This is a genomic window from Streptomyces albospinus (genome assembly GCF_014648695.1).
In the GTDB taxonomy this organism is placed as follows: Bacteria; Actinomycetota; Actinomycetes; order Streptomycetales; family Streptomycetaceae; genus Streptomyces; species Streptomyces albospinus.
This window is the reverse complement of the sequence record NZ_BMRP01000047.1, coordinates 6251-48548: the sequence shown is the minus strand read 5'-3', so window position 1 is coordinate 48548 and position 42298 is coordinate 6251. Positions and strand designations below refer to the sequence as shown.

34 protein-coding genes and 1 pseudogene are annotated in these 42298 nt (G+C 73.6%); 17 read left to right on the top strand and 18 right to left on the bottom strand.

Annotated features, from left to right (window positions below):
- Positions 1-416: pseudogene (locus tag IEZ17_RS35225) on the bottom strand (IS5 family transposase); the annotation flags it as partial.
- 117 nt (positions 417-533) lie between these two features.
- The gene (locus IEZ17_RS35220) at positions 534-3050 is read right to left on the bottom strand and encodes a SpoIIE family protein phosphatase (RefSeq protein ID WP_189307445.1); all 2517 of its coding nucleotides are present in this window, start codon (positions 3048-3050) and stop codon (positions 534-536) included.
- Between the two features lie 175 nt (positions 3051-3225).
- On the opposite strand from IEZ17_RS35220, the gene IEZ17_RS35215 reads away from it, so the two are divergent.
- Entirely contained in the window at positions 3226-3885 is a 660-nt protein-coding gene (locus IEZ17_RS35215) for a class I SAM-dependent methyltransferase (RefSeq protein WP_189307443.1), read from the top strand.
- Between the two features lie 16 nt (positions 3886-3901).
- Here the strand turns inward: IEZ17_RS35215 and IEZ17_RS35210 are convergent, their stop codons facing one another.
- Positions 3902-4840 carry a GNAT family N-acetyltransferase gene (locus IEZ17_RS35210; RefSeq protein ID WP_189307441.1) on the bottom strand — a complete coding sequence of 313 codons (939 nt, stop codon included), beginning with the start codon at positions 4838-4840 and terminating at the stop codon, positions 3902-3904.
- A gap of 253 nt (positions 4841-5093) precedes the next feature.
- Here IEZ17_RS35210 and asnB point away from each other — a divergent pair, with 253 nt between their 5' ends.
- From asnB to IEZ17_RS35190, 4 genes are all read left to right on the top strand, one after another.
- Positions 5094-6944 (top strand): asparagine synthase (glutamine-hydrolyzing), encoded by a 1851-nt coding sequence (gene asnB / locus IEZ17_RS35205; protein ID WP_189307439.1) that lies wholly within the window; start codon positions 5094-5096, stop codon positions 6942-6944.
- Positions 6945-7082: 138 nt separating this feature from the next.
- Positions 7083-7472, top strand: coding sequence for a GntR family transcriptional regulator (locus IEZ17_RS35200; RefSeq protein WP_229852950.1), 390 nt, complete (start codon positions 7083-7085; stop codon positions 7470-7472).
- A 57-nt stretch (positions 7473-7529) separates the two neighbouring features.
- Positions 7530-8306: a dimethylargininase gene (gene ddaH / locus IEZ17_RS35195; protein ID WP_189307435.1), complete on the top strand. Its 777-nt coding sequence runs from the start codon at positions 7530-7532 to the stop codon at positions 8304-8306.
- Between the two features lie 166 nt (positions 8307-8472).
- Positions 8473-9573 (top strand): PP2C family protein-serine/threonine phosphatase, encoded by a 1101-nt coding sequence (locus IEZ17_RS35190; RefSeq protein ID WP_189307433.1) that lies wholly within the window; start codon positions 8473-8475, stop codon positions 9571-9573.
- 81 nt (positions 9574-9654) lie between these two features.
- Here the strand turns inward: IEZ17_RS35190 and IEZ17_RS35185 are convergent, their stop codons facing one another.
- Positions 9655-10767: a DUF5925 domain-containing protein gene (locus tag IEZ17_RS35185; protein WP_189307431.1), complete on the bottom strand. Its 1113-nt coding sequence runs from the start codon at positions 10765-10767 to the stop codon at positions 9655-9657.
- A gap of 179 nt (positions 10768-10946) precedes the next feature.
- On the opposite strand from IEZ17_RS35185, the gene IEZ17_RS35180 reads away from it, so the two are divergent.
- Positions 10947-12392, top strand: coding sequence for a glycoside hydrolase family protein (locus tag IEZ17_RS35180; protein ID WP_229852949.1), 1446 nt, complete (start codon positions 10947-10949; stop codon positions 12390-12392).
- 46 nt (positions 12393-12438) lie between these two features.
- On the opposite strand, the gene IEZ17_RS35175 is transcribed toward IEZ17_RS35180, so the two are convergent.
- From IEZ17_RS35175 to IEZ17_RS35150, 6 genes are all read right to left on the bottom strand, one after another.
- Entirely contained in the window at positions 12439-15951 is a 3513-nt protein-coding gene (locus tag IEZ17_RS35175; protein ID WP_373300040.1) for a lipopolysaccharide biosynthesis protein, read from the bottom strand.
- Complete coding sequence (locus IEZ17_RS35170; protein WP_229852952.1) at positions 15944-16702, bottom strand: polysaccharide deacetylase family protein; 759 nt, start codon at positions 16700-16702, stop codon at positions 15944-15946. Before IEZ17_RS35170 ends, IEZ17_RS35175 begins: the two co-directional genes overlap by 8 nt.
- A gap of 86 nt (positions 16703-16788) precedes the next feature.
- Entirely contained in the window at positions 16789-17802 is a 1014-nt protein-coding gene (locus tag IEZ17_RS35165; protein ID WP_229852948.1) for a glycosyltransferase, read from the bottom strand.
- A gap of 35 nt (positions 17803-17837) precedes the next feature.
- On the bottom strand, positions 17838-18656 hold the full coding sequence (locus IEZ17_RS35160; RefSeq protein WP_189307425.1) for a glycosyltransferase family 2 protein: 819 nt from the start codon (positions 18654-18656) through the stop codon (positions 17838-17840).
- Positions 18657-19112: 456 nt separating this feature from the next.
- Entirely contained in the window at positions 19113-20207 is a 1095-nt protein-coding gene (locus tag IEZ17_RS35155; RefSeq protein WP_189307423.1) for a GNAT family N-acetyltransferase, read from the bottom strand.
- Position 20208: 1 nt separating this feature from the next.
- The gene (locus IEZ17_RS35150) at positions 20209-20679 is read right to left on the bottom strand and encodes a hypothetical protein (protein ID WP_189307421.1); all 471 of its coding nucleotides are present in this window, start codon (positions 20677-20679) and stop codon (positions 20209-20211) included.
- 204 nt (positions 20680-20883) lie between these two features.
- On the opposite strand from IEZ17_RS35150, the gene IEZ17_RS35145 reads away from it, so the two are divergent.
- The 3 genes from IEZ17_RS35145 to IEZ17_RS43320 all read left to right on the top strand — a co-directional run bounded on the left by IEZ17_RS35145 (position 20884) and on the right by IEZ17_RS43320 (position 23334).
- A complete protein-coding gene (locus IEZ17_RS35145) occupies positions 20884-21588 on the top strand; it encodes a YoaK family protein (RefSeq protein ID WP_189307419.1) in 705 nt (234 codons plus the stop codon).
- A gap of 425 nt (positions 21589-22013) precedes the next feature.
- Positions 22014-22820, top strand: a complete 807-nt coding sequence (locus IEZ17_RS35140; protein WP_189307417.1) for an SGNH/GDSL hydrolase family protein — start codon at positions 22014-22016, stop codon at positions 22818-22820.
- A gap of 250 nt (positions 22821-23070) precedes the next feature.
- Positions 23071-23334 carry a hypothetical protein gene (locus tag IEZ17_RS43320; protein ID WP_159504615.1) on the top strand — a complete coding sequence of 88 codons (264 nt, stop codon included), beginning with the start codon at positions 23071-23073 and terminating at the stop codon, positions 23332-23334.
- 184 nt (positions 23335-23518) lie between these two features.
- On the opposite strand, the gene IEZ17_RS35135 is transcribed toward IEZ17_RS43320, so the two are convergent.
- A complete protein-coding gene (locus IEZ17_RS35135) occupies positions 23519-24796 on the bottom strand; it encodes a type ISP restriction/modification enzyme (protein WP_229852947.1) in 1278 nt (425 codons plus the stop codon).
- Between the two features lie 168 nt (positions 24797-24964).
- On the opposite strand from IEZ17_RS35135, the gene IEZ17_RS35130 reads away from it, so the two are divergent.
- A complete protein-coding gene (locus IEZ17_RS35130) occupies positions 24965-26356 on the top strand; it encodes an MFS transporter (protein WP_189307415.1) in 1392 nt (463 codons plus the stop codon).
- A 33-nt stretch (positions 26357-26389) separates the two neighbouring features.
- Here the strand turns inward: IEZ17_RS35130 and IEZ17_RS35125 are convergent, their stop codons facing one another.
- Together IEZ17_RS35125 and hmgA are read right to left on the bottom strand one after the other, a co-directional pair.
- Positions 26390-27136 carry a GntR family transcriptional regulator gene (locus IEZ17_RS35125; RefSeq protein ID WP_189307413.1) on the bottom strand — a complete coding sequence of 249 codons (747 nt, stop codon included), beginning with the start codon at positions 27134-27136 and terminating at the stop codon, positions 26390-26392.
- A gap of 16 nt (positions 27137-27152) precedes the next feature.
- Positions 27153-28478 (bottom strand): homogentisate 1,2-dioxygenase, encoded by a 1326-nt coding sequence (gene hmgA / locus IEZ17_RS35120; RefSeq protein ID WP_189307412.1) that lies wholly within the window; start codon positions 28476-28478, stop codon positions 27153-27155.
- 324 nt (positions 28479-28802) lie between these two features.
- Here hmgA and IEZ17_RS35115 point away from each other — a divergent pair, with 324 nt between their 5' ends.
- From IEZ17_RS35115 to IEZ17_RS35105, 3 genes are all read left to right on the top strand, one after another.
- Positions 28803-29378, top strand: coding sequence for a TetR/AcrR family transcriptional regulator (locus IEZ17_RS35115; RefSeq protein ID WP_229852951.1), 576 nt, complete (start codon positions 28803-28805; stop codon positions 29376-29378).
- A gap of 158 nt (positions 29379-29536) precedes the next feature.
- Complete coding sequence (locus IEZ17_RS35110; RefSeq protein ID WP_189307410.1) at positions 29537-30931, top strand: aldehyde dehydrogenase family protein; 1395 nt, start codon at positions 29537-29539, stop codon at positions 30929-30931.
- A gap of 98 nt (positions 30932-31029) precedes the next feature.
- Positions 31030-32130: a Zn-dependent alcohol dehydrogenase gene (locus IEZ17_RS35105; protein ID WP_189307407.1), complete on the top strand. Its 1101-nt coding sequence runs from the start codon at positions 31030-31032 to the stop codon at positions 32128-32130.
- A 122-nt stretch (positions 32131-32252) separates the two neighbouring features.
- Here IEZ17_RS35105 and IEZ17_RS35100 read toward each other — a convergent pair whose 3' ends face one another.
- Positions 32253-32909: a TetR/AcrR family transcriptional regulator gene (locus tag IEZ17_RS35100; RefSeq protein WP_189307405.1), complete on the bottom strand. Its 657-nt coding sequence runs from the start codon at positions 32907-32909 to the stop codon at positions 32253-32255.
- Positions 32910-32986: 77 nt separating this feature from the next.
- Between IEZ17_RS35100 and IEZ17_RS35095 the strand changes: the two genes are divergently transcribed.
- Complete coding sequence (locus IEZ17_RS35095) at positions 32987-34150, top strand: acyl-CoA dehydrogenase family protein (protein WP_189307403.1); 1164 nt, start codon at positions 32987-32989, stop codon at positions 34148-34150.
- Positions 34151-34304: 154 nt separating this feature from the next.
- Positions 34305-34931: a TetR/AcrR family transcriptional regulator gene (locus IEZ17_RS35090; protein ID WP_189307401.1), complete on the top strand. Its 627-nt coding sequence runs from the start codon at positions 34305-34307 to the stop codon at positions 34929-34931.
- A gap of 13 nt (positions 34932-34944) precedes the next feature.
- Here IEZ17_RS35090 and IEZ17_RS35085 read toward each other — a convergent pair whose 3' ends face one another.
- Positions 34945-35406, bottom strand: coding sequence for a MaoC family dehydratase (locus IEZ17_RS35085; protein WP_189307399.1), 462 nt, complete (start codon positions 35404-35406; stop codon positions 34945-34947).
- 104 nt (positions 35407-35510) lie between these two features.
- On the opposite strand from IEZ17_RS35085, the gene soxR reads away from it, so the two are divergent.
- Positions 35511-36059 carry a redox-sensitive transcriptional activator SoxR gene (gene soxR / locus IEZ17_RS35080; protein WP_229852946.1) on the top strand — a complete coding sequence of 183 codons (549 nt, stop codon included), beginning with the start codon at positions 35511-35513 and terminating at the stop codon, positions 36057-36059.
- Positions 36060-36081: 22 nt separating this feature from the next.
- On the opposite strand, the gene IEZ17_RS35075 is transcribed toward soxR, so the two are convergent.
- The 3 genes from IEZ17_RS35075 to IEZ17_RS35065 form a co-directional block, all read right to left on the bottom strand.
- Entirely contained in the window at positions 36082-37524 is a 1443-nt protein-coding gene (locus IEZ17_RS35075; RefSeq protein WP_189307397.1) for an amidase, read from the bottom strand.
- A gap of 167 nt (positions 37525-37691) precedes the next feature.
- Positions 37692-38423, bottom strand: a complete 732-nt coding sequence (locus tag IEZ17_RS35070) for a 3-keto-5-aminohexanoate cleavage protein (protein WP_189307447.1) — start codon at positions 38421-38423, stop codon at positions 37692-37694.
- Positions 38424-38502: 79 nt separating this feature from the next.
- Positions 38503-39117 carry a hypothetical protein gene (locus IEZ17_RS35065; RefSeq protein ID WP_189307395.1) on the bottom strand — a complete coding sequence of 205 codons (615 nt, stop codon included), beginning with the start codon at positions 39115-39117 and terminating at the stop codon, positions 38503-38505.
- A gap of 255 nt (positions 39118-39372) precedes the next feature.
- On the opposite strand from IEZ17_RS35065, the gene IEZ17_RS35060 reads away from it, so the two are divergent.
- Complete coding sequence (locus IEZ17_RS35060) at positions 39373-42219, top strand: penicillin acylase family protein (protein ID WP_189307393.1); 2847 nt, start codon at positions 39373-39375, stop codon at positions 42217-42219.
- Positions 42220-42298: the final 79 nt, after the last annotated feature.

Below are 42298 nucleotides of genomic sequence, written 5' to 3'. Positions count from 1 at the left end.
GGTAATCAAGTGGATCTTCGAGCCTTTCTTGCCTCGATCGACAGGATTCGGACCGGTCACGTCCCCCTTTTCAGGGCCCGCATGTTCACAGAGTCGATCGCGCAGCGACTCCAGTCCAGGTCACCGCGCGAACCCAGTTCATCCAGCACCAGGCGGTGCAGCTTCGCCCACACCCTGGCCTTGCTCCACTCGGTGAAGCGCCGGTGGGCCGTCGGCCCGGACGGCCCGAAAGACGGAGGCAACTGCCGCCAGGTACAGCCTGACGTGGCGACAAAGATGATCGCCGCCAGCACTTCACGATCCCCATACCTCCGTCGGCCGCCACCCTGCCGCCGAACCGGAGCCGGCGGCACCACCCGCTCGAACAACGACCACAGCTCATCCGGCACCAAACGTTCCACGATTCCCACGACCACAGACTACCGAACACACCAAATGAGACGACGTCTAAGCAGGGGCACAGGCAGCCGGGGTGAAAACGGGCATCGGGGGCCCGGGGAACGGGGGTTGGGGTGCTGCGGGGCCGTACGGGGTCACCGGGTGTCGGGGGGCGGGGCCACCGGGGGGTCGAGGTCGGCGAACGCGTCGATGAGGGCGCTCGCCGGTACGGTCTCGGCCACCGCGTCCAGGGGGAGTTCGGCCCAGATGAACTTGCCGTCCGCCGTGTAGCGGGCGCCCCACCGCTCGGCGTACTGGGCGATGAGGAACAGCCCCCGGCCGCCCTCGTCGGTCGTCCTGGCATGGCGCAGATGCGGCGCGGTGCTGCTGCCGTCCGAGACCTCGCAGATCAGCGCCCCGTCCCGGATCATCCGCAGCCTGATCGGCCCGGACGCGTGCCGGATGGCGTTGGTGACCAGTTCGCTGACGATCAGCTCGGCGGAGAACTCCAGCTTCTCCAGCCCCCATCGGGCCAGTTGCCCGGCGGCGGACCGGCGGGCCGCACCGACCGCGGACGGGTCGGCGGCGATGTCCCAGGAGGCCAGCTGCTCCTGCGGCAGCGCCCGGGTGCGGGCCAGCAGCAGGGCCACGTCGTCGACCGGCCGGGCGCCGGGCAGACTGCTGACGACCGTCTCGCAGATGTCCTCCAGCGGGGCCTGCGGATCGGCTAGCGCGGTACGCAGCCGGGTGATCCCGCCGTCGAGGTCGAGGGCCTTGCCCAGCAGCAGGCCGTTCGTGTAGAGCGCCAGCAAGCTCCCTTCGGACAGCAGGAGTTCCGTGGATTCGAAGGGCATCCCGCCCAGCCCCAGCGGCGGGCCGGTCGGCAGATCCACGAGCTGGCAGGCGCCCGCCGGGCTGACCAGCAGCGGCGCCGGATGTCCGGCCCGGGCCAGCGTGCAGGAGCAGCTCACCGGGTCGTAGACCGCGTACAGGCAGGTCGCGCCGATCACCCCGTCGTCGCTGTTGGCGTCATGGGCGACCCGGTTGACCATGTCGTCGAGGTGGGCCAGTACTTCCTCGGGCGACAGGTCCAGGTCGGCCAGCGCCTGCACCGCGGCCCGCAGCCGCCCCATCGTGGCCGCGGCGTGCACCCCGTGCCCGACCACGTCGCCGACCACCAGCGCGACCCGGGCCCCGGACAGCGGGATCACATCGAACCAGTCGCCGCCCACACCCGTAGACGAATCGGCGGGCAGATAGCGGTATGCCGCGTCCACCGCGCTCTGTTCGGGCAGATCGCGCGGCAGCAGACTGCGCTGGAGGGTGAGCGCCGCGGCGTGTTCGCGGGTGAACCGGCGGGCGTTGTCGAGGGAGATCGCCGCACGGGTCACGAACTCCTCGGCCAGCACCAGGTCGTCGGGCTGGAACGGCCCGGTGGGCTGCCAGCGGGCGAACGTGGCCGCGCCCAGGAAGGTGCCCCGGGCCCGCAGCGGCACCACCATCAGCGAGTGGAAGCCCAGCTCCCGGAGGCGCGCGGCCCGGACCGGGTCGTCGGCCGGCCAGTCGCTGCCGTCCAGGTCCAGGACCGGCAGCAGCAGGGAGTCGCCCCCGGTGAGGCTCAGGACGACGGGCGCCGACTGGGGATACGAGGCCCGCTCCCCGACGGCGACCACCGCCTCGGGGCAGCCCTCCCGTACGGACCGCTGCCCCGCCCGGCGCATGGTGAACAGGTCCGTGGCATGGACCGGGCCGGACGAGGGCTCCTCACCGGACACCATCGCGTCGAGCAGGTCGACGGTGACGAAGTCGGCGAGGTCCGGAACCGCCGCGTCCGCCAGCTCCTGCGCCGTCTGCCAGACGTCCAGCGAACTGCCGATCCGCTCCCCGGCGCGGGTGAGCAGCGCCATCCGCTGCCGGGCGCGATAGCTCTCCGTGACGTCCAGGACCATGTAGCAGACGCCCAGTACGCCGCCGGCCTCGTCCTCCAGGCGGAAGAACGACGTCGAGTAGGCGTGCTCGCGCCGCGGATCGGACCGCGGGCGGCCCAGGTACTCGACGCCCACCGAGGGGACGCCGGTCCGCAGCACCCGCCGCATCTCCGCCTCGATGGACTCGGCGGGCAGCCCCGGCTGCACCTCGCCGATCCGCTTCCCGACCCGCTCGGCGCGCGGCGCGCCGCCCATCCGCTCCAGCGCGTCGTTCAGCCAGACGTACCGGAGATCGGGGTCCAGCATGGCCACCCCGACCGGCGACATCCCGAGGATGCCGTCCAGCATCGAACGGCCCAGCCCCGACCAGGGGGTCCGCATCATCTCGGCGGCCAGGACCAGCCGGGAGGACCGCTTCCGGGCGTCCAGCACCGGCAGCACGCGCAGTTCCAGATCGAGCCGGCGCCCGTCGCTGTGGCGCACCGCGGCCAGCCCGCTCCAGCCGTCCGCCGCCGCCAGCCGGTCCCGCCAGGTGCTGTCCTGCGCCGCCGGACGGGGGTCCGCCCCGGCGAAGACCTCCGCGAGCGGCCGGCCGACGGCCCGGGGCGCCGGATACCCGAGGAGCCGTTCGGCGCCCTCGGTCCAGCCCCGTACCACCCCCGTGTGATCGGCCAGCACCACGGCGGTCCGGGTGAAGTCGAGGACTCCGTCTCCGGTGAGGCGGCTGCTCGGGAATGCGCTCATCTACGACCGGTCCCATGCCGGTGCGACGCCCGGCGTCCGCGGCCCTCCGCTGCGGGCCGCCACCGGCCACCTCCAGCGCCTTCAACGGTACTCCCCCGCCCTGCCCGGACGCTCTCCGCGGCCGTCCGCCCGGCGGTCACCGGCCGTTGTCAGTGGCGGCGGGCACCATGGTCCCATGACTGCCAACACACCCGCCGACCAGGCGGAATCGCCCCTTCCCGATGCGGACGCCGCCTACTGGGAAGCCGCCGCCGCGACCTTCGACGAGGAGCCCGACCACGGTCTGCGCGACCCCGGCGTCCGGGCCGCCTGGGCCGCCCGGCTGCGCTCCTGGCTGCCCGCCGCGCCCGCCGCGGTCCTCGATCTGGGCTGCGGCACGGGCAGCCTGGCCCTGCTCGCCGCAGAGCAGGGCCACCGGGTCACCGGCGTCGACCGTTCACCGGCCATGGTCGCGCTGGCCCGCGACAAGCTCGCGGGACGTGACGCGGTGTTCATAGTGGGCGAGGCAGCCGAACCACCCGTGGGGGAGCGCAGGTTCGCCGCCGTCCTGGTGCGCCACGTCCTGTGGGCGCTGCCCGATCCGGCGTCCGCGCTGCGCCGGTGGGCGGGGCTGCTCGCCCCCGGTGGCCGCCTGGTCCTGGTGGAGGGCCGTTGGGGCGAGGCCGCCCCGGTCGGCCTGCGCGCCACCGAACTTGCCGCGCTCACCGCGCCGTTGGCGTCCCGTACGGAGCTGGCCGACCTGTCGGCCGAGCCTGCGCTGTGGGGGAGGGAGGTCTCCGACGAGCGGTATGCCCTGATCGTCCATGCGGACCCCGCGGCCGGCCGGAGGGCCTGACCCGCCGGTCAGCCCCTCACCTCCGCACCAGGTCCCGTACGCACCGCTGTTGGGCGGCGTACGGCCGGTAGCCGAAGGCGCGGTTGAGGGCCAGGATCGGGGCGTTGCCGTCGTCGTTGCCGGTGAAGGCTTCGGTGCATCCGGCGTCCCGGGCGCGCAGCAGCGAGTCGGTCTTGGCGAGCCGGGCCAGGCCCCGGCCGCGGAAGGCGCGGCGGGTGCCGGTCATCGCCGTGGCACAGCGGCCGAGGCCGTCGGTGGCGACGAGGGTGAAGGCGGCGACCTCGCCGCCGACGGTCACCACCGAGGTGAGGTCGAGATCGATGTCGGGGTGCTCCCAGGTGGTGCGCAGCCAGGTCTCGTAGTCCATGGCGTCGCTGGCGACATCGCCCGGCTCGTCCGCGGCGGCCTCCGCGTCCGCGGTGAACAGCGGATACGGATCGGCCCCGAAGTCCGCGCCGGTGCACAGCCGGACGCCGGGCGGCAAGGGGGCGGGGAGCGCGGGCAGCGCGGGCAGCGCGGTGCCCGCCAGATCGAGCCGGAGAAAGCCGGCCGGGCGGGTGAGGCGGTAGCCGCGGCGCGCGGCGAAGGCCAGCGAGCCGGGTTCGTCGACGGCCCAGGCGAAGAGGCGGCCGGCGCCGATCGCGGTCAGATGCTCCTCGGCGGCGGTCAGCAGGGCCCCGCCGGCGCCCTGCCGCCGGTGGCCGGGGTGGACGACGGGGGTGGCCGCCGCCTGCCCCGGCACGCTGCTCTCGTGCAGGAGTTGGGCGCTGATCTGGCCGATCACCCGGCCGGCCAGCTCGGCGACGAACACCCGCAGCCGTTGCGCCGGGGGAGCGCTCACGACCTGCCAGGCGACGCCCTGCGGGGTCGCGATCAGATGCGGCAGCGCGGCCCGCCGCAGGTCGGCGACGGCCTTGGCGTCGGCGGGACGGAAGTCGCGCACGGTAAGCGTCATGGTCGCGGACGGTACGCCGCGGCGCCCCGCTCCGCCTCCTCTTTTCCGCTCGCCGGCGGGCGAGGTGCCGCGGGAGATCCGCCCGGCGAGAGGGGATGTGCCGTCCTTTCCGGTGTGCGGTGCGTAGCTGGCTCATTCCGGACGGTCGCACCCCAACATAGGTGGCCGCTGCAACTATCTGGGCGTACGGTGATCAAGCGGGCCGCCGACGGCAGTGCGGCGGCCGGCCGCAACCGAAGGAGGAGCCGCGACCATGTGCGGAATCACAGGATGGATCTCCTACGACAACGACCTGACGACGCAGCGCCCCACGCTTGAGGCGATGACGCAGACCATGGCCTGCCGCGGCCCGGACGCCGCCGGCATCTGGCTCGACACCCACGCCGCGTTCGGCCACCGCCGGCTCGCCGTCATCGACATCGACGGCGGTGGACAGCCCATGAAGGTCGACCGCGACGGTCGCACCCTGATCGTCACGACGTACAGCGGCGAGGTCTACAACTACCGCGAACTGCGCGCCGAGTTGGAGACCCTCGGCCACACCTTCCGGACCAGCAGCGACACCGAAGTCGTGCTGCACGCCTACCTCCAGTGGGGCGAGGCGTTCGCCGAACGCCTCAACGGCATGTACGCCTTCGCGCTCTGGGACCCGCAGACCGAGGAACTCCTGTTGGTCCGCGACCGGATGGGCATCAAGCCGCTCTACTACTACCCGACCCGCGACGGCGTCCTCTTCGGCTCCGAACCCAAGGCGGTCCACGCCCACCCCGGCATACGCCCGGCCGTCGACGCGGAGGGCCTCGCCGAACTGGTCACCTTCACCAAGACGCCCGGCCACGCCGTCTACAAGGGCCTGCACGAGGTCCGCCCCGGCCACCTCGTCCGGGTCGACCGGAACGGCATACGCATCAGCCGCTACTGGGCCCTCGAAGCCCGCGAGCACACCGACGACGTCGACACCACCGTCGCCCGCGTCCGTGAACTGCTCGACGACATCGTCGCCCGCCAGTTGATCGCCGACGTCCCGCTGTGCACCCTGCTCTCCGGCGGCCTGGACTCCTCCGCCATCACCGCGCTCTCCGCCAGGGCGCTGGCCGCCCGGGGCAGCGGCCCGGTCCGCTCGTTCGCCGTCGACTTCACCGGCTACACCGAGAACTTCACGCCCGACGACCTGCGCGGCACCCCCGACGGGCCCTACGCGCACGCGCTGGCCGAGCACGTCCACTCCGACCACCACGACATCGTGCTGGACACCGCCGCCCTGATGGACCCCGGCCACCGCGCCGCCGTGCTCGCCGCCCGCGACCTGCCCAACGGCTTCGGCGACGGCGACACCTCCCTCTACCTGCTGTTCAAGGCGGTCCGCGAACAGTCCACGGTCGCCCTCTCCGGCGAATCCGCGGACGAGGTGTTCGGCGGCTACCGCTGGTTCCACGACCCGGAGTCGGTCAACGCCGACACCTTCCCCTGGATCGCCGCGGGCGTCTCCGGCCGGTTCTCCGGCGGCGACGCGGTCCGCGAGGCGCTGCTCGACAAGGGCCTGCTCGGCAAGCTCGACCTGCCCGGGTACGAATCCCGCCGCTACCGCGAGGCGCTCGCGGAAGTCCCGTACCTGGACAGCGACACCGGACACCAGCGCCGGATGCGCGAGGTCAGCTATCTGCACCTGACCCGCTTCGTCCAGATCCTCCTCGACCGCAAGGACCGCGCCAGCATGGCCGTCGGCCTGGAGGTCCGGGTCCCGTTCTGCGACCACCGCCTGGTCGACTACGTCTTCAACACCCCCTGGTCGATGAAGACCTTCGACGGCCGCGAGAAGTCGCTGCTGCGCGCCGCCACCCGCGACGTCCTGCCCGACCTGGTCGCCGACCGCGTCAAGAGCCCCTACCCCAGCACCCAGGACCCGCACTACAACGAGGCCCTGCGCGCCGAGCTCAAGGAGCTGGCGGCCGACCGCGACGCCCCGGTACGCCCGCTGCTGGACTCCGGAGCCCTGGCCGAGGCCACCGCCGACGGTGCGCGCAACGACATCCGCCCCGGCGCCGAACTGGTCCTCGGCATGAACACCTGGCTGCGCACGACCGGCACGACGCTGGAGTTGTGATCAGCCCGTCCCACCTACCGGCACGGTGGCCGCTTCTGGCGCACAATGGATGCGACAAAACCGCGCACCCCGCGAGCCCGGGCCCGCCCCTCCCGCGCACCCGCCGCCCGCACCACCACCCTCACCAGGAGCGCCACCGTGTCCCCGCAGACCCTGACGATCACCATCGACCCGGCGGCGGCCGAGGCCCCGTTCGAGCAGGTACGCACCCAGATCGCCGACCAGGCCAGGGACGGCGGCCTGCCGGTCGGCTACAAACTCCCCACCGTCCGCGGCCTCGCCGACGAACTCGGGCTGGCCGCCAACACCGTCGCCAAGGCGTACCGCGCCCTGGAGACCGACGGCGTCATCGAGACCCGCGGGCGCAACGGCAGCTTCGTCGCGGCGGCCGGGGACGCCGCCGACCGGGAAGCCGCCGCGGCGGCCGAAGCCTACGCCCGCCGCGCCCACCGCCTCGGCCTGGACCGGCACGCCGCCCGCACCGCCGTCGAGGACGCGCTGCGCGCCGCGTACGGAGCCGATGCGTGACGGGTCGGTGACGGGCGCCGCACCGCCGCCCCGCCCCTCTGACGGAAGGACCCGACCATGCCCAGTCGGCACGCCCTCGTCCGCCGCCCCGGTCCCCGCCTCGCCGAGGGACTGGTCACCCACGTCGACCGGCGGCCGGTGGACCTGGCGCGGGCGATGCGCCAGTGGGAGGAGTACGTCCAGGTGCTGCGCGACCACGGCTGGCGGATCACCGAGGTGGACCCCGCCGACGACTGCCCGGACGCGGTCTTCGTCGAGGACACCGTGGTCGTCTTCCGCAATGTCGCCCTGCTCGCCCGCCCCGGCGCCGAGTCCCGCCGGCCGGAGGTCGCCGCCGCCCGTGCGGCGGCCGAGGCGCTCGGCTGCTCGCTCAACGAGATCCGCGCGCCCGGCACACTCGACGGCGGCGACGTCCTCAAGGTCGGCGACACCGTGTACGTGGGCCGCGGCGGCCGTACCAACGCCGAGGGGGTGCGCCAACTCCGGGCCGTCTTCGAGCCGTTGGGCGCCCGGGTGATCGCCGTACCGGTCAGCCGGGTGCTGCATCTGAAGTCCGCGGTCACCGCCCTGCCCGACGGCACCGTCATCGGCTACCCGCCGCTGGTCGACGACCCCGCGGCGTTCCCGCGCTTCCGCCCCGTCCCGGAGGAAGCCGGCGCACATGTCGTCCTGCTCGGCGGCGGCAAGCTCCTGATGGCCGCCGCGGCGCCCCGCACCGCACGGCTCCTCACCGACCTCGGCTACCGGCCCGTGACCGTGGACATCGGCGAGTTCGAGAAACTGGAGGGGTGCGTGACCTGCCTGTCGGTGCGCCTGCGTGATCTGTACGCCTGAGACCGGGCCGGGCCGGGCCGCCGCCGCGCAGGGCTTCCGCGCACCGTGCACCGGGTGCACGGGTGAGGTTCCCGCGCGGGTCCGCCGGGCCGGTGGTAGCCCCCGAAAAGGGTGCATATGATCGCTGTTCGGGCATGGGTCGACCGGAGTCGGACAGGTGGCGCGCATGGACCCTTCTTCCAGACGGTTGCCCTGGTACGTCCCGGTCGTGCCGGTCGCACTGATGGTCGCCGGGGCGATCTGGTCCGCCCTGACGCTGGCGGAATACGCGGGGGAAGCGCTGCTGGAGGCCGGTGTCATGGTGACGGCAGCCCTGTTCTCGCTCCGGCGCACGCTCGCCGCCGGAGCTGCCATGGTCCTGATCGAACTGGCGCTGACGATCAAGGACGGATACTTCGGCCGTCCGGTCGGTACCCGGACACTGATCAACGTCGTGCTCATCGCGCTCGTCGGTGTCGGCGTGAACCGGGTGATCGCCCACTACGGGCGCCGCCTGGACCTGGTGCGTTCCGTCGCGGAGGCCGCCCAGCGTGCCGTGCTGCCCCTGCCGCCGACACGGATCGGCCCCCTGGCCGTCGCGGCGGTCTATCGCGCGGCGGAGGTCGAGGCGCAGATCGGCGGGGACGCCTACGCGGTGCAGGACACGCCGTACGGCACCAGGCTGCTGATCGCGGACGTACGGGGCAAGGGGATGGGCGCGGTCGGTGTGGTCTCCGTGCTGCTGGGGACGTTCCGGGCGGAGGCGGACCGGGCGCCCGACCTCACGGCGCTGGCCGGGGATCTGGAACGGGCGCTGGTCAAGGAGGGCTCGCTCCGCGAGGAGGCCGTCCGGATGGAGGGGTTCGTCACGGCACTGCTCGGTGAGATCACCCCGGGCGCGGACCGGGTGCGGCTCCTGAACTGCGGCCATCCCGCGCCCTATCTGCTCACGGGCACCGCGGTGTCCGCCCTGGATCCGGCGGAACCCGGGCTTCCGCTGGGCATGAGCGGCCTGGGCGTGCCGCGGCCGGAGCCGGAGACCCGGCCGTTCCCGCCCGGCGCCACACTGCTGCTGATCACCGACGGCGTGACGGAGGCCAGGAACCGCTCCGGGGAGTTCTACGAACCGGCGGCCGGGCTCGGCGGCCGGGGCCCGTTCCGCCGGCCGGATCAGGTCATCGACGCCCTCCTCCGCGACGTGGAGCACTGGACCGGAGGCCCCCGCGACGACGACATGGCGATCCTGGCGATCACCCGGAGCGCCGAGGGGGCGTACGGGGGCGGCTAGGGCGAAGACCCGGGCGGGCGGCCCGGGCCTAGTGGTGAGGGTGCGTCAGTGCCCGGACGCTCCTCGGCCGCCCGCGCCGCGCTACAGGTAGAGCCCCGCGTCCGCGCCCGACTCCTGGGCCGGGACCGACGCGGGCCGGGTGCCGCGGCGCAGCGCGTAGAGCTCGGCCAGCGTGGCGCCGTCGCGGCCGATGCCTTCCTCGGTGCCCAGCCAGCCGGCGGCCTCCGCACGGGTCAGCGGGCCGACCTCGATGCGGGCCAGGCAGCGGCCGGGGCGGACCACGGCCGGGTGCATCCGCTCCAGGTCCTCGTTGGTGGTGACGCCGACCAGGACGTTGCGGCCCTGGCCCAGCAGGCCGTCGGTGAGATTGAGCAGCCGGGAGAGCGCCTGGCCCGCGGTGTGCTTGGCCTCGCCGCGGATCAGCTCGTCGCAGTCCTCCAGGAGGAGCAGCCGCCAGCGGCCCTTGCCGGTGATGTCGTCCTCGCCGATGGCGATGTCCATGAGATAGCCGACGTCGTTGAAGAGCCGCTCCGGGTCGAGAACGCAGTCGACCTGGCACCAGTCGCGCCAGGAGCGGGCGAGCGTCCGCAGCGCGGAGGTCTTGCCCGTGCCGGGCGGGCCGTGCAGCAACAGCAGCCGGCCGGCGATCTCCTGGGGCGCCACCTTCATCAGCCGGTCCATCGCATCGGCCACCGGCGCGGTGTAGTTGGGGCGGATCTCCTCCCACGTGCCGGCGGTGATCTGGCGGGAGGTGCGGTGCGGGCCGCGGCGCGGGGAGAAGTACCAGAAGCCCATCGGGACGTTCTCCGGCTGCGGTTCCGGCTCGTCCTCGGCGCCGTCCGCGGCCTGCGCCAGCACCTTCTCGGCGAGGTCGTCGGTGACGGCGGTGACCGTGACGTCGGCGCCGCGGTTCCAGCGCGAGACCAGCAGCGTGAAGCCGTCGCCCTCGGCGAGCGTGGCGCTGCGGTCGTCGTCGCGCGCCGCGCGCAGGATCCGTACGCCGGGCGGCAGCAGCGTCAGCCCGGCCCGCACCCGGTCCACCGACCGGCTGCGGGCGTACGGCTGCTCGCCGTTGGCGAAGCGCCCCAGGAACAGCGCGTCGACGACATCGGACGGCGAGTCGCTGTCGTCCATGGTCAGCCGGAGCGGGAGCGTTGCCTCGGCGGGGGCGGGCTGGACGTGATCGGCAGACATGCCGCCATGATCTGCCACTGCGGCCCGCTGCGTACAAGGATTATCCGGCCTTGCCCGGGACGGGGCCGCGCAGCCGCACACCCGGCCGAATGCCCGTCCGAATACGGCGGTTCCGGTGCCGGATACGCCCTCGGTGCGCCCTGGCCGCGCCGGACCCGGCCGCCCTAGTGTGGTCCGTCGTGCGACGTCGTGCCGGGGAACGTCAGGGCCGTCCGGGGCATCCGGCGTACCGCGCCCGGCCGCATCGTCCCGGCGACCGGGAGGGCGCGGGCCTTTGCGGGCGGCGGGGTACGGCCATCGGGGTCGCGGTGGTGGTCGGGGTGGCGGCGCTGGCGCTGCTGCTGGTGATGTGCGGGAGGGGCGGTGAGCGCGGGATGTCGCATCGGGCGTCGGGGCCGGCCGTGGGGTGGGGGTTCACCCACACCCAGTTCAGCGCGGACCGGGGGAGCGGGACTGCCACGGACCGGGTCACGCGGCTGCTGTCCGGTACCCCCATGCCGCAGAACCAGCACATCATGGGGTGGGGCGCGGACAGCCCCGAACCGAGCCCCGGACACTACGACTTCGCCGATCTGGACCGCCGGATCGCGCTGATCCGGCGCTCCGGCGGCACGCCCGTGCTCACGCTGTGCGGCGCCCCGGACTGGATGAAGGGCGGCCGGTCCGGGAGCACCGACTGGAGCAAGCTGGAGAAGGCCCCCGACCCGGCGCACTACGCCGACTTCGCCGCGCTGGCGGGGAAGATCGCCCGCCGGTATCCCGAGGTCCGGCACTTCCTGGTCTGGAACGAGCTCAAGGGCTTCTTCGACGACGGGAAGGGCCGCTGGGACTACGAGGGGTACACACAGCTGTACAACCTCGTCTACCGGGAGTTGAAGGGGGTGGACAAGGGGATCCGGGTGGGCGGTCCCTATCTGGTGATGGACAGTTATCTGCCGGGGGACCGGACGTACGAGTCCGGGCTCCGGGGCCCCTGGGGGAGTGTCGACCGGCGGTCGATCGACGCGCTCCGGTACTGGAACCGGCACAAGGCGGGGGCGGACTTCGTCGTCGTCGACGGTTCCAGTTACACCAAGGACGGACGCTATGCGCAGGACGACCCGTTCCTGGCGGCCCGGAAGTTCGCCGACGTGGGCCGCTGGGTGCGCAAGGAGACCGGGCTGCCGCTGTGGTGGGCGGAGTGGTATGTGGAGGCCGGCGAGGAAGAGGGCGCCCGGCACGAGTCCGAGTGGAGCGAGAGCCAGCGGATCGCGGTGCGGGCCGTCGCGCTGATGGAGATGGCGGCCGGGGGCGCGACCAGCGGGCTGTACTGGAACCCGGAGAACGAGGATTCCGACGCAGCCTGCCCCGGCTGTCTGTGGACCAGCACCGAAAAGGCCGGTGGCGGCCGGGAGTTGCCGATGCTGGATCTGCTGATGCGGTTCTCCCGGGCCTTCCCGCCGGACGGGCGGGCGGGCACGGTCGGCGTCACCGCGCGCAGCGGGGGCGCCTCAGTCCAGGCGCTCGGCGGCGCTCACACGGTGCTGCTCGTCAACACCGCGGACCGGCCGGCCACGGTGACCGTGGAGGGGCAGACGGTGACGCTCGGCGGCTACGCGGTGCGGTGGCTCGACCGCCGTTCCTGACGCCCCGCACATCCCTGGTGTCCCCGCCGGTCGTCCGCCTCGACGGCTACGACATGGTCGCGAAGCGCTCGGCCAGCGACGCCAGGAACACCAGCAGCAAGGGCACGGAGAACCAGAACAGGCCCTGGAGCCAATGGAGTCGACGCCTGCCCGGCGGGGCGGCGACCCGTATCACCTCGCGCGCGGACAGCAGCAGGATCACCGCGAGCGCCGCCGTCGCGCCGAGCACCGACCACGGCGTCCAGGTCACCAGCGGTCCGGCCGGGCCGGGGCGGGCGGAGGGGACGGCGCCCGGCGGCCGGCGGGTCAACTCGTAGACGGCGGCATGGGCGTTGGACACCACCCGGCGCAGATCGGGGCGGGCGTCGAGCGTGGCGCGCAGCCGCTGCTCCCAGTGCGCCCCGTAGCCCGCGTTCAGGCGCAGCGACTCCGCCTGGGCGTGGTTGACGACGAGATACGACTGCGGGCCGGCCTTCCGCAGGGCGTCGATCACGGGGGCGACCCGGGCCGGGTCGCGGGGAGCCGGGGCCGGCTGGTACTGGACCCGCTCCATGTCCCTGGCGCCCCACGGAAGTTCGGGGGTCACGCTGTCGACGGGGTCGGGGCTCAGCCACAGCAGGCGGGCGGTCGGCCGGTCGTGGGCGTAGACGTAGTCCATCGCCGCGACCTCGCCAGGCCGGATGCGTTCGAACGGCTCGTTGCCCCAGCGGGCGACGAGGAAGCCGAAGGCCAGCAGCAGCCCCGTCAGCAGGGCGGCGAGCGGACCGAGGGCGCCGCGGAGGCCGCCGCGGGCGGCCCCGGCATCGCGCGGGAAGAGCGCCAGCGCCGCCAGCACACAGGCACCGGGCAGCGCGAAGAGGAAGACCCGGAGCGCCATTTCGCCGCCGTAGGACTGCATGCCGAAGCCCAGGAACGGGACGAAGGCCAGGATGAGGAGCGAGCGTTCCGTATAGCCCGCCGCCCGCCGGCGCAGCACGCCCCAGCAGGCCAGCGTCAGCACGCCGCCGGCCAGGCCCACCCGGGTGTAGAGCACCAGTTGGTGGGCGGCGTCGCCGCCGATCCGGTCGGTGACGGACGAGGTGACATTGCCGCCGATGCCTCCGAGGCCGCCGAACAGCTCGCCGAAGTGCCCCGACCAGTACGGCTCGGCCAGGAACCCCACCCATGCCGCGACCAGCACCCCGCACAGCAGCGGCAGCCCGCGCAGCGTCGACCGGCGGGCCAGCACCAGCACGGTCAGCACCCCGAGCATGACGAAGGGGGTGAGCTGATGGCCCGCGACCGCGGCGGCGAAGAGGGCGAGGAGCACGGCGAGCAGCGTCACCCGCTGACCGCGGCCGGCCGGGGCGAGTGCCGCCTCGCCCGGTATGCGGTGCCGCCGGGACGGCGGCCCGGGCGTGCGGAACCACACCAGCAGGATCGCCGCGAACACCAGGTAGAGGAGATAGGTGAAGCCCTGCGGTGAGAAGTAGTCCTGGCCGACCCAGCCGCACAGCGCGAACAGCCAGGCCGCGCACCACTTCGCCCGCCAGCTCGCCCGTACGGCCCGCAGGAGCAGGAACAGCGGTGCCAGGCAGAGGAGTTCGAGGACCGTCGGCCACCAGCGCAGCACCTCGGTGTAGTCCGTGACGCCGCACGCCCCGGCCAGGAACCGCGCCCCGGCGAAGAACCCCGGCCAGCTCCAGCGGGCGTCCAGGTCCGGTACGGCGGTGCCGGTCCGCCCCAGGTAGTCGAGGAAGCCCAGGTGCTGCCAGGCGGTGGGGAAGCGGGGCACGCTCTCCAGTACGGCCGGGAGGGCGTGCAGCGAGACCACGGTCAGCAGCAGGACGGTGGTGAGCAGCGCGGGGCGCGGCCGGGGCAGCCACAGGGCGCAGCCGTACGCCGCGATCAGCAGGGCGAGACCGGCCAGGGAGGCGGCCGGCAGAACGGAGAGCAGCCCGAGGCCGCCCATCCGGTCCAGGTCGGAGTCGCCCATCCCGCCGAGCGGCAGCCAGTACAGCGCGAGGGCGGCGCCCGACACCACCGCGACGCCCAGCGGCAGCAGGCGCCCCGGCCCGCCGCGCGGCGTTCGTCCGGCACGCCTCGGGGGCGGCGGCTCCGGCTCGGCCCGGGGTCCGGTCCAGGCCGGCCCGTCCCACTGGTCCCCGTACACCGCCAGGTCCGCCAGGTCCCCGTCCGGTGCCACCGCCTGCACCGGCGTCCGGACCACTGCCGCCTTCGGCCGCCCGTCCAGCCCGGCGCCCACCTGCCCGCGCAGCACCCGCCGCAGCCGTACGCCGGCCACCGCGACGATCACCGTCAGGCTGGTGACCTCGGCGAGCCCCGCGCCGGTCAGGCCCATCCGCGGCAGCAGCATCACGGTCAGCCCGAGCACCAGGACGCACAACAGGCCCTGGAGGCCGGCCAGTCCGGAGGTCCGGTTCTGCGCGCGCAGCACCGCGAAGTGGACCTCCATGACGACCCGCAGCGCGGCCCCCACCGCGAGCCAGCGGAGCAGCGGCGTCGCCGCCTGGGCGTATCCCGGGCCGAACACCCCCAGGATGTGGGGCGCGCCCACGAACAGGCCGACGCAGACCGGGAGCATGATCCGGGTCATCCGGCGCAGCGCGGCCCGGGTGTTGTGGGCCAGCCGGGCCGGGTCGTGGGCGCCCTCGACGGTCAGCGAGGCGCCCATGTTGAGGGCGAGCAGATTGACCGTGCCGCCGATGGTGGTGGTGATGTAGAAGTACGCGTTGTCCGCCGCGCCGACCTGGGCGGCGACCAGGACCGGTACGAGATAGACGACGGCCAGCGAGAACAGCGAGCCGGTGCAGTCGCCGACCAGGAAGCGGGCCATCCGGCGCAGCGTCGGCGGCCGGGCGGTCGGGCCGGTGGCCCTTACGTGCCCGGGTATCAGCCGCCGGAAGACCAGCCGGCCCAGCGGGAGCACCGACACCGCGATGGCCGCGGCCCAGGAGACGAAGACCCCGGCGGTCGGCAGCGCCGCCGCGAACACCACCAGCAGCCCCAGCTTCACCGCCGAGAAGGCGAGGTTGCCGACCGGCACCCACAGGGCGCTGCGCAGCCCGGTCAGCACCGCGTCCTGAAGGGTGAGCAGCGACCAGGCGATCACCGCCGCGACGAAGCCGAGACCGCCCCAGGGCCCGTGCAGGAAGCGGTACGAGGGGCCCCAGTCGTCGAGGGTGAGCAGGAAGACGGTCGCGGCGAGGGCGACCACGGCGGCGCTGCCGGCGTAACTGCGCAGCACCAGGCGGGCGGTGGTGTGCCCGGCGACCGGGATGAAGCGGGCGAGCGTGCCGGTCAGCGTGAGCGCGGTCAGCCCGGCCAGCAGCTTCATCGCGGCGATCGCCGCCGAGCCCTGGCCGACCGCGTCCGCCGTGTAGTAGCGGGCGGCGACCAGCCAGAACCCGAGGCCGAGCAGCCCGGAGACGCCGGTGTTGAGCATCAGTGCATAGGCGTTGCGGAAGAGCGGACCGTGCCCGCCCTGCCCCGCGGCGCGCCCGGCGCCGTCCTGCTCCGGACCGGTGCGCTCCGCGGCCCGCGTGGTCGTCTCAGTCACGCCGGACCACCTGCCGTGTCCTGCGCACCATCGCGTACCCCTTGGTGAGCACCCGGTCCCGGGCGAACGCCCGCCCGATCCCGTGCCCTTCGACGAGCCGGGCGAACTCCTCGGTGCCGGTGTGCCGCCGGATGGTCAGCCGGGCCAGCGCATACGGTCCCTGCCGCCGCTCGGCGAGCGCATTGCGCACCGCCAGCGCCTGCCGGAAGCCCAGCGCCCGCACCACCTGCCGCACCCGGCCGCTGGAGTGGCCGTAGGGATACGCGAACGACTCCGGCGCCGCCCCGGTCTCCTCGGCGATGATCTCCCGGCAGCGCGCCACCTCCTGCCACAGCCGCTCCTCGCCGACCCCGTCGAGCGACGGATGGCGGTGGCTGTGCCCGCCGATCTCCAGGCCGGCCGCGGCCAGTTCCCGTATCTCGTCCCAGCCGAGCATGGTGTCCGGCGCGCCCCCGGTGGCGTGCCGACCGCGCAGCCAGCCCGTCGCGGCGAAGAGGGTGGCCGGGAAGCCGTGCCGGGCGAGGGCGGGCAGCGCATGGCGGTGGACACCCTCGTAGCCGTCGTCGAAGGTGATCAGCACCGGCCGGGGCGGCAGCGGGCCGCCGTCCCGCCAGGCCGCCGCGAGTGCGGCGGTGGTCAGCGGGGTGAAGCCGCGGGTGGCCAGCACCGCCATCTGGTCCGCGAACGCCTCGGGGGTGACCGAGAGTTCCCTCATGGCGGGCGCCGGGGCGAGGGTCACCGCGTGGTACATGAGGATCGGCACCGGGGCCGCGGACGGCGCGGCAGGGAACACGGCGCCGTCCGCTCCGATGGGGCCGGTGCCGACACCGGGGGGTCTCATGCCGCCGCCTCCCCGTGCGCCGGGGCGGGCGGACCGACCGGCGGTACACCGACTCCCGTACGGGCGCCCGTCGTTGAGCGGTACCGCAGCCTGCCCACCGCATAGCCGCCCGCCGCGGCCGTCGCCCCCGCCACGATCGCGCCGGCCCGGCCGAGCCCGCCGGGCCGTCCCAGCAGGGCGTCCCGCAGGCCGCGCAGCACCCCCGCGGGCAGCACCCGGGCCGTGTGGCGGCGCTCCGCCGCCAGCCCGTCCCGCGCGCCGACGCTCCGCGCCACCAGCGCCTTGGACAGCCCCTCCGCGTACGCCCGGCTCCGGAAGTAGCCGAAGCGCTCCCGTTCGGCGGGCACCCGGTGGTGGATGACCGCCCGGTCGTCGATCAGCAGCACCGCGTCCGGCAGCGCCTGGGTGATCCGGATGCACAGCTCGGTCTCCTCGCCGCCCAGCGGACGCCGCCCGGCGTCCCGGCCGATGCCGGTGGTGAACCCGCCGACGAGGCCGAACACCCGGGTGCGGAACGACGCGTTGCCTCCCAGCACATTGCGCACCCGCACCTTCCCCGCCGGCAGCCCGCGGTAGGTGCACCCCACCACCCAGTCGAACTCGGCGGGGAACCACCGCGGCCGGCGCCCCGACTCCCACGCCGGTTCGGTGCGCCCGCCGACCGCCAGCACCGCAGGATCCGCGTACGCCGTCGCGAAGTGGCGCAGCCAGTCCCGCTCGGCCACCGCGTCGTCGTCCAGGAACGCGACGACGTCGCCGGTGGCCGCGGCGATGCCGGTGTTGCGCCCCGCGGAGAGCCCGCGGGGACCTGAATTGGCCATGATCCGCAGGGGAGTCGGGGACGCGGTCCGGGTGCCCGCGCCGCCGAAGTGCTCCCGCAGCCGCGCCAGCAGCGCGTCGTGGTGGTCGACCACCACCAGCAGCTCGGCCGCGGGATACGACTGCTCCCGCACCGACGCCACCGCCGCCAGGACGTCCGCCCACCGCTCCTCGGTGTGCGCGCAGATCACGACCGACACTCTCGGGCCCGAGCCCCCCGGCCCCGTCACAGCACGTCCCCGGTGATCAGCGCGGGCCGGGCGGCCGGCTTCCGTCTGGTGCCCCGCTCGCGCAGGATCACCCGCAGCACCCGCAGCCCGTCCCGCACCGCCCGCAGATTGCTGGCGCCGTGGATGCGGTGGAACTCGTGGCTGGGGATCTCCTGGACCCGAAGTCCCGCCTTGACCACCCGGATGTTCATCAGGGTCTCGACCTCGAACCCGGCGCAGTCCAGGGCTATCCGGTCCAGGCAGTGCCGCCAGAAGGCGTTGTAGCCGTAGCAGAGATCGGTGTAGCGGGCGCCGAACTTGAGGTTGACGACGGCGGTCAGCACGCGGTTGCCGAGCCGGCGCACCGGCGTCATGTCGTCCGTGCCGCCCCCGTTGGCGAAGCGCGACCCCTTGGCGAAGTCGGCCCCGGAGACCAGCGCCGAGACATAGCTGACGATCTCGCGGCCGTCGGCCGACCCGTCCGCGTCGACCATCACGATGATCTCGCCGGTGCAGGCCGCGAAGCCGCTGATCAGTGCGTCCCCCTTGCCCCTGCCGCGCTGGGTGACGACGGTGACGCCGGGCCACAGCTCGCGGGCGACCCGGACGGTGTCGTCGGTGGAGTTCCCGTCGACCAGGACCACTTCGTGGATCCAGTCCGGCAGGGTCCGGAAGACGTACGGAAGGTTCTCCGCCTCGTTCATCGCCGGGATGACGACGCTCACCGGCGGCGCGATGGCGAGGTGGCAGGAGACGGGACGGTAGGCGGAGCGGTCGGGCACCACGGTCAGCGGCGACGGTTCGTCCGCGTCGGCAGGGCGAAGGAAGGAGCTCATGGGCGGTTTCCCTCTCGTCCGGTGGAACGTCCGGTGGACCGCCCACCCCCGGGCGGTCCGGCTTGTATCCGGGGCGAAAAGGGGGGTGTACACCCCGTTCCGCAGGCGGGCGGCGCAGGTCGCGGCCGACTGCCGTACGAACGGGGTGAGTTGACGTGCGGGCATGTGGCCGCGCGGCCGTCTCCCGGCCACCGGCAGGCGGCGGACGGCCTGCGACGACCGGACGCATGGGACCCCCCCACCGCGCCCCGCGCCGGACGGCTCACCGCACGGCCGGTGCCCTCCCCAGGGACAGCCGTGCCGTGATCATCCGATGCGGGTGGATCTGCGACGGTATTGACGAACGGGACTCTAAAGCAAGATCTCCTACGGGATATCCCCTTTCGCGCCATTGGCCGGTACGGACTGTTGTGCGCCGGCGCCCGGCCGTGCTCCCCCCGCCGCCGCGACCGCCCCTCACCGCCCTGTCCGGAGCCGCCCCACCCTCCTGAGCAGGCGGTCCGCGGGCCCGGACAGCTCCGGCCTGGCCAGTACGGCGTGCCGCAGTGCGCGCACCGGCGCACGCCGGGCCCGATATGCCAGTGCCATGAAATGACGCCTCGTCACCATCCCTTCGTGGACGGTTGGTTCACGTGTCTTGAGGGAGTCCTTGTAGTCCTTCGCGCCGCGCCCCAGGTCGAGATACGCCAGCGACTCGGCAGCCGCCGCCTCCGCCATCCGCAGATGCAGCACCAGCCCCGGCGAGAACTTCGCGAACCGCGGGTCGTACGCCGGGAACCAGCAGGCGAGTACCGACGGCGACCGCAGCCCGAAGTGGGCCGCCACCGGCCGGTCCCCGGCGTACAGCACCGACAGCAGACCGGTGAACGACTCCGTACGGGTGTGGAACAGCTGCTCCACGAGCCGCACGATCCACGGGTGCGCGAACCGGTCGCTGCGGCCCGTCCTGCGGTACTGCGCCGACTTCCAGCGCATCAGCGCCCGCAGCGCCGCCGGGTCGCGCTCGTCGTGGACGTACCGCACCGGCCCGGCGTCCCGGCCGAGCCTGCGCTCCTTGGCGAACGTGGTGCGGGTGAACTTCGGCGACCGGGCGCGCAGTTGCCGCACATAGGCGTCGAACCCCCGGTCCACGTCGATGACCGGCGACCCGAAACCTCGTAACCCACCGACGCCGAAGGATTCCTGACCCTCCACCAGATGGTCGAACTCCAGCACCGACAGCCCGCACGCCCGTACCAACTCCTGGGCGTCCCAGCGGAATCCGGGCCGGTGGACCATCCCCTGTGCGTCGGAGACGCCCAGGCCGACCGCCCGCCCCAAGCCCAGCGCCGACCGCTGGAACGGCAGGAACGCCACCGGCCGAGCGCCCTGCCGGATCACCGCGATCCGCACCCCGGGCCGGCAGCGCCCCACGGCCAGGGTGAACTCCGGTGCGAGGAAAGGGTTCGCCAGCTGCGGGGCGCCCAGTGCACGGGCCTCGGACTGGAGGCTCCGCCAGGCGTCCCCGTCGGCCCCGGTCAGCTCGCCGGGGCGGTGAACGGCAAGGTCCACGTCACTCCACCCGGCCCCGGCGGCCGTGCCGGGCGCGGCGCCGCACGGCGGTCAGCAGCAGCCCGGCGCCGCTCAGCGCCGCCACCGCGAGCACCCCGCCGCGTACCGACCACACGTGCAGCGCCAGCATCGTCTGGGCCACCAGCAGATCGACCGCGAGCGCCCCGGCACCGGCGACGACCGCACGGCCGAGCGGATCCATCCGGCCGAGCGCCGCGGCGAGCGCCGCGGCCGGCGCCATCACCAGGAAGAAGAGCGTGAACGGTGCGCGCAGCGGTGAGCCGATGTCGCCGATCGACAGGGCGGCGCCCACCGCGGCGGTGCCGACGGCGGCCCCCGCGACGAGCGAAGCGGCGCCGCTCCTGGGGCGGTCGTCGGGCGGTGGACCGCCGGGCGGGCCGTCGGGCGGCCGGTCGGCGGGCTGTTCGGCGGGCCGGTCGGCCGGGCCCTCGCCGGGGAAGGTGTGGTGCATGGTGTGGGTGTGCATTGGCAGCTTTACCCCCCATAAGCGCCGGATGCCGGGCCTCAATGTCGCGCAGCGCTCGAAGGGCCGTCAAGACGGGCGGGCCGCCCACAGACGGCGCAATGGCCCGGCCGCGGTCCGGCCGGTCCGGAGACTGTCTGCACGCGGCTGCCCGGCTGGCGGCGCCGTGACCCGGTGGAAGGAGCCGTGTCCGTGGAGCCGCCGAGCGGAGTTGCCCTGACGATGGTCATGGTGTGCCTGACCGTGGTCACCGGTGTGCTCGACGCCGTCAGCTTTCTGGCGCTCGGTCATGTCTTCACGGCCACCCAGACCGGCAATCTGCTCTTCCTCGGCTTCGGTATCGCCGGGCAGGGCGGGCTGCCGGTGGCGGCGACGGTGGTCTCGCTCGGCGCGTTCCTGGTGGGCGCCGCCCTCGGGGCCCGGGTGGAGTCGGGGCTGTCGGACCGGCGGCGGCCGTGGTTCCCGGTGGCCCTGCTGGCCGAGGCGGCCCTGCTGGTCGCGGCGGCGGTGGCGGGCTGGGAGTCCGGACCGGGCGACCTGGCGACCGGTCGGCGCTACGCCGCGATCGGCCTGATGGCGGCGGCGATGGGGATGCGCAACGTCACCGCGATGCGGGTGGCCGCCCCGGATCTCACCACCACGGTGGAGACCCGGGCGATGACGGCCCTGGTGAGCGGCTCCCCGCTGGGCCGCGACCGGCGGCTGGGCTACGGCAGTGGCGCGGGGCCCCGCCGGCTGAGCTCGGTGGGTGCGATGCTCGCGGGCGGTCTGCTGGGGGCCTGGCTGCTCGGCCTGGGGACCCGTCCGCCGCTGGTGGTGCTGCTGGTGGCACTGACCGTCGCAGCCACCGCGCTGCTCGTCCCCGGCCTCGCGCACCGCCGGAGCGCCGACGGCTGACGGGTCACCGAGGGGACCTTCGCCGTCGGACGACCAGGGCCGGGCCGGTCCTCTGCGCGGCGGCCCGGCCACCCGCGCGGGAAGCCCGCGACCTCGGTCCTGGGCGGAGTCACCGCGAGGGAGGCCTCCTCATCGGGGGGTACGCCGTGGTGCGCGCGTGGGTGGGCGTACGGGGGTGCGCAATCGGCCGTTCCGGGAAAGTCCGTGATCGCCCGTCAAAGGATTCGATGCGTCGCACTCGGGTGTCGGGAGTTCCAACGGGGTGTCATATACGCGTCATGGCAGGGTCAATGGCGCCGGGGCGAAGACCCTGACAGAACGGCGGATTCCTCATGAACTCTGCACCACTTTTGGCATGGACACTTCCGGCTACTCGCGAGTCTTGATACGACGGATCGAGCAGAGATCCTGCTATGGGAGGTTCCATGAGACTGTCCCGATATGCGGCATTGACATCCGCCTTCCTCGTCACCTCGGCGCTCGCGCTCACCGGCGCGAGCGCCGCGGCATCCGCCCAACTCACCGGCGCCGGCGGCTATGTGGCCCTCGGCGACTCCTACTCCTCCGGCGTCGGGGCCGGCAGCTACGACGGCGGCAGCGGCTCGTGCAAGCGCAGCACCAAGGCGTACCCCGCCCTCTGGGCCGCCGCGCACCGGCCCTCGTCCTTCACTTTTGCCGCCTGTTCAGGGGCCCGAACGGGTGATGTCGTCAGCGGTCAGTTCGGCTCGCTCGGCTCCGCCACGGGCCTGGTGAGCATCACCGTCGGCGGCAACGACGCCGGATTCGCCGACACCATGACGACCTGTACGCTCCAGGGCGAGAGCGCCTGCCTGGCCCGGGTCGCCCAGGCGCGCACGTACATCACGAACACCCTCCCCGGCAAGCTCGACACGGTCTACGGCGGCATCGCGCAGAGGGCCCCGTCCGCCCGGGTCGTCGTGCTGGGCTATCCGCACTTCTACAAACTCAACGGCAGCTGCATCGCGGGACTGACCGAGAAGTCCCGCACCGCCATCGACGCCGCCGCCGACGACATCAACGGCGTCCTCGCCAAGCGCGCCGCCGACCACGGCTTCGCGTTCGCCGATGTCAACTCGACCTTCGCCGGCCACGAGCTCTGCTCGGGCAGCCCGTGGTTGCACAGCGTGACCTACCCCGTCGAGGAGTCCTACCACCCCACTGCGGCCGGCCAGGCCGACGGCTATCTCCCGGTGTTCGGCTCCGCTGCGTAATCCTCCGTACACAGGCGCGGAGGAGGGTCGGCGCTTCCTCCGCGCCCCGGGGCCTCGCGGACCGCCACTCCGCCTCCGACGGTCGCTCAACTCGCCCTGGTACACGCGCTGTACGTGACATTCCGTATGGTGTTCGTCAACGTCACAGCAAGGCAGGTGAATCCGTTGACCGGTCTGCACGCGTGTCCTCCAAGAGAGATAGGGTTACTCTGCCCGTTGGCCGGGTGCCCTCGTACGGGTGGGGAGATTCATGGAACAGATAACAGTGCGCAGCAGGGCGCGAGTCCCTGCCATCACATGCGGGAGCAGCGCGTCCAGCGCGCGTCTCGACCGGCATCTCGCGGTGCTCGGCGGACCTGCCATCCCGCAGCGTGAGGCAGAGGGTGCGACGTCGCTGATGCAGGAGCTCACCGCGCGTGATCACTCGCGCACGAGGCGGAGCCGCGGTGCCCGGGTGTCGCTGTTCGCGCCGCTGCGCAGGCTGCGCCGCTCGCTCTTCGGAGGCCACGGCTGAGCCGTCCCTGAAGCGGCACCACAGGCACAGGCGACCCATCGTCCCTTCCCGGCGCAGCGCTGCCGCCCGGTGTCCCCTTCTCGCCACCCGTCACGCCGTGACGGGTGGCACTTTGTGTGCCCGGGCGCGTGTGCCCGGACGCCTTCCGGTCCCGTGAACGCGCCACAGCAGCCCACCCCGTGCCTCACAAGAGTGCGAACTGGCCGTTCGGCCCCTCCTCGTGGTGGTCGAGCACGGAGGCCGGCCGGCGCGCGGCGTCCGGTGCCGGCAGCACCCCCGCCGCCCGCAGCTCCGCCCCGCCGACCTGCGGACCCGCGGCCACCTCCCCTGCCAACCGGTCGGCATCCGGACGGAGTTCGGCCACCAGTGCCAGGACGGTGAGCAGCTCCAGCAGCTCCGACGTCCACTCCTGGGGCCAGCCGGCGGGACGCAGCGCCGCCAGCGCACCGGCGTCCGCGGCTTCGGTGCCGGGTGCGGTGGCGCCCCGCTGCGCGAACCACGCCTCCAGCACGCGGACGCCCCCCGCGGCGAACTCCCAGGCGCCCCGCGGAACCGGGGCGATCCGGGCGCCGCCGAGCAGCAGCGTCTCCTCCTCGGCCTCGTACGCCAGGGAGTCCGGCAGGCCGCGGGCGGGCAGCGGGGCCCGTACGTAGGGCCGCCGGCCGCCCGGCATCCGGGGGCGCTCGCCGGCCGGGCAGCCGCGCGCGTGGCGGCTCGCGTACCGGCCCCGGGTGTGCAGCCACAGCAGCCGCTCGCCGAGCGCGACACCGCGGTCCCACAGGGCCGGGTCGGCGGTGAGCGGCACCGCGGCGCCGTCGGGGGAGTGGCGGGCGGTTGCGGTGATCCAGGCGAGCAGATCGGTCGGTGCGACCGGGCGGTCCAGGCGGCGGGCCAGAAGCTCCGGCAAGCCGGGGGTGAGATTGGGCTCGGCGCCGCCGGGGCGCCGGTAGAGGGGGCGGATCCGGCCGGGGCGGCCGGCCGGGGAGTGCCCGTCGGGCAGCAGGTCGGAGCAGACCACGGCGGGCCCCGGCGACTGCGGTACCAGCCCCAATTCCACCGCGAACAGCTGCCGTTCGCCGGCCACCCGCCACAACTCCGGCCGGGCTGCGTCGATCAGCCGGTGGTCGGGCAGCAACCACTGCCGGTCGAACGGGCCGTGCAGCACCGGCACCGGCTCCGGGCACGGTCCGCCCGCCCGGGACAGCGGCCCGGTGGGGGTGGTCTGCCCCGGCAGCTGGCCGACCGCGGAATCCGGCGTCCGGGCCCGGGACGGCCGGAACAGCCGCGCGCGGACCGCCGCGTCCTCGGCGTCCACCAGCGCCTTCCACCGGGCGCGCAGCGTGGCCGCGTCCGGCGCCCTCACCCACGAGCGCCCGAGCCGCAGCGGCGGCACCGACCACGGCATCAGCTCGGACAGCCGTGGCGCACCACCCACCCCTGGCGCCCCCTGCTTCGCCGTCACGCGGAGCCCCTCCCGGACCGTTCGGTTGACCCCGGCATGGTAGCGACGGGAACCGGTGCCGTTCGCCGGCACCCGTCGTGCGGGCGGCCGGGGGAGGCGGTCTTTCGCTTGCTGATCTTGGCGGAGTACGGTCCTGGCCGTACCACGCCTGCCAAGGGGAGGACCGCCATGAGGGACACTGCCTCCCCCGCGCCCGAGCGGCGCGGGGGGCACCCCGTCGCGACCAGGGCCGCGGCGCGGTTGGACCGGCTGCCGCCGTCCCGGTGGCACCGCCGGATCACCCTCGTCGTCGGCATCGGCGCCTTCTTCGACCTCTACGAGATCTTCCTCGGCGGCGTGCTGGCGGCGGTCCTCGCGGCGCAGTGGAACCTCGGCCACACCGCCAGGTCCTGGGTGATCGCCGCCGGGTTCCTGGGGATGTTCGCCGGCGCCAATGTCCTCTCCGTGCTCGCCGACCGGCTCGGCCGGCGCCGGATGTTCCTGGTCAACCTGGGCGCCTACTCGCTGTTCTCGCTGGCCTCCGCCTTCGCGCCGAACCTGTCCTGGCTGCTCGCGCTGCGCTTTCTCGCCGGGGTCGGGCTCGGTGCCGAACTCGTCCTGGTGGATACCTATTTGGCGGAGTTCCTCCCCCGGGCGGTGCGCGGTCGCTACCTCGCCTACGCGTACACCTTCGGGTTCGTCGGGGTCCCGGTGGCGGCCCTGCTCGGTGCCCGGCTGGTGGCCGGGCACCAGCTGCTGGGCCTCGACGGCTGGCGCTGGCTGCTGATCGCGGGCGCGCTGGGGGCCGGCTTCCTTCAGGTAATGCGCCGTCAACTCCCGGAGTCGCCACGGTGGCTGGTGGTCCAAGGGCGGGACGCGGAGGCCCGGCGGATCGTCGCCGGCATCGAGGAGCGGGTGGCGGCGGAGACCGGGCAGACCCTGCCGTCCGTACCGGAGGCGGAGAACGTACCGGAGCGCCGGGTGCCGCTCGGCGAGATGTTCCGCGGCGACTACCGCCGGCGGACGCTCATGTGGTGGGTCTTCCAGGTCCTCCAGACCGTCGGCTACTATGGCTTCGGCTCGCTGGCGCCGGTGGTGCTGACCGCCAAGGGGTACACGGTCACCGATTCGCTGCTCTACGCCGCGCTGGGCTACTGCGGCTATCCGATCGGCTCCGCGCTGTCCATCCCGCTCATCGACCGGATCGAGCGCCGCACCCTGATCATCGCCGCCGCGCTCGGCATCGCGGCCTGCGGTCTGGCCTTCGGCTTCGCCGCCGCCCCCTGGGCCATCGTCGCCTTCGGCTTCCTGCTGACGGTGTGCAGCAACGTCTTCTCCAACGCCTTCCACGTCTACCAGACCGAGATCTTCCCCACCGGCCTGCGCAGCAGCGCGATCGGCATCGCCTACGCGCTGTCCCGGCTCACCTCGGCCGTGCTGCCGTTCGTGGCGCTGACGGTGCTGACCGACCTGGGCGCGGCCGTGGTGTTCGCCGGGTCCGCGGTGCTGATGGTGCTGCTGTGCCTGGACGTGGCGCTGCTGGGGCCGCGCAGTACGGGACGGAGCCTGGAACGGATCTGAGCGCCGGGCGGCCGGTGGCCGTACGCGGCGGCGTCAGTGCGCCTCCAGCGTCACCGTGAACGAGAACCGGTCGCCGCGGTAGTGGATCCGGGCGACGTCGAGCACCTGCCCGGACTCGTCGTAGGTGATGCCGGTGTAGTGCAGGATCGGGCTGAGCAGCGGGACCTGGAGCAGCCGGGCGGTCTCGGGGTCGGCCAGCCGGGCCTCGACGGTGTCGGTGATCCGGCTGATGCGGACGCCCACCGCGTCCCGCAGCACCTTGGTCATCGGCCAGCGCTCCAGGTCCGCGAGGTCGATCCGGGCGGCGACGTCGGGGCGGACGTAGTTCCGTGCGTGGTTGGTGGGTTCGTCGGCCTCGTCGCTGCGCAGTCGCCGGAATCCGGCCACTTCGTCCATGTCCGGGAAGAATTCGGACAGTTCGGGGGGTACGGAGACCGGGCCGTGCTCCAGCAGGGCGGTCTTCATCCCGGACTGCTGGGCCACGATCGCGTCCACCGACCCGAGCAGCCGGACCGGCGCACCGCGCTGCGCGCTCGGCTCGATGAACGTGCCGCGGCGCCGGTGCCGGCTGATCAGCCCCTCCGTCTCCAGTTCCTTGAGTGCCTGACGCATCGTCAGCACGCTGACGCCGTAGTGCTCGGCGAGCGCGTCCTCGGTGGGGAGCCGGAGCGGCGCCTCGGGCGAGCGCCCCAGTATGGACGCGCGCAGGGACTGCGAGACCTGGTACCACAGCGGCAGCTTGCGGTTCAGGGCGAGCGAGTCGGGAGCGAAGGTGGTCACAGAGCGGTCCCCGGTCCTACGGGCGGAAGTGGCGCTGGAGACCCTGCCATACGTCGTCGTAACCGCGCTGGAGGTGTCCGGCGTCCCGGGCCTGGGCGGTGAGGGTCAGCGGCCAGCGGGTCTCGAACATGAAGGCCAGCCCGTCGTCGATCTTCTGCGGGGCGAGCTCCGCGGCGCTGGCCCGCTCGAAGGTCTCCCGGTCGGGGCCGTGCGCGGACATCATGTTGTGCAGCGAGCCGCCGCCCGGGACGAAACCCTCCGCCTTCGCGTCGTAGGCGCCCTCGATCAGGCCCATGTACTCGGTCATCACGTTGCGGTGGAAGTACGGCGGCCGGAAGGTGTCCTCGCCGACCAGCCAGCGGGGCGCGAACACCACGAAGTCGACGCCCGCCAGGCCCGGGGTGTCCGAGGGGGAGGTGAGCACCGTGAAGATCGACGGGTCCGGGTGGTCGTAGCTGATCGAGCCGATGACGTTGAAGCGGCGCAGGTCGTAGACGTACGGGAGGTGGCTGCCGTGCCATGCGACGACATCGAGCGGCGAGTGGCCGTAGGTCGCCGTCCAGAGGTTGCCGCCGAACTTGTTCAGGACCTCGACCGGCCCTTCGACGTCCTCGTAGGCGGCCGTCGGGGCGAGGAAGTCGCGGGCGTTGGCCAGGCCGTTGGCGCCGATCGGGCCGAGGTCGGGGAGCTCGAAGGGGCGGCCGTAGTTCTCGCAGACGTAGCCGCGAGCGGTGGCGTCCAGCAGCTCGACGCGGAAGCGCACACCGCGCGGGATCAGCGCCACATGGCCCGGTTCGGCCCGCAGCAGGCCGAATTCGGTGCGCAGCAGCAGCCCGCCGCGCTCCGGCACGATCAGCAGCTCGCCGTCCGCGTCGCTGAACACCCTCCGGTCCATGGAGGTGTTGGCGTGGTAGAGGTGTACGGCCATTCCGCTGCGCTGGGTGGCGTCGCCGTTGCCGCCGAGGGTCCACAGGCCGTCCACGAAGTCCGTCGGGTCGGCGGGCTCGGGGAGCGGGTTCCAGCGCAGCCGGTTGGGGTCGGGCAGGCACTCGGTGAACGGCGCCGACCGGATCTCGCCCCGATTGGCGCGGGCGAACGGGGGGTGCGCGGCCGACGGGCGGATGCGGTAGAGCCAGGAGCGCCGGTTGTGGCGGCGCGGTTCGGTGAACGCCGAGCCGCTGAGCTGCTCGGCATACAGGCCGAGGGGTGCCCGCTGCGGGGAGTTGCGGCCCACCGGCAGTGCGCCGGGGACGGCCTCCGAGCTGTGCTCGTTGCCGAAGCCGGAGGAGTAGACCAGCCCCTCGGCCGTCTTCCTCGCCTGCTCGTTGCCCGTACCTGTCATCGCGCGCTCCCGCCGCTCACGAACCCAAGGAATCCTATGCAAGACCTTAGGATTGTGAGCGGGGGTCGTCAACGATGGGGTTGCCTCTCTGTTCGGGCGAGGCCGGGAGGCCGGGGGATCCCGGCCGCGATGGCCGGATCACGGCTCTCGGCCGCCCCCGCCCCGTAAGGCGGGCAAGATGACCGTGTGCAGCCATCGACGCCTCGACCCGCCCCCCTGTCCGCCGCCTCCACCCCTTCCGCGCCCCCTTCCGCCACCTCTGCTCCGGCCACCGGCTCTGCCGCCGGCCCTGCCGCCACTCCGTCCCCGCTCCGCCGCGCCCCCGTGCAGCGGCGCAGCGCCCAGCGCCTGGCCCGCATCCTCGACGCCTGCGCCGAGCTGCTGGACGAGACCGGGTACGAGGACCTCAGCACCCGCGCCGTCGCCGGCCGCGCCGGGGTCCCGATCGGCTCCGTCTACCGCTTCTTCCCCAACAAGCGCGCCATGGCGGAGGCGCTCGCCCAACGCAACCTCGACGCCTACGCGGACCGGATCACCACCCGGCTGACCGGCCCCGGGCAGCCGCCGGGCTGGCGCGGTGCGATGGACGTGGTGGTCGACGAATACCTCGCCATGAAGCGGACGGTGCCCGGCTTCGCCCTGGTGGAGTTCACCGTCCCCGCCCCGCGCGAGACCCGGCAGGCCAACTACGAGGTCGCCGACCGGCTGATGGGCCTGCTCGCCGGGCCGCTCGGCCTGGAGCCCGCCGACGAGCGGCTGCGCACCGCCTTCCTCGTCGGCGTCGAGACCGCCGACGCGCTGCTCCAGCTCGCCTTCCGCACGGACCCCGGCGGCGACCCGGCGATCGTCGCGGAGACGAAGGAGCTGCTGCGGGCCTATCTGGCGCGGTATCTGGACTGAGGGGCCGGGCGGCGCGGGCGAACCGGAGGCGCGGGTGGCCAGGAGCTGCTGGCGGCCACGAAACTACCGGCGCTAGTTTGGATGGTGTCCCCCTGGGAGGCGCCCGAGGCGCACCCTAGGGTGCAGAGGACGACCAGGCGGCCCGGGAGGTCCACGACGTGAAGCAGCACGACGCGATGTACATCGACGGAAGCTGGCGGCCCGCCGAGGGCAGCGGCACGATCGCGGTCGTCAACCCGGCCGACGAGCAGGTGATCGGCACCGTCCCGGCCGGTTCCGCGGCCGACGTGGACGCCGCGGTGCGCGCCGCCCGCGCCGCCCTGCCCGGCTGGGCCGCCACCCCGCCCGCGGCGCGCGCCGACCTGCTGGCCGCGCTGCGCGACCAACTCGCCGCGCGCGCCGAGGAGATCGCCGCGACGGTCACCGCCGAACTGGGCTCACCGCTCGCCTTCAGCGCCGCGGTGCACGCCGGGCTGCCGGTCGCGGTCTGCGGCTCGTACGCCGAGCTGGCCCGGACGTACGCCTTCGAGGAGACCCTGGGCAATTCCACCGTGCTGCTCGAACCGGTCGGTGTGGTGGGCGCGATCACGCCCTGGAACTATCCGCTGCACCAGATCGTCGCCAAGGTCGCCCCGGCGCTGGCGGCGGGCTGCACGGTCGTGCTCAAGCCGGCCGAGGACACCCCGCTGGTGGCACAGCTGTTCGCCGAGTGCGCCGACGCAGCCGGGGTTCCCGCCGGCGTCTTCAACCTCGTCACCGGCCTCGGCCCGGTCGCCGGCCAGGCGCTCGCCGAGCACGACGGCGTCGATCTGCTCTCCTTCACCGGCTCGACGGCTGTCGGCAGGCAGATCGGCGCCCTCGCGGGCGCCGCGGTCAAGCGGGTGGCGCTGGAGCTGGGCGGCAAGTCCGCCAACGTCATCCTGCCCAGTGCCGACCTCGGCAGGGCGGTGGCCGTCGGCGTCGCCAACGTCATGGCCAACTCCGGCCAGACGTGCAGCGCGTGGACCCGGATGCTGGTCCACACGGACCGGTACGACGAGGCGGTCGCGCTGGCCGCCGCCGCGGTCGCCAAGTACGTCCCCGGCGAGCGGATCGGCCCGCTGGTCAGCGCCCGGCAGCGGGACCGGGTGCGCGGCTACATCGAGCGGGGCATCGCCGAGGGCGCCACGGTCGTCGCGGGCGGCCCGGAGGCACCCGCCGGAGCCGGCTACTACGTCACGCCGACCGTCTTCGCGGAGGTCACCCCCGACATGGCCATCGCCCAGGAGGAGATCTTCGGCCCGGTGCTGTCGATCCTGCGCTACGAGGACGAGGACGACGCCGTACGGATCGCCAACGGCACCGTCTACGGCCTCGCCGGCGCGGTCTGGGCCGGCGACGACGCCGAGGCGGTCGCCTTCGCCCGCCGCCTGGACACCGGGCAGGTCGACATCAACGGCGGACGCTTCAACCCCCTTGCCCCGTTCGGCGGTTACAAGCGGTCGGGGGTGGGGCGGGAGCTCGGTCCGCACGGCCTGGCCGAGTATCTGCACACGAAGTCGCTCCAGTTCTGAGCCGGTCGACCTCCTGAGGGGCCGTCGGTGCCGCCCGGCCCGGCCGCCCGCTCCCCGCCACTCCACCAGCCCGCCGCCCTTCGTCCCCAGGAGATCCCGTGGTCCGCGCCGCCGTACTGCCCGCCGTCAACGCCCCGCTCCGGATCACCGAGATCGAGCTGCCGGAGCCGGGGCCGGGCCAGGTCCGCATCCGGCTCGCCGCCGCCGGTGTCTGCCACTCCGACCTGTCGCTGTCCAACGGAACGCTGCGGCAGCCCGTCCCGGCCGTCCTCGGGCACGAGGGCGCGGGGACCGTCACCGCGGTCGGGCCGGACGTGACCACCGTCGCCCCCGGCGATCGTGTGATCCTCAACTGGGCGCCCTCCTGCGGCAGTTGCCGGTTCTGCGAGCTGGCCGAACCGTGGCTGTGCGCCAACGCCGGGCGCGCGGGCAACGACCCGTACGCCACCCTCGCCGCCGACGGCAGCGCGCTCTACGCCGCGCTGGGCACCGCCGTCTTCGCCGAGGAGACCGTGGTGCCCGTGCAGGCCGCGCTGCCGCTGCCCGACGGGGTGCCGCTCGCCGACGCGGCGCTGCTCGGCTGCGCTGTGCTCACCGGCTGGGGCGCCGTGCACCACAGCGCCCGGGTGCGGGCGGGGGAGTCGGTCGCGGTGTTCGGGGTCGGCGGGGTGGGGCTGGCCACCGTGCAGGCGGCGCGCATCGCGGGGGCGGGCACCATCGTCGCGGTGGACGTCTCGCCGGAGAAGGAGGAGCTGGCGCGCGCGGCCGGGGCCACCGACTTCGTCGTCGCGGGCGAGACCGGGTCCTTCGAGAAGGAGTGCGCCAAGCGGATCCGCGCGCTGACCGGCGGGTTCGGCACCGATGTCGCGGTGGAGTGCGTGGGCCGCGCCGACACGATCCGTACCGCCTGGTCCGCCACCCGGCGGGGCGGCCGGACGACCGTGGTGGGCATCGGCGGCAAGGAGCAGCAGGTGGCGTTCTCCGCCCTGGAGCTCTTCTACTTCGGGCGTACGCTCTCCGGCTGCGTCTACGGCAACAGCGACCCGGCACGCGACCTCCCGGTCATCGCCGGTCAGGTCCGCTCCGGCGCGCTCGACCTCTCCGCGCTGGTCACCGACCGGATCGGGCTGGACGGCATCCCCGGCGCGTTCGAGGCGATGCTGGCGGGGAAGGGCGGCCGGGCGCTGGTCGTCTTCTGAGGCGCCCTGGGGGCCGCCGGCGGTGTGGGGGAGCGGCGGCGGGGCAAGGCGCCCCGGTGCGAGACCCACAGGTGGCCGGGCGCGGCCGAGGGCGGCGCCGTGGCCGTCCTGCGGAACGGCAGCTACGGCCCGGGCGTGCCGCCGGGCGGGGCGAGCTCCGGGTGATGCAGCGTCAGGCCGTCCACCAGCGCGAGCAGTCCGGCCTCGAACGCGCCCTCGTCGACCCGGCGTTGATGCTCCGCCAGGAGGTGTGCCCGGCCCAGGTGCGGATAGGCGGCGGGGTCGTAGGCGCCTGGGTCGTCGACGAAACCGCGGGCGAACGAGCCCAGCGCGGAGCCGGCGACGAAGTAGCGGACCATCGCGCACACCTTGGTGGCCTGCGCGGGCGGCCAGCCCGCCCCGACCATGCCGCCGAACGCCGCGTCGGCCATCTTCAGCCCGGCGGGGCGGCGGCCGGGCCCCTGGGCGAGGAACGGCACGACGTGCGGATGCGCGGCGAGCGCCGCGCGGTAGGAGCGGGCCCAGTCGAGCAGCCCGGCGCGCCAGTCCCCGCCGCGCTCGAACGTCGACACGTCGACCTCGGCGATGACCTTGTCCGCGACCGCGTCGAGGATCTCGTCCTTGGTCGTGAAGTGGTTGTAGAGGGAGGGCCCGCTCACGCCCAGCTCCGCCGCCAGCCGCCGGGTGGAGAGCGCCGCGAGCCCTTCCGCGTCGATCAGCGCCAGCGCGGTGGTGACGATGCGCTCGCGGCTCAGGAGGGGCTTGCGGGGGCGGGCCATGACGCACATAGTAGGGGCTGCCGACACAAAACTAGCAGCGCTAATTAAACCGTCTTCCCGCCGACAGGGGGCCCGAGATGAACCTGGAGCTCAGCGCCGAGCAGGCCGCCGCACGCCGGCTCGCCAAGGACTTCGTCGACCGCGAGATCACCCCGCACGCCGCCGCCTGGGACCGCGCGGAGCGGGTCGACCCCGGCATCGTCGGGAAGCTCGGCGCCCTCGGCTTCCTCGGGCTGACCGTCCCCGAGGAGTACGGCGGCTCCGGCGGCGACCACCTCTCGTACGCCCTGGTCACCGAGGAACTGGGCCGCGGCGACTCCGCCGTGCGCGGCATCGTCTCGGTCTCGCTCGGGCTGGTCGCCAAGACCATCGCCTCCTGGGGCGACGAGGAGCAGAAGCGCGCATGGCTGCCCCGGCTGACCTCCGGCGAGGCGGTCGGCTGCTTCGGCCTGACCGAGCCCGGCACCGGCTCCGACGCGGGCAACCTCACCACCCGGGCGGTCCGCGACGGATCCGGGAGCGGCGCAGGCTATGTCATCGACGGCGCCAAGATGTTCATCACGAACGGCACCTGGGCGGACGTCGTGCTGCTCTTCGCCCGTACCGGCGGTGCCCCCGGCCACAAGGGGATCAGCGCCTTCCTGATACCGACCGACACCCCGGGCCTCACCCGCCGCGAGATCCACGGCAAGCTCGGCCTCCGCGGCCAGGCCACCGCCGAACTGGCCCTGGAGGGCGTACGGGTGCCCGCCTCCGCCATGCTGGGCCCCGAGGGCAAGGGCTTCTCGGTCGCCATGTCCGCCCTGGCCAAGGGCCGGATGTCGGTCGCCGCCGGCTGCGTCGGCATCGCGCAGGCCGCGCTGGACGCCGCCGTCGGGTACGCCGGCGAGCGCGAGCAGTTCGGCGCGCCGATCGCCCGGCACCAGCTCGTCCAGGAACTGCTCAGCGACATCGCGGTCGACGTGGACGCCGCGCGGCTGCTGACCTGGCGGGTGGCCGATCTCGTCGACCGCGGCGAGCCGTTCGCCACCGAGGCGTCCAAGGCCAAGCTCTTCGCCTCCGAGGCCGCGGTGCGCGCCGCCAACAACGCCCTCCAGGTCTTCGGCGGCTACGGCTACATCGACGAGTACCCGGTCGGCAAGCTGCTCCGCGACGCCCGGGTGATGACCCTCTACGAAGGCACCAGCCAGATTCAGAAACTGGTCATCGGCCGCGCACTCACCGGGGTCTCCGCCTTCTGACCGGCGCCTCCCGCGTACGCTCCGTCCCGGCGCCCCGGCCCGCCCGGTCCCGTTCCGCCCCCGGGAGGAGGCCTAAGCGCTTGCTCACCCGCGCGGTATGGTGTTCGATCCGGGCAGAGGAAGGTCCCTGGCGGATCGAGGAGCGGGGTACGCGATGGGTGCGGCGGAGTGGGCGGCGCAGGAGAGCGAGGAATGGGCCGGGGTGAGCCCGGACGCCGCGCGGCGGCTGGTCAGTGCGGCCGTCGAGGCGTTCGCCGAGCGCGGCTACCACGCCACCACCACCCGCGACATCGCCGGCCGCGCCGGGATGAGCCCGGCCGCGCTCTACATCCACTACAAGACCAAAGAGGAGCTCCTCTACCGCATCAGCGGCATCGGCCACGAGAAGGCGCTGCACATCATGGGTGCCGCCGCCGAGGCCGCGGGCAGCGCCACCGAGCGGCTGCGCGACGCGGTACGGACCTTCGCCCGCTGGCACGCCGAGCACCACACCACCGCCCGGGTCATCCAGTACGAGCTCCAGGCGCTGAGCGACGTCCACTACGCGGAGATCGCCGATCTGCGCCGCCGCACCGACCGGCTGCTGCGCCAGATCATCCAGGACGGCGCCGACAGCGGTGAATTCCGGGTCGGCGACGTCCCGGGCACCACCCTTGCCGTGCTGTCGCTGTGTGTGGACGTGGCCCGCTGGTTCTCCGCCGACGGCCCGCGGACGCCCGACGAGGTCGGCGCGCTCTACGCCGACCTCGTCCTGCGGATGGTGGGCGCCCCGCCGGTCTGACCGCCGGACCGGGCTACAGGTAGAAGCGGCTGACCGACTCCGCGACGCACACCGGCTTGTCGCCGCCCTCCCGCTCGATCGTCACGACCGTGGTGAGCTGCACCCCGCCGGACACCTCGGCCACCTCCGCGATCCGGGCGGTGGCCCGCAGCCGCGAGCCGACCGGGACGGTCGCCGGGAAACGGACCTTGTTGGTGCCGTAGTTGATGCCCATCGTCACGTTGTCGACCCGCATCAGCCGCGGGACCAGCGCCGGCAGCAGCGACAGCGTCAGATAGCCGTGCGCGATGGTCGTGCCGAACGGCCCGGCCGCGGCCTTCTCCTGGTCGACGTGGATCCACTGGTGGTCACCGGTGGCCTCCGCGAACAGGTCGATCCGCTTCTGGTCGACCTCCAGCCAGTCGCTGGGACCCAACTCCGCACCGACCGCGGCCCGCAGTTCCTCGACCGACCCGAACACCCGGGGCTCTGCCATCTCCGTCTGCCTCCTCAGCGTCGCCTTACTAAGCGCTTGCTCAGCATGCGAGTGCGGGGGCCCGCTGTCAACGGTCGTCTCCGGGCAGGTCGTAGGGTTGAGGCGTGCCACAGCTTCCCTACAAGGTCCATGAGCTCTCGGTCGGCCAGCTCTCCGCGCGCAGCGGCGCGGCGGTGTCCGCGCTGCACTTCTACGAGTCGAAGGGGCTGATCAGCAGCACCCGGACGGCCGGGAACCAGCGCCGCTACACCCGCGACGCGCTGCGCCGGGTCGCGTTCGTACGGGCGGCCCAGCGGGTCGGGATCCCGCTCGCGGTGATCCGGGACGCGCTGGCGGAGCTGCCGGACGAGCGCACCCCCAACCGCGAGGACTGGGCCCGGCTGTCCGAGGTGTGGCGCTCCGAACTCGACGAGCGGATCAGCCAGCTCGTCGAGCTGCGCGACCGGCTGACCGACTGCATCGGCTGCGGCTGCCTCTCGCTCCAGACGTGCGCGCTGTCGAACCCGTACGACAACCTCGGCGAACAGGGGCCGGGCGCGCGGCGGCTGCGGGTGGACCAAAGCGCCAAGGACCCGGCGGTGGCGCCGCCGGGAGACGGCGGCGCCGGAGTGTGCGCGCCGGGCGACCCGGGGTGCGACACCGGCCGGGGGTGAGCGCGCCGGGCCCGGCCGCCGGCTACCAGACGGACGGTGTGCGGGCGATCCACGGACGGGCCCGCTCCAGCTGGGCGGAGAGCGAGATCAGCGTGGCCTCGTCGCCGTAGCGTCCGGCCAGCATGACGCCGATGGGCAGGCCCTCGGCCGTCCAGTGCAGCGGGACGCTGACCGCGGGCTGTCCGGTGACGTTGAAGAGCGCGCTGAACGGGGTGAACCGCCCGATGGCGGCGAACTCGGCCTGCGGATCGGCGTCGTTGCGCAGCGTCCCGACCAGGGGCGGTGGCGCGGCCACGGTGGGGGAGAGGATCACGTCATAGCCGGTGTCCGGCGGCATCAGGCCGTCGGCGACGGTCTGCCCGAGCATCCGGAAGGCGTGCAGGGAGCTCGCGAAGGACGGGCCGCTGATCTCGTCGCCGCGGGCCCGCAGATAGCGGGTGAGCGGCATCAGCTGCTCCTCGCTCCCCGGCGGGACCGGGCGGAGGGCGGCCATGACGGACCACACGCGGGTGAAGGCGAGGAGGATGCCCTCGTCGGCCGGGAGGGACAACTCCTCGGTCTCGTGGCCGAGTTCGGTCAGCAGCGCGGTGGTGCCGGCGACCGCGGCCCGGCAGTCCGCGTGCACCTCGACGCCCGGGATGGGGGCCTCGGTGAGCACCGCGATCCGCAGCCGGCCGGGGTCGCGGCGGGCGTGGCCGGCGAAGGTCTCACCGGGCGGCAGCGCCGGGGCGGCGAACGGGTCGCCCGGCATCGGGCCCGCCATGACGTCCAGGAGCGTGGCCGCGTCGGCGACCGTACGGGCCAGCGGGCCCGAGGTGCCCAGGCCCGACACGTCGTGCAGCAGCGGGCCGGGGCTGATCCGGCCGCGGCTGGGCTTGATGCCGTAGAGCCCGCACAGCGACGCGGGGATCCGGATCGAGCCGCCGCCGTCGCTGGCATGGGCGAGGGGCGCGAGTCCGCCGGCGACCGCCGCGGCTGCCCCGCCGCTGGAGCCGCCCGCCGAGCGCGTCAGGTCCCAGGGGGTGCGGGCGGGCGGCGCGAGGGCGTTCTCCGTGTAGCAGGGCAGCCCGAATTCGGGGGTGTTGGTCTTGCCGAGCAGGATCGTGCCGCCGTCCCGCAGCTTGCCGACGACATGGTCGTCGGTGTCCGCGATCCGGTCGGCCAGCGCCTGCGAGCCCATCGTGCAGCGCACCCCGGCGACCTGATTGAGGTCCTTCACGGGCACCGGAACGCCGAACAGCGGCGGGAGCGCGCGGCCCTCGCGGCGGGCCGCGGCGGCCTCGCTCTCGGCGTCCGCGGCCTGCTTCCTGGCGATCTCCGGGGTGCGCGTCAGGAAAGCGCCCAGGGTCTCGTCCAGCCGGTCGATCCGCGCGAGGTAGTGCTCGGTGAGCTCGACGGGGGAGAGCTGCCCCGTACGGATCCCCTCGGCCTGTTCGAGCGCGGTCAGATCGTGCAGTTCGGCCATGGACGTCCACCCTCTCCTTCGCTGCCCGTGCGGCCCGGGTGCCGCGCGAGCGGGACGGGCCGAGGCGCGGGTGCCGGGCGCCCGCGGATCAGCCCGTGAACAGTTGTTTCAGTTCGAGTGCGGGCTCGTAAAGGCCGCAGACGAACGGGACACCCCAAACGGGTGGATCACTCCCCGGGACGACCGCCCGCCATGTCCCGTGCGGCGGCTATCAGTTGGGCGTTTCCCGCGGTCGGTGAGCCGTCGGGCATCAGCAGGGTGTCCTCGATGCCGATCCGGCTGCACAGGCCCAGCTCGGCGGCCAGCCGCAGCACCGGCCAGGCCCCGCCGTCGAAGCCGTGGAGCAGCACCGGGCGGCCGTGCGCCACCGGCTCCAGCGCGGCGAGGAGCGCCCGGGCGGTCGCCGGAGCGGACTGCGGGTCGGTGTCGTCGATGACCTCGGCGAGCACCCGCAGCACCCGCGGCGCCAGCGGCGAGCGGGCGAAGTGCTCGACGGCCGCCGTCCCGGCCCATATTCCGGCCTCGACGCCGATGCCGCGCTCCAGCAGGGTGGCGGCGACCGCATCGGCGCCCGCCTCATGCCAGTTGACCGAGGCGTGGTCGGGCAGCACCGTCCAGGAGCTGATCTGCGCCGCCCGGCGCCCGGGGTCCGGCTCGGCCCAGGCGCCGGTCGTGACGCCCACCGGGACGTCCACCGCTTCCCGTATCGCCGCGAGGACCGGGTCGACCACCCGCGGCGAGAGGGAGTCCTGGCCGCACGGGGTCTTGGGGTGCACATGGACGTCCTGGGCGCCGGCCGCGACCGCCTGCCGCGCCGCTTCCGCGAGCGCGGCGGGCGACATCGGCACCACCCCTGAATCGGCCGCCGTCCGGGCGCCGTTGAGACACACCTGAAGCATCGTGAGCATGTTCCGATGATGACAGGGGGGTCCGACAGTGTCCGGTGAAAGCGGCGAACGGTGCCGGGCGGCGGGGGCGTCAGGCCGCCGCGAACGCTCCCGCGCCGTGCCGTACGGCCGCGGTGCTCAGCGCGTCCGGCGTCAGGACGGACGCCGGGGCGAGCACCCCGCACTCGCGGCAGGCCGGCCCGGCGGCCGGGCAGCCGGACTCGTCCGGCACCCAGGCGAAGCGGGTGGAGCCGCACACCGGGCAGTCGCGGCGCGGGCGTCCCGCCTCCATCGCCGCGATCATGCGGCGCAGCACCTCTGCGAGGCGGGCCGCCGGGTGCCGCTGCGGTGACTCGCAGGGCACGATGTCGCAACCGCCCCAGGTGCGCCGGTGCCATTCGTCGAGGGCGCCGACCTGGCGCACGCCCTCGTGCTTCTCCTTGCGGCGCCGGGCGGCGAATTCCTCTTCGTACGCGAGCCAGAGGGCGCGTGCCTCCTCCAGCTCCGTCAGCGCGGCCACCAGCCGCGCCGGATCGGGGTCACGGTCCTGGGTGGCGAACCCGGCCCTGGTGCACAGATGGTGCCAGGTCGCGCGGTGCCCGTAAGGGGCGAAGCGTTCCAGGCACTTGCGCAGGGCGGTACGCCGCTGGGCGGTGACGAGTCGTGGGTTGCGGACCTGTTCGGCGAGGGCTCTGAAACCGGCCATCTTCCTTCCACCTCCGGGGAGGACCCGACTGGACAGGGAATGGACGTAGCCGATCGCCACCTGGATCCATCGAACTTTCTTGCGGTTTTGGGTAGTGCTGTTCCGAGGCGACCATCCGTCAACTCCCGGGTGGGCGCGGGGAAGAGGAAGAGTTGACCGTTGTTCATCTTCCGGTTGCGGGTAACCGCCGGTAACGTCCGGCCCACCCTCCCCCGGGCTCTGGAAGGGCAGGGGGACCCCCTCCGAGGAGCAGGAATGCGACGACGTACCGGAAGGTTCAGGACTGCCGCCGCGGCAGCCCTGCTGGCCTTGGGTGCCACGGTCCTGGCACCACCCCCCATCGCTGCCGCGGCGGCTGCCCGACAGGCGACAGACGCCGCGCGGACGGCCGAGGACGACTACTGCCGAGGCCAGTGCAACGACATCCTGCCGCCGGGCGCGACGGGCAACGCCACCTTGGTGCAGATCCTCGCCAACAAGCTGTTCGGCACCCACCCCGCCCACTCCACCGACCAGATCGCCCCGTACAACGCGCTGAACGGCGGCTATCCCTCGCTCACCGACGACACCCTCACCGACTTCTTCAACGATGCCTCCTTCGGCGTCCCCAAGGACCAGGTCGGCTCGGTCAGCGCCCCGCGCTCCGACGTCACCATCACCCGCGACAAGAAGACCGGCGTCCCGCACATCAAGGGCACCACCCGCTACGGCACCGAGTTCGGCGCCGGCTACGCCGCGGGCCAGGACCGGCTGTGGCTGATGGACCTCTTCCGGCACATCGGCCGCGGGGAGCTGACCTCGTTCGCCGGCGGCGCGCTCGCCAACCAGGGCCTGGAGCAGCAGTTCTGGCCGCAGGCGCCGTACACCGAGGCGGACCTCCAGGCCCAGGTCGACGCCATCCGCACCCACAACGGAGCGCGCGGCGAGCAGGCCATGGCCGACGCCCAGGCGTACGTCGACGGCATCAACGCCTACCGCCAACAGTCCAAGGACGGCCGGTACTTCCCCGGCGAGTACGTCCTCACCGGCCACATCGACGCCCTCACCAACGCCGGTGAGATCCAGCCCTTCAAGCTCACCGACCTGATAGCCCTGGCCTCCGTCGTCGGCGGGCTCTTCGGCAACGGCGGCGGCGGAGAGGTCCCCTCGGCCCTCGCGCTGCTCTCCGCCCAGCAGAAGTACGGCGTCGCGAAGGGCACCCGGGTCTGGGAGTCCTTCCGGGAGCGCAACGACCCCGAGGCCGCCAAGACGCTGCACAACGGCCAGAGCTTCCCCTACGCCGTCAAACCCGCGAAGGCCCAGGGCATGGCGCTGCCCGACCGGGGCTCGGTCACCCCCGAGCCGCTGGTCTTCGACCGCAAGGGCGCCGCCGCGTCCAAGAGCGCCACACCGCCGCAGGACCCGGTCAAGGCCCCGGAGAAATACCGGAAGTTGGAGGGCCTGTTCAAGGACGGCGTGCTGCCCAAGGGGAGCTTCGACCCGACCCAGCACCGGGGGATGTCCAACGCCCTGCTGGTCTCCGGCAAGCACACCGCAAGCGGCCATCCGGTCGCCGTGTTCGGCCCGCAGACCGGCTACTTCGCGCCGCAGCTGCTGATGCTCCAGGAGATCCAGGGTCCCGGCATCAGCGCCCGCGGCGCCTCGTTCGCCGGCGTCGGGATGTACGTCCAGCTGGGCCGCGGCCAGGACTACGCCTGGAGCGCCACCTCCGCCGGCCAGGACATCACCGACACCTACGCCGTCGACCTGTGCAACGCGGACGGCTCCCGGCCCACCGAGGAGTCCACCTCCTACCGCTACCACGGCGCGTGCCTGCCCATGGAGAAGCTGGAGCGCAGCAACTCCTGGAAGCCCACCATCGCCGACCCGACGGCCGCCGGCTCGTACCGGATGCAGGTCTTCCGCACCAAGTACGGCACCGTCACGCACCGCGCCACCATCGGCGGCAAGCCCGTCGCCTACACCGCGCTGCGCTCCACCTACCGCCACGAGGCCGACTCCATCATCGGCTTCCAGATGCTCAACGACCCCTCGTACGTCCACGACGCCAGGAGCTTCCAGAAGGCCGCCCAGCACATCGGCTACGCCTTCAACTGGTTCTACGCCGACTCCCGCGACATCGCGTACTACAACAGCGGCCTCAACCCGGTCCGCAACCCCGCCGTCGACCCGTCGCTGCCCATCAAGGCGGACCCGGCCTACGAGTGGAAGGGCTACGACCCCGCCACCAACACCACCGACTACACCCCGCCCGCCCAGCACCCGCAGTCCATCGACCAGGACTACTACATCTCCTGGAACAACAAGCAGGCCAAGGACTACGACTCGGCCGGCTTCGGCAACGGCTCGGTGCACCGCGCCAACCTGCTCGACGACCGGGTGCGCGCGCTGACCAAGGAGGGCGGGGTGACCCGGGCGTCACTGACCCGGGCGATGGCCGACGCCGCCGTCACCGACCTGCGCGGCGAGGACGTGCTCCCCGAGCTGCTGCGGGTGATCGACAGCAAGCCGGTCACCGATCCCCGACTACGGGCCGCGGTGCAGCAGCTGGACGCCTGGTGCAAGGACGGCGCCCGGCGCCGCGAGACCTCCCCGGGTTCGCACACCTACGCCCACTCCGACGCGGTACGGCTGATGGACGCCTGGTGGCCGGTGATGATCGAGGGTGTCTTCAAGCCGGGCCTGGGCAGCGACCTGTACGCCGCGCTCGGCGCCAACCTGGCCGTCGACGAGTCGCCGTCCGCCGCCCACGGCCCCACCGGGGCGCACGCCGGATCGGCGTTCCAGTACGGCTGGTGGAGCTACGCCGACAAGGACCTCCGCGCCGTGCTGGGCGACCGGGTCCAGGGCCCGCTCGCCGAGCGGTACTGCGGCACCGGCACGCTCGCGGCCTGCCGCGACACCCTGCTGGCCACGCTCCAGCAGGTCGCCGGCAAGACCGCCGCCCAGGTTTACCCGGGTGACGACAACTGCAAGGCCGGCGACCAGTGGTGCGCGGACGCGATCGTCCATCGCGCGGTGGGCGGCCTCACCCACGACAAGATGAGCTGGCAGAACCGGCCCACCTACCAGCAGGTGGTGGAGTTCCCCGCCCACAGGTAGCGGAGGGAGCGAACGGCACGGGCCCCGGGGTGCCGCGTCGCGCTCCCGGGCCGGAGCGCGACGGCTTCCCGGGTCAGAG

Coding starts and splice junctions, on each gene's coding strand:
- IEZ17_RS35220 (WP_189307445.1), bottom strand. CDS start 3,050: ATGAGCGCATTCCCGAGCAGCCGCCTCACCGGAGACGGAGTCCTCGAC.
- IEZ17_RS35215 (WP_189307443.1), top strand. CDS start 3,226: ATGACTGCCAACACACCCGCCGACCAGGCGGAATCGCCCCTTCCCGAT.
- IEZ17_RS35210 (WP_189307441.1), bottom strand. CDS start 4,840: ATGACGCTTACCGTGCGCGACTTCCGTCCCGCCGACGCCAAGGCCGTC.
- asnB (WP_189307439.1), top strand. CDS start 5,094: ATGTGCGGAATCACAGGATGGATCTCCTACGACAACGACCTGACGACG.
- ddaH (WP_189307435.1), top strand. CDS start 7,530: ATGCCCAGTCGGCACGCCCTCGTCCGCCGCCCCGGTCCCCGCCTCGCC.
- IEZ17_RS35190 (WP_189307433.1), top strand. CDS start 8,473: ATGGACCCTTCTTCCAGACGGTTGCCCTGGTACGTCCCGGTCGTGCCG.
- IEZ17_RS35185 (WP_189307431.1), bottom strand. CDS start 10,767: ATGTCTGCCGATCACGTCCAGCCCGCCCCCGCCGAGGCAACGCTCCCG.
- IEZ17_RS35170 (WP_229852952.1), bottom strand. CDS start 16,702: ATGTACCACGCGGTGACCCTCGCCCCGGCGCCCGCCATGAGGGAACTC.
- IEZ17_RS35160 (WP_189307425.1), bottom strand. CDS start 18,656: ATGAGCTCCTTCCTTCGCCCTGCCGACGCGGACGAACCGTCGCCGCTG.
- IEZ17_RS35150 (WP_189307421.1), bottom strand. CDS start 20,679: ATGCACCACACCTTCCCCGGCGAGGGCCCGGCCGACCGGCCCGCCGAA.
- IEZ17_RS35140 (WP_189307417.1), top strand. CDS start 22,014: ATGAGACTGTCCCGATATGCGGCATTGACATCCGCCTTCCTCGTCACC.
- IEZ17_RS43320 (WP_159504615.1), top strand. CDS start 23,071: ATGGAACAGATAACAGTGCGCAGCAGGGCGCGAGTCCCTGCCATCACA.
- IEZ17_RS35130 (WP_189307415.1), top strand. CDS start 24,965: ATGAGGGACACTGCCTCCCCCGCGCCCGAGCGGCGCGGGGGGCACCCC.
- hmgA (WP_189307412.1), bottom strand. CDS start 28,478: ATGACAGGTACGGGCAACGAGCAGGCGAGGAAGACGGCCGAGGGGCTG.
- IEZ17_RS35100 (WP_189307405.1), bottom strand. CDS start 32,909: ATGGCCCGCCCCCGCAAGCCCCTCCTGAGCCGCGAGCGCATCGTCACC.
- IEZ17_RS35095 (WP_189307403.1), top strand. CDS start 32,987: ATGAACCTGGAGCTCAGCGCCGAGCAGGCCGCCGCACGCCGGCTCGCC.
- IEZ17_RS35090 (WP_189307401.1), top strand. CDS start 34,305: ATGGGTGCGGCGGAGTGGGCGGCGCAGGAGAGCGAGGAATGGGCCGGG.
- IEZ17_RS35085 (WP_189307399.1), bottom strand. CDS start 35,406: ATGGCAGAGCCCCGGGTGTTCGGGTCGGTCGAGGAACTGCGGGCCGCG.
- IEZ17_RS35075 (WP_189307397.1), bottom strand. CDS start 37,524: ATGGCCGAACTGCACGATCTGACCGCGCTCGAACAGGCCGAGGGGATC.
- IEZ17_RS35070 (WP_189307447.1), bottom strand. CDS start 38,423: ATGCTTCAGGTGTGTCTCAACGGCGCCCGGACGGCGGCCGATTCAGGG.
- IEZ17_RS35065 (WP_189307395.1), bottom strand. CDS start 39,117: ATGGCCGGTTTCAGAGCCCTCGCCGAACAGGTCCGCAACCCACGACTC.
- IEZ17_RS35060 (WP_189307393.1), top strand. CDS start 39,373: ATGCGACGACGTACCGGAAGGTTCAGGACTGCCGCCGCGGCAGCCCTG.